Annotated in this window: 73 protein-coding genes, 1 tRNA gene and 1 pseudogene (1 of these 75 only partly in view); 30 read left to right on the top strand and 45 right to left on the bottom strand. The window is 69.2% G+C overall.

The genetic code is table 11. The features are described 5' to 3' along the window. From OM513_RS17265 to OM513_RS17290, 6 genes are all read right to left on the bottom strand, one after another. A protein-coding gene (locus tag OM513_RS17265; protein ID WP_264945930.1) for a phage tail length tape measure family protein crosses the window boundary here: on the bottom strand, positions 1–4 show its start. The gene continues 2,348 nt to the left of window position 1, outside the view; only the first 4 of its 2,352 coding nucleotides appear in the window; the start codon lies at positions 2–4; the stop codon falls past the left edge of the window. Continuing rightward, complete coding sequence (locus OM513_RS17270; protein WP_264945931.1) at positions 4–543, bottom strand: HK97-gp10 family putative phage morphogenesis protein; 540 nt, start codon at positions 541–543, stop codon at positions 4–6. Before OM513_RS17270 ends, OM513_RS17265 begins: the two co-directional genes overlap by 1 nt. Before the next feature lie 81 nt (positions 544–624). After that, positions 625–909, bottom strand: a complete 285-nt coding sequence (locus OM513_RS17275; protein WP_264945933.1) for a hypothetical protein — start codon at positions 907–909, stop codon at positions 625–627. Further along, positions 906–1,196, bottom strand: a complete 291-nt coding sequence (locus OM513_RS17280) for an XAC0095 family protein (protein ID WP_264945934.1) — start codon at positions 1,194–1,196, stop codon at positions 906–908. The genes OM513_RS17275 and OM513_RS17280 overlap by 4 nt, the downstream gene beginning before the upstream one ends. Before the next feature lie 171 nt (positions 1,197–1,367). Next, positions 1,368–1,868 carry a hypothetical protein gene (locus OM513_RS17285; RefSeq protein WP_264945935.1) on the bottom strand — a complete coding sequence of 167 codons (501 nt, stop codon included), beginning with the start codon at positions 1,866–1,868 and terminating at the stop codon, positions 1,368–1,370. After that, positions 1,865–2,440, bottom strand: coding sequence for a hypothetical protein (locus OM513_RS17290; protein WP_264945936.1), 576 nt, complete (start codon positions 2,438–2,440; stop codon positions 1,865–1,867). The genes OM513_RS17285 and OM513_RS17290 overlap by 4 nt, the downstream gene beginning before the upstream one ends. A gap of 58 nt (positions 2,441–2,498) precedes the next feature. Here OM513_RS17290 and OM513_RS17295 point away from each other — a divergent pair, with 58 nt between their 5' ends. Continuing rightward, a complete protein-coding gene (locus OM513_RS17295; RefSeq protein WP_264945938.1) occupies positions 2,499–2,789 on the top strand; it encodes a hypothetical protein in 291 nt (96 codons plus the stop codon). Here the strand turns inward: OM513_RS17295 and OM513_RS17300 are convergent. From OM513_RS17300 to OM513_RS17415, 24 genes are all read right to left on the bottom strand, one after another. Continuing rightward, positions 2,776–3,054 carry a hypothetical protein gene (locus tag OM513_RS17300; protein WP_264945939.1) on the bottom strand — a complete coding sequence of 93 codons (279 nt, stop codon included), beginning with the start codon at positions 3,052–3,054 and terminating at the stop codon, positions 2,776–2,778. The two genes, OM513_RS17295 and OM513_RS17300, sit on opposite strands and share 14 nt — an antisense overlap. A gap of 2 nt (positions 3,055–3,056) precedes the next feature. After that, entirely contained in the window at positions 3,057–3,470 is a 414-nt protein-coding gene (locus tag OM513_RS17305; RefSeq protein ID WP_264945941.1) for a hypothetical protein, read from the bottom strand. A gap of 22 nt (positions 3,471–3,492) precedes the next feature. Further along, the gene (locus OM513_RS17310; RefSeq protein ID WP_264945942.1) at positions 3,493–3,918 is read right to left on the bottom strand and encodes a phage tail protein; all 426 of its coding nucleotides are present in this window, start codon (positions 3,916–3,918) and stop codon (positions 3,493–3,495) included. A 27-nt stretch (positions 3,919–3,945) separates the two neighbouring features. Continuing rightward, on the bottom strand, positions 3,946–4,368 hold the full coding sequence (locus OM513_RS17315; RefSeq protein WP_264945943.1) for a hypothetical protein: 423 nt from the start codon (positions 4,366–4,368) through the stop codon (positions 3,946–3,948). 4 nt (positions 4,369–4,372) lie between these two features. Next, the gene (locus OM513_RS17320; protein WP_264945945.1) at positions 4,373–4,711 is read right to left on the bottom strand and encodes a head-tail adaptor protein; all 339 of its coding nucleotides are present in this window, start codon (positions 4,709–4,711) and stop codon (positions 4,373–4,375) included. 116 nt (positions 4,712–4,827) lie between these two features. Then, complete coding sequence (locus OM513_RS17325; RefSeq protein ID WP_264945947.1) at positions 4,828–5,238, bottom strand: hypothetical protein; 411 nt, start codon at positions 5,236–5,238, stop codon at positions 4,828–4,830. 34 nt (positions 5,239–5,272) lie between these two features. Further along, positions 5,273–5,836, bottom strand: coding sequence for a head-tail connector protein (locus OM513_RS17330; protein WP_264945948.1), 564 nt, complete (start codon positions 5,834–5,836; stop codon positions 5,273–5,275). Positions 5,837–5,872: 36 nt separating this feature from the next. Beyond that, positions 5,873–7,096 carry a hypothetical protein gene (locus OM513_RS17335; protein WP_264945949.1) on the bottom strand — a complete coding sequence of 408 codons (1,224 nt, stop codon included), beginning with the start codon at positions 7,094–7,096 and terminating at the stop codon, positions 5,873–5,875. Beyond that, the gene (locus OM513_RS17340; RefSeq protein ID WP_264945950.1) at positions 7,032–8,417 is read right to left on the bottom strand and encodes a phage portal protein; all 1,386 of its coding nucleotides are present in this window, start codon (positions 8,415–8,417) and stop codon (positions 7,032–7,034) included. The genes OM513_RS17335 and OM513_RS17340 overlap by 65 nt, the downstream gene beginning before the upstream one ends. Next, positions 8,410–8,583 (bottom strand): hypothetical protein, encoded by a 174-nt coding sequence (locus OM513_RS17345; protein ID WP_264945951.1) that lies wholly within the window; start codon positions 8,581–8,583, stop codon positions 8,410–8,412. Before OM513_RS17345 ends, OM513_RS17340 begins: the two co-directional genes overlap by 8 nt. Then, positions 8,583–8,813 (bottom strand): hypothetical protein, encoded by a 231-nt coding sequence (locus OM513_RS17350; RefSeq protein ID WP_264945952.1) that lies wholly within the window; start codon positions 8,811–8,813, stop codon positions 8,583–8,585. The genes OM513_RS17345 and OM513_RS17350 overlap by 1 nt, the downstream gene beginning before the upstream one ends. Before the next feature lie 48 nt (positions 8,814–8,861). Continuing rightward, entirely contained in the window at positions 8,862–9,242 is a 381-nt protein-coding gene (locus tag OM513_RS17355; protein ID WP_264945953.1) for a hypothetical protein, read from the bottom strand. Positions 9,243–9,300: 58 nt separating this feature from the next. Further along, entirely contained in the window at positions 9,301–11,205 is a 1,905-nt protein-coding gene (locus tag OM513_RS17360) for a phage major capsid protein (protein ID WP_264945954.1), read from the bottom strand. 21 nt (positions 11,206–11,226) lie between these two features. Beyond that, positions 11,227–12,957: a terminase large subunit gene (locus tag OM513_RS17365; protein WP_264945955.1), complete on the bottom strand. Its 1,731-nt coding sequence runs from the start codon at positions 12,955–12,957 to the stop codon at positions 11,227–11,229. 1 nt (position 12,958) lies between these two features. Next, positions 12,959–13,306, bottom strand: a complete 348-nt coding sequence (locus OM513_RS17370) for a hypothetical protein (RefSeq protein WP_264945956.1) — start codon at positions 13,304–13,306, stop codon at positions 12,959–12,961. A 17-nt stretch (positions 13,307–13,323) separates the two neighbouring features. After that, positions 13,324–13,827 (bottom strand): P27 family phage terminase small subunit, encoded by a 504-nt coding sequence (locus OM513_RS17375; protein WP_264945957.1) that lies wholly within the window; start codon positions 13,825–13,827, stop codon positions 13,324–13,326. 100 nt (positions 13,828–13,927) lie between these two features. Beyond that, complete coding sequence (locus OM513_RS17380; RefSeq protein ID WP_264945958.1) at positions 13,928–14,245, bottom strand: HNH endonuclease; 318 nt, start codon at positions 14,243–14,245, stop codon at positions 13,928–13,930. Further along, positions 14,245–14,463: a hypothetical protein gene (locus tag OM513_RS17385; RefSeq protein ID WP_264945960.1), complete on the bottom strand. Its 219-nt coding sequence runs from the start codon at positions 14,461–14,463 to the stop codon at positions 14,245–14,247. Before OM513_RS17385 ends, OM513_RS17380 begins: the two co-directional genes overlap by 1 nt. Then, the gene (locus OM513_RS17390; RefSeq protein WP_264945961.1) at positions 14,460–14,984 is read right to left on the bottom strand and encodes a host-nuclease inhibitor Gam family protein; all 525 of its coding nucleotides are present in this window, start codon (positions 14,982–14,984) and stop codon (positions 14,460–14,462) included. Before OM513_RS17390 ends, OM513_RS17385 begins: the two co-directional genes overlap by 4 nt. Continuing rightward, positions 14,981–15,148: a hypothetical protein gene (locus OM513_RS17395; protein WP_264945962.1), complete on the bottom strand. Its 168-nt coding sequence runs from the start codon at positions 15,146–15,148 to the stop codon at positions 14,981–14,983. Before OM513_RS17395 ends, OM513_RS17390 begins: the two co-directional genes overlap by 4 nt. Beyond that, complete coding sequence (locus OM513_RS17400) at positions 15,145–15,336, bottom strand: hypothetical protein (RefSeq protein ID WP_264945963.1); 192 nt, start codon at positions 15,334–15,336, stop codon at positions 15,145–15,147. Before OM513_RS17400 ends, OM513_RS17395 begins: the two co-directional genes overlap by 4 nt. After that, the gene (locus tag OM513_RS17405; protein WP_264945964.1) at positions 15,333–15,560 is read right to left on the bottom strand and encodes a hypothetical protein; all 228 of its coding nucleotides are present in this window, start codon (positions 15,558–15,560) and stop codon (positions 15,333–15,335) included. Before OM513_RS17405 ends, OM513_RS17400 begins: the two co-directional genes overlap by 4 nt. Positions 15,561–15,720: 160 nt before the next feature. Continuing rightward, positions 15,721–16,401: a hypothetical protein gene (locus tag OM513_RS17410; RefSeq protein ID WP_264945966.1), complete on the bottom strand. Its 681-nt coding sequence runs from the start codon at positions 16,399–16,401 to the stop codon at positions 15,721–15,723. Positions 16,402–16,410: 9 nt separating this feature from the next. Then, complete coding sequence (locus OM513_RS17415; protein WP_264945967.1) at positions 16,411–16,773, bottom strand: LexA family protein; 363 nt, start codon at positions 16,771–16,773, stop codon at positions 16,411–16,413. A 78-nt stretch (positions 16,774–16,851) separates the two neighbouring features. On the opposite strand from OM513_RS17415, the gene OM513_RS17420 reads away from it, so the two are divergent. After that, a complete protein-coding gene (locus tag OM513_RS17420; protein ID WP_264945969.1) occupies positions 16,852–17,232 on the top strand; it encodes a thermonuclease family protein in 381 nt (126 codons plus the stop codon). Here the strand turns inward: OM513_RS17420 and OM513_RS17425 are convergent. Together OM513_RS17425 and OM513_RS17430 are read right to left on the bottom strand one after the other, a co-directional pair. Next, a complete protein-coding gene (locus OM513_RS17425; protein WP_264945970.1) occupies positions 17,213–17,950 on the bottom strand; it encodes a hypothetical protein in 738 nt (245 codons plus the stop codon). The genes OM513_RS17420 and OM513_RS17425 overlap by 20 nt on opposite strands. A 182-nt stretch (positions 17,951–18,132) precedes the next feature. Next, positions 18,133–18,552 carry a helix-turn-helix domain-containing protein gene (locus OM513_RS17430; protein ID WP_264945971.1) on the bottom strand — a complete coding sequence of 140 codons (420 nt, stop codon included), beginning with the start codon at positions 18,550–18,552 and terminating at the stop codon, positions 18,133–18,135. Positions 18,553–18,602: 50 nt separating this feature from the next. Here OM513_RS17430 and OM513_RS20850 point away from each other — a divergent pair. From OM513_RS20850 to OM513_RS17545, 24 genes and pseudogenes are all read left to right on the top strand, one after another. Further along, positions 18,603–18,794 (top strand): annotated as a pseudogene (locus OM513_RS20850) (hypothetical protein); the annotation flags it as partial. Positions 18,795–18,861: 67 nt separating this feature from the next. Further along, on the top strand, positions 18,862–19,296 hold the full coding sequence (locus OM513_RS17435) for a hypothetical protein (RefSeq protein ID WP_264945973.1): 435 nt from the start codon (positions 18,862–18,864) through the stop codon (positions 19,294–19,296). 99 nt (positions 19,297–19,395) lie between these two features. Next, positions 19,396–19,905: a hypothetical protein gene (locus OM513_RS17440; protein WP_264945974.1), complete on the top strand. Its 510-nt coding sequence runs from the start codon at positions 19,396–19,398 to the stop codon at positions 19,903–19,905. Beyond that, complete coding sequence (locus OM513_RS17445; RefSeq protein ID WP_264945975.1) at positions 19,905–20,150, top strand: hypothetical protein; 246 nt, start codon at positions 19,905–19,907, stop codon at positions 20,148–20,150. Before OM513_RS17440 ends, OM513_RS17445 begins: the two co-directional genes overlap by 1 nt. Beyond that, a complete protein-coding gene (locus OM513_RS17450; RefSeq protein WP_264945976.1) occupies positions 20,147–20,437 on the top strand; it encodes a hypothetical protein in 291 nt (96 codons plus the stop codon). Before OM513_RS17445 ends, OM513_RS17450 begins: the two co-directional genes overlap by 4 nt. Beyond that, positions 20,434–20,673 carry a DUF2312 domain-containing protein gene (locus OM513_RS17455; protein WP_264945978.1) on the top strand — a complete coding sequence of 80 codons (240 nt, stop codon included), beginning with the start codon at positions 20,434–20,436 and terminating at the stop codon, positions 20,671–20,673. The genes OM513_RS17450 and OM513_RS17455 overlap by 4 nt, the downstream gene beginning before the upstream one ends. Then, entirely contained in the window at positions 20,673–20,933 is a 261-nt protein-coding gene (locus OM513_RS17460; protein WP_264945979.1) for a hypothetical protein, read from the top strand. Before OM513_RS17455 ends, OM513_RS17460 begins: the two co-directional genes overlap by 1 nt. Then, a complete protein-coding gene (locus OM513_RS17465; protein WP_264945981.1) occupies positions 20,933–21,166 on the top strand; it encodes a hypothetical protein in 234 nt (77 codons plus the stop codon). Before OM513_RS17460 ends, OM513_RS17465 begins: the two co-directional genes overlap by 1 nt. Further along, positions 21,166–21,522 carry a hypothetical protein gene (locus OM513_RS17470; protein WP_264945983.1) on the top strand — a complete coding sequence of 119 codons (357 nt, stop codon included), beginning with the start codon at positions 21,166–21,168 and terminating at the stop codon, positions 21,520–21,522. The genes OM513_RS17465 and OM513_RS17470 overlap by 1 nt, the downstream gene beginning before the upstream one ends. Further along, the gene (locus tag OM513_RS17475) at positions 21,515–21,763 is read left to right on the top strand and encodes a hypothetical protein (protein ID WP_264945984.1); all 249 of its coding nucleotides are present in this window, start codon (positions 21,515–21,517) and stop codon (positions 21,761–21,763) included. The genes OM513_RS17470 and OM513_RS17475 overlap by 8 nt, the downstream gene beginning before the upstream one ends. Continuing rightward, positions 21,763–21,975 carry a hypothetical protein gene (locus OM513_RS17480; RefSeq protein ID WP_264945985.1) on the top strand — a complete coding sequence of 71 codons (213 nt, stop codon included), beginning with the start codon at positions 21,763–21,765 and terminating at the stop codon, positions 21,973–21,975. The genes OM513_RS17475 and OM513_RS17480 overlap by 1 nt, the downstream gene beginning before the upstream one ends. Next, positions 21,968–22,300 (top strand): hypothetical protein, encoded by a 333-nt coding sequence (locus OM513_RS17485; RefSeq protein WP_264945987.1) that lies wholly within the window; start codon positions 21,968–21,970, stop codon positions 22,298–22,300. The genes OM513_RS17480 and OM513_RS17485 overlap by 8 nt, the downstream gene beginning before the upstream one ends. Further along, the gene (locus OM513_RS17490; protein WP_264945988.1) at positions 22,297–22,464 is read left to right on the top strand and encodes a hypothetical protein; all 168 of its coding nucleotides are present in this window, start codon (positions 22,297–22,299) and stop codon (positions 22,462–22,464) included. The genes OM513_RS17485 and OM513_RS17490 overlap by 4 nt, the downstream gene beginning before the upstream one ends. A 193-nt stretch (positions 22,465–22,657) precedes the next feature. Next, positions 22,658–24,805, top strand: coding sequence for a ParB/RepB/Spo0J family partition protein (locus OM513_RS17495; RefSeq protein WP_264945990.1), 2,148 nt, complete (start codon positions 22,658–22,660; stop codon positions 24,803–24,805). 45 nt (positions 24,806–24,850) lie between these two features. Beyond that, positions 24,851–25,159 carry a hypothetical protein gene (locus OM513_RS17500; protein ID WP_264945991.1) on the top strand — a complete coding sequence of 103 codons (309 nt, stop codon included), beginning with the start codon at positions 24,851–24,853 and terminating at the stop codon, positions 25,157–25,159. Beyond that, positions 25,156–25,395, top strand: coding sequence for a hypothetical protein (locus tag OM513_RS17505; protein ID WP_264945993.1), 240 nt, complete (start codon positions 25,156–25,158; stop codon positions 25,393–25,395). The genes OM513_RS17500 and OM513_RS17505 overlap by 4 nt, the downstream gene beginning before the upstream one ends. After that, positions 25,392–26,039: an HNH endonuclease signature motif containing protein gene (locus tag OM513_RS17510; protein WP_264945995.1), complete on the top strand. Its 648-nt coding sequence runs from the start codon at positions 25,392–25,394 to the stop codon at positions 26,037–26,039. Before OM513_RS17505 ends, OM513_RS17510 begins: the two co-directional genes overlap by 4 nt. Further along, positions 26,036–26,395, top strand: coding sequence for a hypothetical protein (locus tag OM513_RS17515; protein WP_264945996.1), 360 nt, complete (start codon positions 26,036–26,038; stop codon positions 26,393–26,395). Before OM513_RS17510 ends, OM513_RS17515 begins: the two co-directional genes overlap by 4 nt. Beyond that, on the top strand, positions 26,392–26,745 hold the full coding sequence (locus tag OM513_RS17520) for a MarR family transcriptional regulator (RefSeq protein WP_264945998.1): 354 nt from the start codon (positions 26,392–26,394) through the stop codon (positions 26,743–26,745). Before OM513_RS17515 ends, OM513_RS17520 begins: the two co-directional genes overlap by 4 nt. Continuing rightward, positions 26,742–28,463 carry a helicase HerA domain-containing protein gene (locus OM513_RS17525; protein ID WP_264945999.1) on the top strand — a complete coding sequence of 574 codons (1,722 nt, stop codon included), beginning with the start codon at positions 26,742–26,744 and terminating at the stop codon, positions 28,461–28,463. The genes OM513_RS17520 and OM513_RS17525 overlap by 4 nt, the downstream gene beginning before the upstream one ends. Next, entirely contained in the window at positions 28,460–28,672 is a 213-nt protein-coding gene (locus OM513_RS17530; RefSeq protein WP_264946001.1) for a DUF2786 domain-containing protein, read from the top strand. Before OM513_RS17525 ends, OM513_RS17530 begins: the two co-directional genes overlap by 4 nt. A 4-nt stretch (positions 28,673–28,676) precedes the next feature. Further along, positions 28,677–28,979 carry a hypothetical protein gene (locus OM513_RS17535; RefSeq protein ID WP_264946002.1) on the top strand — a complete coding sequence of 101 codons (303 nt, stop codon included), beginning with the start codon at positions 28,677–28,679 and terminating at the stop codon, positions 28,977–28,979. A gap of 20 nt (positions 28,980–28,999) precedes the next feature. Next, a complete protein-coding gene (locus tag OM513_RS17540) occupies positions 29,000–29,260 on the top strand; it encodes a helix-turn-helix transcriptional regulator (RefSeq protein ID WP_264946003.1) in 261 nt (86 codons plus the stop codon). A 138-nt stretch (positions 29,261–29,398) separates the two neighbouring features. Further along, positions 29,399–29,473: transfer RNA gene (locus OM513_RS17545), tRNA-Asn, on the top strand. Between the two features lie 4 nt (positions 29,474–29,477). On the opposite strand, the gene OM513_RS17550 is transcribed toward OM513_RS17545, so the two are convergent. Beyond that, positions 29,478–30,875, bottom strand: coding sequence for an Nramp family divalent metal transporter (locus OM513_RS17550; protein WP_264946004.1), 1,398 nt, complete (start codon positions 30,873–30,875; stop codon positions 29,478–29,480). 111 nt (positions 30,876–30,986) lie between these two features. On the opposite strand from OM513_RS17550, the gene OM513_RS17555 reads away from it, so the two are divergent. The 3 genes from OM513_RS17555 to OM513_RS17565 all read left to right on the top strand — a co-directional run bounded on the left by OM513_RS17555 (position 30,987) and on the right by OM513_RS17565 (position 33,206). Then, on the top strand, positions 30,987–32,006 hold the full coding sequence (locus OM513_RS17555; RefSeq protein ID WP_264946006.1) for an adenosine deaminase: 1,020 nt from the start codon (positions 30,987–30,989) through the stop codon (positions 32,004–32,006). Continuing rightward, positions 32,003–32,512 carry a phosphoribosyltransferase gene (locus tag OM513_RS17560; RefSeq protein WP_264946007.1) on the top strand — a complete coding sequence of 170 codons (510 nt, stop codon included), beginning with the start codon at positions 32,003–32,005 and terminating at the stop codon, positions 32,510–32,512. Before OM513_RS17555 ends, OM513_RS17560 begins: the two co-directional genes overlap by 4 nt. 112 nt (positions 32,513–32,624) lie before the next feature. After that, positions 32,625–33,206: a CC0125/CC1285 family lipoprotein gene (locus OM513_RS17565; RefSeq protein WP_264946008.1), complete on the top strand. Its 582-nt coding sequence runs from the start codon at positions 32,625–32,627 to the stop codon at positions 33,204–33,206. Positions 33,207–33,252: 46 nt separating this feature from the next. Here OM513_RS17565 and secA read toward each other — a convergent pair whose 3' ends face one another. The 4 genes from secA to OM513_RS17585 all read right to left on the bottom strand — a co-directional run bounded on the left by secA (position 33,253) and on the right by OM513_RS17585 (position 37,633). Next, positions 33,253–36,042, bottom strand: a complete 2,790-nt coding sequence (gene secA, locus OM513_RS17570) for a preprotein translocase subunit SecA (protein ID WP_264946009.1) — start codon at positions 36,040–36,042, stop codon at positions 33,253–33,255. Between the two features lie 125 nt (positions 36,043–36,167). Further along, positions 36,168–36,431: a hypothetical protein gene (locus tag OM513_RS17575; protein ID WP_264946010.1), complete on the bottom strand. Its 264-nt coding sequence runs from the start codon at positions 36,429–36,431 to the stop codon at positions 36,168–36,170. 70 nt (positions 36,432–36,501) lie between these two features. Next, positions 36,502–36,984 carry an energy transducer TonB gene (locus tag OM513_RS17580; protein ID WP_264946012.1) on the bottom strand — a complete coding sequence of 161 codons (483 nt, stop codon included), beginning with the start codon at positions 36,982–36,984 and terminating at the stop codon, positions 36,502–36,504. Between the two features lie 64 nt (positions 36,985–37,048). Further along, positions 37,049–37,633: an energy transducer TonB gene (locus OM513_RS17585; protein WP_264946013.1), complete on the bottom strand. Its 585-nt coding sequence runs from the start codon at positions 37,631–37,633 to the stop codon at positions 37,049–37,051. On the opposite strand from OM513_RS17585, the gene argJ reads away from it, so the two are divergent. Next, the gene (gene argJ / locus OM513_RS17590) at positions 37,620–38,849 is read left to right on the top strand and encodes a bifunctional glutamate N-acetyltransferase/amino-acid acetyltransferase ArgJ (protein WP_264946014.1); all 1,230 of its coding nucleotides are present in this window, start codon (positions 37,620–37,622) and stop codon (positions 38,847–38,849) included. The genes OM513_RS17585 and argJ overlap by 14 nt on opposite strands. 420 nt (positions 38,850–39,269) lie before the next feature. Here the strand turns inward: argJ and trxA are convergent, their stop codons facing one another. From trxA to OM513_RS17630, 8 genes are read right to left on the bottom strand one after another with little or no spacing between them, the layout of a single operon-like run. Next, complete coding sequence (trxA, locus tag OM513_RS17595) at positions 39,270–39,590, bottom strand: thioredoxin (RefSeq protein WP_264946015.1); 321 nt, start codon at positions 39,588–39,590, stop codon at positions 39,270–39,272. Between the two features lie 50 nt (positions 39,591–39,640). Further along, entirely contained in the window at positions 39,641–43,090 is a 3,450-nt protein-coding gene (gene addA, locus OM513_RS17600; RefSeq protein WP_264946016.1) for a double-strand break repair helicase AddA, read from the bottom strand. Positions 43,091–43,126: 36 nt separating this feature from the next. Next, positions 43,127–46,072: a double-strand break repair protein AddB gene (gene addB, locus OM513_RS17605; protein ID WP_264946018.1), complete on the bottom strand. Its 2,946-nt coding sequence runs from the start codon at positions 46,070–46,072 to the stop codon at positions 43,127–43,129. Positions 46,073–46,118: 46 nt separating this feature from the next. Then, positions 46,119–46,880 carry a nucleotidyltransferase family protein gene (locus OM513_RS17610; RefSeq protein ID WP_264946019.1) on the bottom strand — a complete coding sequence of 254 codons (762 nt, stop codon included), beginning with the start codon at positions 46,878–46,880 and terminating at the stop codon, positions 46,119–46,121. Continuing rightward, positions 46,877–47,851, bottom strand: a complete 975-nt coding sequence (locus OM513_RS17615; RefSeq protein ID WP_264946038.1) for an aminoglycoside phosphotransferase family protein — start codon at positions 47,849–47,851, stop codon at positions 46,877–46,879. The genes OM513_RS17610 and OM513_RS17615 overlap by 4 nt, the downstream gene beginning before the upstream one ends. Continuing rightward, positions 47,848–48,294 (bottom strand): tRNA (adenosine(37)-N6)-threonylcarbamoyltransferase complex ATPase subunit type 1 TsaE, encoded by a 447-nt coding sequence (gene tsaE / locus OM513_RS17620; RefSeq protein WP_264946021.1) that lies wholly within the window; start codon positions 48,292–48,294, stop codon positions 47,848–47,850. The genes OM513_RS17615 and tsaE overlap by 4 nt, the downstream gene beginning before the upstream one ends. Further along, a complete protein-coding gene (locus tag OM513_RS17625; protein WP_264946022.1) occupies positions 48,275–48,640 on the bottom strand; it encodes a hypothetical protein in 366 nt (121 codons plus the stop codon). Before OM513_RS17625 ends, tsaE begins: the two co-directional genes overlap by 20 nt. Positions 48,641–48,685: 45 nt before the next feature. Continuing rightward, positions 48,686–51,025 (bottom strand): sensor histidine kinase, encoded by a 2,340-nt coding sequence (locus OM513_RS17630; protein ID WP_264946024.1) that lies wholly within the window; start codon positions 51,023–51,025, stop codon positions 48,686–48,688. Between the last annotated feature and the right edge of the window lie 116 nt (positions 51,026–51,141).

Raw genomic sequence — 51,141 nt, forward strand, 5'->3', positions numbered from 1 at the left:
CCATCAGCTGATCCGGCCCTGCTGGCGCAGCGAACGCACCGCCGCTGCGCTCAATCCGCGCTGCCCGGCTTTCAACCGCCCCGCGATCTTGGCCCGTTCGGCCTCGATCCCGTCGCGCAGCGTGTCTGCCGCGGCCGAGACCATCCCGTCCTTCATCTGCTCATAGATCGCGCTCGCCCAGGGCTGCTTGTGCTGCTTGCCCGAACGGTCGGTCCAGCCGAATTCGAGCATATAGGCCCAGAAGGCGTCGCCCGTGGTCACCTTGAACACGATGGCGTTTTCCTTCTTCGGCCGGACGGCGCCGACGCGGATATTCTCGGTCAGATGGCCGTAATAGGCCGATCGCTTCTCGCCGGACGCCAGCGTCCACGTCTTTTCGCGCGCGCCCGGGCGGAACGGCGCGCCTCGCGCCCAGGCATCCTGCAGAACGTCGGCACCAGCTCGGATCGCCTGCTTTCCGATGCGCGTCGCCACGGCTTCGCCGAGCTGCGCCAGCGCTGCGTCCAGCTCGCGCAGGCCCACCATGGCAATTCCCATCTGCATCGCGCCCTCCGAACGGCAAAAGGGCCGCCCCGGCGGGACGGCCCTGTAATTTTCAACGTGGCGCGGCCGTGCCGCGCGGAATCAGGTGGCGGAAACCGGCTTCCGCTGCTCTCCCGGCTCTATCGGCCGCTCGATCGTGATTTCCGGCAGGCCGGCCGCGATGATTCCGGCCAGCCGGTCGGCGCAGACCGACAGGATCGCCCGCGCCTGCTTGGGCGAGGTCGCGTCGCTCTCATCGGAGAGCTGGTTGACCATCCACTGCATCGCGTTCAGCAGATCCTCCAGCTCCTGGTACAGCTGCTCGTCCAGAAAATAGCCCTCTGCGCCGACTTCCGGCCATTGGCCCACCCAGCTCAGGTCCGTCATCGCCCGGCTCCGGTACGCTCGACGCGAATGGCGCCGGACACCGCCGGAATCCCGTCGATCGCGCGCCCGAGCTGGCGCCCGAGCACCAGGAACAGCGCGCCCAGGTCTTCCCGGGGCGTTTCCGGGGCGTGGTGCGCCTCCTCCGCGCCCTCGGGGCACGTCAGCGTCGCGAGCGCCGCCAGCGACCGGCGGAGCAGGTGCAGTTCGAACATGCCGGCGTCGGAAAGCGCATAATGCGCTTCCAGCACCGGATCGGCATGGATATGGGGTCGGGCAGCCTGTGGCACGGGGACCTCCGTGTGATGGGTTAGGGCCGTGGCGAGGGTGCAACCTTGCCATGGCCCGCTTTTTCTGCCAGCACAAACGCGCAATGTCAATTAGTGCTGGCATAAAAAAGAGAGGACGCCCGCCTACCGGCAAGGGCACTCAGATTGGCGTCCGCCTTCAGGGCGCAGACCTTAGCGCTGTGGACCATTGGAGGGCGACGCAGCCGGACCTCCCGTCGCGCGCCGAGGCAATCCGCCGGCTGGTGCGTCAGGCGCTCGAAACGGATTGAACTCCCGCACGTCAGCTTCGGTATCGTTCCTGAAGTCGTAGGAATTCAGAAACGCGGTGAAATCCGTCTCGTAATCCATTCCTTCGCACGCGGCGATAAGCCCGATCATGAACCGCTGAACATAGGGCTCGTCGTACACCAGCGGAATCGTGCCGGGCAAATAGACCCGCCCGTCCACCACGAAGAACATCTCGTCTCCGGTATAGCCGCCGAACCGGTTCTTGGCGTTGACCTTGCCGATGATCATCTTCGGCCGTGTGCAACTCCTGACTTCCGAGAACCTGGCAGAATCCGGGTCATCCAAGTGCTTTCTCACCTCGGATTTCGCAGTCTCGACCGCCGCGTCGCACGCCGGCAGCACCACAAGCGCCAGAAGAGCAGCGGTCTGTCGGGCGCGGGTCACCGGATCGCCACCAATATGCCGACGATCAACACCGATAGGATCACCGTTCCGATCACGATTTCCCAGGGCCGGATTTGCTCGTTGGCGGCGTCTGGCGCATCCTCAGAATCGATTGAACGGCAGAATTCGCCGCGTCTGGCATCCCACCGGCGAACGCCGACCTCGCCCGCTACGCTGAGCCAGAGCTGATAGGTGCCTTGCGGACCCATCACGGCGCGCCCGTCCGTGATTTTCGCCTTCGCCACCAGCGGCGCATGTAGGTCCGCAAGAACATGCAACAGGCCCTGCTCGTCCGAGCCTGAACGTAGGTATCCCGCCTTGTGGCCGTCGAGATGCACGGCCACGGCATATTCGTCATGCTCGTTATAGGGCTCCGGCCGCAGCTCCGCCGCGATCTCGATATCCACGCCATCCTCGTATCGCTCGCCGATCAGCAGATGATACGGGTCCTGACGCCAATATTCGCCGACAACCTCGACATTGAAATCGTCGCCCTCGTCGAGAAACCAAATGCCCTCGACATGGCACCAATCCGGCGGAAGCCGGTAAATTCCCTTCCCTGGCAGAACCATCGACTCGCCGTCTCCCCCATTGCATAGGGAATTCTATAGCGAATCGTTGGAGGCGCGAATGCTGATCGTCATCGCCTTGCTATCCGTCTTGCAGACGGCGCCCGCTACCTTGAACAAGAAAGTCGAAGTGGAAGGTCATACCTATCGCGTCTACGTCCGAAACGGCGAGGTCAAGGTGTTCAATAAAAGCATGTTCGTGGCCATCGGCAAGGGGCGCACTGTCGATCGGCGCCGAGAGATGCGCGAGGCGGTGCGCATCGCCACCGGATGCGAGCTGGTCGATGAGTTCTGGCGGGAGCACATCCTTGCCGGTGAGCTGGATTGTTCTGCCGTCCCTACCTCCCGCTGACCTTCGCGCCCGTGAGCGCGGCGAAGATCTTCGCGTTATGCCATTCGATGTCGGCCGCGTTGGGCGGCTGGCGCTTGGGCTGGCCCATCACCTCGTCCATGCTGGGGTGGCCGCCCGGGAATTCGAACCGGCCCAGCGCCGATGTCATCCAGGCGGACCATCCGCGCCGGCGCCGGTAGGCCCGCACCGTCATCATCGTCGTGCGCGGCGTTTCGCGCCGGAACGATTGCGTGCTGCCCCCGGCCTCCAGATAGCCGGAAAGCACCTTCAGCCAGCTCCAGCCTTCGCCTTTTTCGCCTTCGCGCCCCGGCCCTCCCGCCGGGCCTTGGCTTCCCCCGGGTCGGGCGCCTCCTCGCCCGGCTCGCTCGTCGCCACCGATCCCCAGAACGCCTGCGACAGCGCCCGGCTGAACTCCGGATCGGGGTTTTCGGCCAGCTTCTGGCAATCCTCGATCGAAAGCTCGGGATGGTTGCGCCGCGTGGCACCCCAGATGATCGCGCGCATCATCGAAACCGGCGCCAGCCGCCTGCGCTGCGCCAGCCGCCATATCGTGGCGACGATATCCAGGTAATTGCGGTCGAGCACGTCCTCGACCAGCATCCAGGCCTCATTGTCCATCACCAGATGGAAATGCTTGCCGTCGAGCTGGCACGTCGCCTCGCCCATCAAGCCCACCGCCATGTCGGTTCCCCTCTGGCCGCGATCAGGCGTCGGCCGGCGTCACGCCGCCCGATCCCTGGAAGGTCAGGATGGCCTCCTGCTGGCCTTCGAGCGCCTGGTCCTGAACCTGATAGTTGGTCAGGATCGCTTCGCCGTCCAGCATCCGGTTGCCGCTGCCGCCCGGGAACACGCGGCGATAGGCGCGCGGCTCCTTGTCGGTATAGGCATCGAGCAGCAGCAGATCGGTCGCCGAGCCCGAGTCATACTGGATGCGCACGGTGAACGTGCCCGGCTCCGGCAGCGCCTCGGCCTTGTAGGTGTGCCCGCCCGTCGTCTTGTGGTTCGACGTGCGATAGGTGCCGCGCGTGGGGTTCGGGAATGCGGCGCTGAGTACGCCGTCGATCTCGGTCAGCGTGCCGGCGGAATCGGCCAGCCAGAACTCGCCGCCGAAATTGGGCTGGGAACTCATGGGAATCTACTCCTGGTGTTTCGCCGGTCAGGCGACGATGGGTTGATGATTGAACCGGACCCTTCGCAGCACGCGATAGATCTCCAGCCCGTCCACAAGCGACTTGTCCTCGATGCCGGCAGCGAGCATTCCGGGATGAAACCGCACGCCCGCCACATCGGCGTAGGGAACCCGCTCCATTTCGGTCAGCGCGGCCCGCGCCAGCGCCATCGCCGCGTCGGGATCGAGCGCATAGGCCTCCAGGTCCACGATCGCGGTGTCGAATCCGGTCGGCCCGCGATGCGTCCAGCCGCGGCCCATATGCACCGTGCCCAGCACCAGCGCCGGCAGCACGTCGCTCCAGGCCTTCACCTCGCCCGGCCGTTCCCGTTCGAACCAGCCGATGCGGTCCCCGGCAAGCGCGGCGACGGGCGCCGCGCCGGTCATGCGCAGCAGCAGCGCCTCGTTCATGCCGTCACCCCTTCGCCGCGATCGCGGTGAATTCGAGCTCGAAGTTGCGGCCGTTGACCGGCGTGATCGCGGTCACGTTCCACGCCTGGCCGTCCATCAGGATCCGGCAGTCGGTTTCGCGCAGCGCGCGCAGCGCGGCCGATGAGAGCACCCGGAACGTGGCCGCCGCGCTCGCGCCCTCGGCAGCCGCATTGCGGCGCTCCTCGGCACGGCCGTAGCTGACGGCCGCCCAGGCCATCTGCACATGCTGCCATTCCGCCGGCACCTTGGGGCCGAGCGGACTCTTCACATGATGCGCGCGCTGGAACTCGATCCGCCGATTGCGTGCGCCGGCCGGAAGCATCTATCCCGCCCCCCGGCCCGTGCTGGTGACGTGCTCGCTGCCCTCTTCGAACACAGGCCCCACCCTCACCCCGCCGGACACCATCTGGTCCGCGCGGGTGAAACGGATCGTCTGCATCAGAGCGCGACGCCGCTCGCCTGAATGTCGATGTTGAGCACGGTCGTGGACGTGGCCATGCCCAGGAACGTGGCGTATTCGCCCGATCCCACATCGGCGACCGGACACGTGCCGCCCGGCGTGTCGGACAGGTAATAGCCCACGCCCGCGGTCAGCGTGCCGCCGATCGTCACGGGACCGCTCAGTGCGATCGCCACCGGCTGGCCATTCGCGCCGCCGTTGAGCGCGATGCCGCGCGGCACCCGCGCCGCGGCCGTCGCCGAATTGCTGTCCGCCAGCAGATAGCGGCCGGTCGCGGCGTCCTTGTAGACCCACTGGCCCGCGGTGATCGTGGTCCCCGCCGTGCCATGCTCCACGCGCGCCCCGGCGCCGGCCACCACACTGGTGGCCGTGATCGAAATATCGGACATGAAAATTCTCCTCGAATGAACTCGTCGGCGCCGCTCAGATCACGGGCAGCCGGAACGGCGCGCACAGCGGCCGGTAACCAAGCGGCAGTTCCACCGCGTTGTTCTGCGAGCTGGTGGCGCTCACCGCCTCGCGATTGAGATACAGGTGGCCCAGCATCAGCTTCGCTGCCGCGATCAGCGGCGCCGGAGCTTCGCCCGCGGCGAAACCGGCATTGCAGGTCACGACGATGTCGCCGTTTGAGACCGGCCACGACTTGCCCGCGGCCGGAGCAAGCCTTCCACCCGCCAGCACACGCCATTCCCCGTCGGAAAGCGGCGTGGCGACTCCGTCGCGGTCGGCATATTCAACCGCCGTCACCGTGATCGTGGCATAGGGGCCAAAGGGCAGCCGCAGCGCCCATGCGCACCGCGGAAAGCCTGAAAAGACGATCGACAGATCCTCGCGCGGCCCAAGAAACAGGCCGCAATGGCGCTCCACCGAATCGATCGCAGCATCGCGCAGCACCGCGATCAGCGCGTCCTCTTCCTCGGTATCGACGCGCAGATGCGCGCGCGCCTCCGCCAGCGAGATCAGCGCTTCGCCATAACCGTCAGGCATCGCCTGCGGTACGATGTGAAAACCCATCGTGCCCGCTCAGCCTCTCAGTTTCGAAAGGAGCGGATAAAGATCGCATTGAACAGCGGAGCCGTCCGAGTTGACCAGTGTCAACATGCCCTCACCGTCAACGTGCAGTTGTTCGACGCGCGGGCCTGGTGGACCGCGATCGCCGCGATCGCCCTTTTCGCCTCGGCTTCCGCGTTCGCCGCGTTGAGCGAGTAGCCGCCAGCCTTCACCCGGACACACGCCCGGCTCATTGCGGATTGCGACGAACGATGCGCCGTTGAGCGCAACGACGTCGTTGAGCTCGTAAGATATGTCGGGTTGCCAGAGGCCGAGCGCCTTAAATCCGCGGCCGGGCGCGCCTTCCGCGCCGCGTTCAGCAAGGCAAACCCAGTCGTCGCCTGGCGGCTCCTGTGCGGTGTCGCACCTCGCCTGCCAGCTCGCTCCCGCATGCGTCCTGACATCGCCCTCATGGTGTACGCCCGGCGTCCACGCGCGAACGGCGGGAAGCTTTCCGTCCTTTCCGTCGACGCCGTCGCGACCGGCCGGGCCAGGCTCCAAAGGAACGCGGTATCGGTATTCGATATCGCCCACGCTGAAGCTGAGGATCAGGTCTCCGTCGTCGCGATCGACCTGAACGTGCTCGAGGTCACGCCCATCGCGCCCGTCCTTGCCGTCCCGGCCGGCCGGGCCGGGTTGGCCCGGCGCGGGCGGGTTGGCGGCCAGCCAGGTGCGCACGGCAGCTTCGAGCGCTTCGTCGCTGACCGGTTCGCCGTCCTTGCCGTCCCGGCCGGCCGGGCCGGGTTGGCCCGGCGCGGGCGGGTTGGCGGCCAGCCAGGTGCGCACGGCAGCTTCGAGCGCTTCGTCGCTGACCGGTTCGCCGTCCTTGCCGTCCCGGCCGGCCGGGCCGGGTTGGCCCGGCGCGGGCGGGTTGGCGGCCAGCCAGGTGCGCACGGCAGCTTCGAGCGCTTCGTCGCTGACCGGTTCACCGTCCTTGCCGTCGCGCCCGGCCGGGCCGGGTTCGCCGTCACGCACCTGCGCGACGCGATCCGCCAGCCGCTGCTCGAGCAGCGTCAGCCTAAGCTCGCGCTCGGCATTGATCCGACCGATGTCGGAGAGCGCCGCGTCGATCCGCAGCTTTGTCTCCCGCTCGATCTGTCCAGCCACGGCGCCGAGCTCCTCGGCGAGCAGCTCAAATGGAGACTTGGATTCGGGCACGGGCGGCTCGGAATGCTTCGAGCATTCGCGCATTGTCATTCGCCGGCGGCTCCTCGTCTATCGGGTCGGCCGCCGGAGCGGCTGGCGTGGGCGTACTGTCAGGCTGCAGCTCGCTCCCGTAGCTGAGCGGCACAACCTGCTGCTGCACACGTGGCATTGCGCCATGACCGCCCGGCACGATCGGAAGATCGATTTCATTTCGAGCCTCATCGGGCGCAAAAATGCCGCCAATCACGCCGTCCTTCAGTGCCGCGATCATGTCCTTGAACGCGCTTCGCAACAGCGCCTTGGTGTCGAATTCCAGATACTCGTCGGGCATTCCGGCGAGCCCGAACAGCTGGCCGAACGCTTCCTCGACGTGGTTGAGCGCAAACCCGAGCCCGCTCGCGATCCACGACTGCATCAGCAGCTCGGTCGACGCGAACGTCGTCCCGCCGAGCCCCAGAACCTGCAGCGGCATCCGAAAGGCCAGCGCGACGTTCTGGTCGGTCATCTTCAGCAGTTCGGCAAGATCCGCGTCCTTGGCGCTGCCGGTAACGGGCTTTGCCTTGAGGCCCGCCGTCAGAATGGGCGTGCGCCCGGCGTTCTCTCCCTGAGTCTGCATGTCCCAGATCTCGCGAAGCTCGGTCACCTGCGCGCGGTCTAGCTTCTCGTCCGTCTCGAGCATGAACGACGGGCGCGCCTGGTTCAGGTAATATGCCACCTGCTGGCTGAGCGCCGCGCCCGCCATTGCGCGGTCCAGCACCGTCGCCAGTATCGGGCTCTCGCCTTTCAGCGGGTGCCGCGGCGTGTGTAGGCGCACGTGCAGCACATCGCGTGCCGGGATCGGCAACGACATATCGAAACGCCGCTCGAGCACTTCATTGCCGGCCAGATAATAGAAGATTGATCCGTCGCCAGCGATCAGGGGCTGGCCGTGCCGCATCAGGTGCAGCTCGGCGATCTCGCCGCGATTATTGCGAATCGCGACGCCGAAGGTCTCACCTTTCTCGTACAGCCTCCGCCCGAGGTTAAGCACCAGGTCGGAAATCGTCTGATAGTTGTTCGGGCGCTTCATGATCCGCGTTAGAGCGGAGTTCACGACGCGCTCGCGCCCGCCATCGGCCTTCTTGCGCCAATGGCTGCCCGGGCACATTGCCATCGTCTGCGAATAGGCGGAGACGCAGGCCTCCACCATCGCCCCGCCGTCGCCATAGGGCTGCAGCGAATGGCCTGCCTGCCACCAGTTCGACAGTCGTCCCGCCGCGGCCGAAAGCCAGCCGTCACCAAGCAAATACGGGCCTGTTCGGTACTGGCCTTCAGCAGCCTTTGCGCGCCGCGGCGCGATGGCGCGCCCGATCAGCGCCAGCGCACTAGCCATCCGCCTTCAGCCCGGAACGTACCAAGGCAGCAGCGACCATTAGCATCGCACCGCCGGTCACAAAAGCCCAGCCCGCACCCGCGAGCAGATAGACGCCCGCGATCGTCGCGCACATCGATGACAGGAACAGCGCTAACACAAGCAGGGTCGCGGGGCCGGCGGGCACTATTTCTTCGCCTTCGCCTTCTCGGCCGCGGCGGCCTTCGCCTTCTCAACGGCTATCGCGCCGGCAGCGCGAAGCGCTTCCGCATCGTCGACGCCGATCGACCACGGCACGCCGCCGCGCATCGCCACGGCGGTGCCGTCGGCGTGGCGCAGCACCCCGTCCTCGTCGGGCGCAACGTCGTTCGGATCGGCCGTTCGACCGTCCTCGAGCTTGTACCAGGTCTCGCGCATCAGCAGGCTCCTTGGTGGAAACGGGGCGGCCGGGGCCGCCCCGCCCGATCAGTCTTCGACGGTGATGTGGAATGCGCCGGTCTTGGTGTTGCCGCCCTGGGCCACCACAAGCTTGACGCGGTCTCGTCCCAGCGCGATCGGCGCGGTCACCGCCGTGCCACCCGAAGCATAAAGCGCCGCGACGCCCGCCGTGCTGTGCGATGCGGCGCGCGGGAAGCAGTGCTTCGTCGCGTTGACGTTGGACTCGGTCCACAGCGTCAGGCCGGTATTCTCGGACGTGATCGTGAAGTCGACGCCATCGTCGAAGTAGCCCGATCCCGGCTTCACATACTGGATCGAGTGCAGCTTGCCGGAGATATAGGGCGAATACGCCGTGGCATCGCCCGACGCATCCGTGGTGGCGGTCACCACATGGGTTCGAACGGTCATGGGATAATCCTTCGTGTCAGATTGCAGGGATAGGGACCGGAGTCCCTCGCCCGGGGGCTCACCAGCTCGTGCCGTCGATCCACTGCACCATGCCGGTGCGGCGCATCGTCCAACTGACGTCCATCAGCATGCGGACACCCACGCTCGCGGTCTGCCAGAGCGACCGGACCGGATCGGCCGCGGTCGGGCCGGTGCCGCTCACGATCTCGAGCGGCGAGGTATCCTCCATGTGGATCGTCGCCTGCTCGGAGACGTCGAACTCCGGATCGCCGCCTGCGCCCGCGAAGTCGGAAACGCGCAGCGCGATCAGCCGGTTGGCAGTGACGTTCGTCGATTCGATGATCGTCACGCGCTCCTTGACGCGCTGGAACCAGTTCGGATCGCCGACCGGGCCCTCCATCAGCGACAGATTCAGACCCTGGGCCGAATTCATCAGCACCACGATATTGTCGGCGCCGTTCGCGGCGAAGAACGGTGCCAGCAGCGCCTTGAAGTCCTGGCGCACCGCCTGATAGTCGCCGCCCGCAAAGCCGGTCGCGGCCGCGCCGATGCCATAGAGCAGGCCGGCGGGGCGGACCGCGCTCGACGCGGTAGCGTCCAGCAGCAGCGGATCGAGCGTCGCTCCGGTATCTTCCAGGATTGCCTGGCGCACGATGCCCTCGATCGCGGGTGTGCTGCGCTTCGCCAGTTCCTTCGTGAAGGGCACGATCACGCCCATCTTCTTCGGCGTCAGCGTCGCGGCCGCCGTGGTGATCCGGCCGACGCGGATCGGCGAACCCTCGCCGACAAAGCCGCCGCCGGCACCGCCGGCATTGCGCCGCGGCAGCGTGATCGATCCGAAGCGGTCGAACATCATCGGCATGCTGCGGTCGACCAGCTCGGGCCAGATCGAATGGCCGACAAGCGCGTTCAGGAAACCGACATAGGCGGTCTGCACCAGCTCGGATGCCCAGCCGGCGGTGCCGGTCGTGCCCACGGTCTGGTCCGCCTTGGCAATGATCCCCACGGCCTCGTGACCCGGATAACGCTGCTCCAGCGCCTGGTCGAGGGTCATTTCGCCAAAGTGCGAGACGCCGCGAACGACCATCGCACGCACCAGAAGGTCCATGCCGTCTTTTTCGGAATGGCCCAGCGGCCGGCGCGGCTGCGCATGCGTGCGCTGCTGGCCGCCCTGGCTGCCCGCGCCATTGGCGCCGGGTGCAACGATCGCCGCTCCGATTTTCGCCTCGGATGCCTTCAGCGCTGCCAGGCTGCGCTCCTGCGTGTCGATCTGCGTGTTGAGCTCCTCGATCGCGTCGAGGTCGAGCGACTCCGCCGCCGTCAGTTCGGCCAGCTTGTCGCGCTTGATGTTCAGATCCTGCTGCGCATTCTCGATGCGCTGCGAAAGCGTCAGGTTCATCGTCTTTGTCCTGTGGGTTTGGTGGAGGTCGGGGGCGTTCCCGCCCGCTTGAGACGTGGTTGCCGGGCACGGGTCGGCATGCTCGCCAAAGGCCAGGCCGATCGTCTCGGCAGAAAGATTGAGCGACTTCGCAACGGCCAGCGCCGCCGGATTCGCGGGCACCGACACGAGCGAGGTTTCGAGCAGCTCCTGCTCGAGGAACTTGGTGCCGCGGTACGGCTTCTCTGGATCCATTGGCTCGGACTTGCGCGGAATGAACCCGACGGAGACAGCGCGGAGCACGCCCTGCTCGACCAAGCTGATCAGTTCGTCGATCCGCGCGCTCGTCCCGCGTGCGGCGAGGTTGAGCCGGCCGATTAGCTTGCCGCCCTCGACGCGGACATTGGACCACGTGCCGATCGGGAAGCTCGCATTGTGACCGAACAGCGCAATGGGGTTCTTCTTGAACCAGCGCAGGTCCCAGCCCTTGGGGTCGACGGTGTCGCCGTATCGATCGAGCGTCGCGTCCGACAGCACGAAGTCGAGCCCGGCCCCGCCATCGCTGGTGACCTTGCAAATCAGCATGTTCTTGAAACCTCTCGGCTGTCAGGCAATCATCGCGCCCACGTCGACGGCAGCCTCGCTCCCCGCCATCGCCACGCCCAGTGCGCAGATCAGCGCGACCGGATTGTCGATTTTCAGATGCTTCTGCCCTTCGGGCTTTCGCGGAAACACATTCTCGTTGGCGTCGGTGCGCGCCACGACGTTCGATATCTCCCACTCCATCACCGGGCAGCCGCCATGGCGGATGCGGTTGGAGCGGGAGAGCGAGTCGAGCTCCTTCATCGGCGCGCTCAAATTCGCGGTGCTCATGCGATATTCGAGCACCGGCACGCCCCGTTTTTGGAGCGAGAGCGCGAACTGCGTCATCTCCCACGGATCATATGCCACCTGTTCGATGGCGAACCGGCTGGATGCCTGATCGATGGCCAGCCCCAGCTCGTCGTAATCGGTGACGTTGCCGTCGGTGACGTCCAGCAGCCCCAGCGCGTCCCACGCCTGATAGTGCGGAACTTCGGCCACCAGGTCGCTCGGCACGAAATAGCGTCCGATCCGGATGTACGGATCGTCCGCCGTCGCCTTTTCCCCGATCGGCGGGAAAAGATACTCCAGCGCCGTGATATCGTTGTTCGACGCGCCGTCGATCGACAGCAGGCACCGCCGCCCCTGCAGCTCGGGCAGCAGCAGCGCCTCGGCGGCACGCATCGGGATCCCGGAATCGCGGCAGCGGCGCCACGCCTCGACGTCGAAGAACGCGGCCCGCGCCGAAACCCACAGGTTCAGGTGCTTGGTCTTGAAGACCCCGGCCTTGCGCGGCACGGCGATCGCGTCGCGCTGCCGCGCCTTCAGGAAGTCGCCGTCGACCGACACCCCATAGTTGGGGTTGGCCTTGCGGAGCGCCTGCTCCGATTTCCAGTCGTCTCCCTCGTCGATCGTGTATTCGACGAAGAACACCTCGTCGTCGATCGGCGGCCCGCCGTTGTGGCCGATCCCGGCGAGCTTCTTCCGCTCGTCCAGGATGTCCGCGTAACAAGGGCCGGCCAGGTTGTCGCCCGCCGTGGTGATCTTCACCTGCAGGGGCTGCTCGCGCGCGCCCATGCCGGTCTGCATCGTGTCGACCTGGCCGTCGTCGGGATGCTCGTGATATTCGTCGTGGATCGAGCAGCTCGGGCTCTGCCCGTCGCCCGGATCCCCGATGATCGTCTCGAACTTGCTGGCGTCGGCCACCCGCGTCAGCGACTTGGCGTTCACCTCGACGCCGAACTTGGCGAGCAGCGCGGGCGTGCGAAACGCCATCAGCCGCGCCGGGCCGAACACCTCCCACGCCTGCTTTTCGTTCGTGGCGCCCGAATAGACCTCGGCGCCGAACTCGCCGTCGGCGCAGAACATGTAGAGGCCGATGCCCGCGGCGATCGCCGACTTGCCGTTCTTGCGCGGCACGACAATGAACAGCACCCGGAACCGGCGCAGCCCCGTCGCCTTGCGCAGCCACCCGAAGGTGCAGCACAGGATCCAGATCTGCCACGGCTCCAGCCGGATCGTTTCTTTCTTCCGGGCCCACTTGCCCTTCGAGTGCGGCAGCCGCTCGATGAACTTGCAGACGCGCGCCGCCTTCGCGGTGTCGAACCGGAACGGAAAATCCTTGCGCTTCGCCGCCTTCAGCTCGTCCAGGAACCGGCGGCATTGCAGGCGGATCGATTGCCCCGCCGGGATCCGCCCCTTTACGACGTCGCCGGCATACCCCCGCGCGATCGCCGCATAGTCCCGCTCCTCCACATCAGCTCAGGCCAGGCGCTCGGGTGCCGACCTTCTGGTTGGTGTCCTCCCACACGAATTCACCGAACTCGCCGACGGGAAAATGTCCCCCGCAATGGCAGCAGAAAGTGCCCGAGTAGAATTCGGGCTGGCGCGCATAGGTCTCGGCCAGCGCCCGCCCCATGTTGGTGGTCGTGCCGCACTTCGTATGGAGATACGTGTGCCGCACCGGCTCGACGAAACCCTTGGCCCGCTCCTCGGCGCTCAGCACCACATAGCCGGCCTGCTGGCCATCGGCGCGCAGCGTCCTGTGGCTACCGTCGGCCGGCACCGGTGAGCCGTCCGTCAGCGTCGTTCGTTCGGCACCCATGCGGGCATCTCCTGTCCTCAGAAATCGTCGAAGGCGCCGGGATCGGCCTTGTGCCCCGAAGCCAGCCGCATCGCGGCCGAGGGATTGAGCATCAGCTCGCCCAGCAACGACTGCGCCTGGCGCATCGCGTCCGAAAGCATCGTCACCTCCGGCCGCGCCCGCACCATCCGCGTGATGACGGCGCGCCCTGCGACCGTGCGGATGGTCTCGGTCGAATAGGTGTCGCCCTCGATCTCCAGCACGGCCTTCAGCCGCTGGATCTGCGCCAGGCGCTGCGCGAGCAGCGCGACGTGCTCGGCGAAATGCGGGCTCGCCCGCTTCTGCTCTTCGAGCATTCGCGCGATCGAACCGAACATCAGCTGTTCCAGGTCCGTCAGATGCAGGGGCGCGATCATCGGCCCCAGCGGCACGTCCTCGCCGATGGCGAGCTGGCGATCCTGCCGATCGGTGCCGGCGAGCAGCTTCAGCGCCGGATCCTTGCGCTTCCGCCCGGCCCCGGGCCGCGGACCTCCGCTACCCATCGCCCGCCTCACTTTTTAGTTTTTGATTTTGCCCACGTAAAAATTGACCGGGACTGTCGGTGTCCGGCCCGATCGCCCCCAGATTTCGACCCGCCCCCCCCTATCGCGGCCCGTAGCGGCCCGCGGCGCGCTCCTCGGCCGACTTGGCGTCGTGGCAGGCCTTGCAGAGCCCCTGCTTGTTGCTCCGCTCGTCCCCGCCGCCCCGCGCCAGCGGCACGATGTGGTCCACCTCGACGCTAGCAGCCGTCAGGCCCCGCTCCAGGCACCGCCTGCAGAGCGGCTCCTCGCGCAGCACCGTGGCGCGATCGCGCTGCCCGGCGCGCCCGCGCTTGCGGTTGTCGGCCTGGTGCGGTGGCTTGGCCCAGGGCTCCTTCGGCTTCCAGCCCGGCGGGCGGAAGCGCGGCGCCTGGCGCGGCATCAGGGCACTACCACGCCCAACCCGCGCAGATCCTCGTCCAGCTCGGCGATGCGCCGGTCCAGCTCAGCGACGATCACGGGACGCACCGCCGCGATCATGGCGTCGTCCTGATACCTGCCGGCGATCGTCACGCCGAAAGGCGCCTGGTCGCGCTGCTCGATCAGGCTAGCCCGCGCCTGATAGGCCTGCGCCGCCAGCCTGAAGTTCTCGATCTTCACCGCGCGCCCTCGCCCGCGATGGTGCCGTCCTGCACCTCGCGCTTCAGCACGAACTCCTCGCCCTGCAGCTTGGCCAGCCCCAGCCCGCCCAGCTTCTTGCCGTCCGTGCCATCCAGCCCCTTCAGCGCCGCCGCCTTGTCGATCGAATAGGTGACGCGCAGATAGGGCGCGCCCCAAGCCTTGGCGCGCAGCGCAGACACCACGGCGTCCTCGGTCACGCCCTCGCGCACGATGCCGAGCTTGGCCCGGCCCTTGCGCGTGCCCAGCTCGCACCCAGCGAACACGAACGTCTTGCGCCCCTCGGGCAGCAGCTGCTTGCCGCCCGCCGCCCACCACGCCTCGATCTTGCCGCGCACCGCCGCGATCTCGGCCGTCAGCGGCGCCAGCGCGGCGTCCGCCTCCAGGTTGGCGCGCGCGATCCGGTCGTTGCGCGCTGCCTCGGTCGCGACGATCATCGCGTCGAGCTGCGCCCAGCGCTCGATCAGCGTGCCCCCGCGCCGCGTCGCCTGCGCCGGCGTCATGCCCGCGCCCCCTGCGCCAGCGCCGCCCGCACCCGCGCCAGCCAGGCAGGCGATACGAGGACGGCGTCGCCGGTCAGCTCGGGCCGGGGCCGCGGCGCCGCCAGCACGCGATCGATCTCCGCCACGATCCCGCCAGCGCCGCCGCCATGGCGCGCCCGGCTCACCGCGGTACCGCCATGAAGCGGCGCGGAATCGCCCGCGGCCAGTGCAGGCCGATCGGCTCGCCGTCCTTCGTCGCGATCAGCCGCACGCTGTGCCGCCGCCCGTCCACGCCCGTGAACGTCAGCGTGCGGCGCTTCAGCCCCGCGGCCTTCATGATATTCTTCTCGATCCGGCGGACCAGGCTGCTCATGCCCACACTCCCCTGCCGTTTCTGGATAGGCGCACCGGTACCGATGCCGGCCGGCCCGCGTCGCCGCGAAAAGCGGCCACCAGCGCCGCGGCTATCGCCTGCGCGCGCTCCTCCAGTGTGTCCAAATGACCGGCGCCCCGGATGCCCAGCCGCAGATCGCGGACGAGCAGGTCAAGCTCGTCGCGGACGTCCTCTACCTGATCGACGATCTGCGGCCGGGACATGAAGCGCCTTTCCTGAAGCGCGAAGCCCGCCGGCCCTCGTGGGGCCGGCGGGCTTCGGACGCACCTGTGGCGGGGCCGGATTTGGCAGTTCGGGCGCGATTCCGGGGGGTGGTTTTTCGGAAGGTGTCCGAAACTCACCCCCCTTAGCGGAGGCGGCCCCTCACACCCCGGCCCGGATATGCGCCAGCCGCACATCCACCTCGTCCACCGATCGCCGCACGCCGTCCAGCGTCTCCGGCCAGTCGTCCAGCGCGCGCCCCAGCGCCCGCTTCGCCTGCAGCTCGCCGGCGCGATACCGGCGCGCCGCGCGCTTGATGCCCAGATCCTCGACGATCATCGCCAGCACCAGCGGGCGCCACCGGCCCAGCGCCGCGCTCCAGGCGCGATAGGCCCGCTCCTCGCGCACGTCGCGCAGCCGCTCGAAAAACGCCCCGCCGCGCCGCCCGCCGTCCACGCGCGTCTCCAGGCTGGCGGTGCGCATCGCCGCGTCCCTGCCGATCCGCTCGGCCACGGCCCGGATCGCCTCCGCCGCGGCGAGCTGGTCGGCGGTGATCGCGCCGCTGATGGCCAGCCGCGCCAGCGCGCCCTGGCGCGTGCGCCGCGCGCGGTACAGCGTCTCCGGCGTCGCCTCGCAGCGCAGCCCGCCGGCTGCGCGCCATTCGGCCTCGATCGCGCGCCGCTCCACCCGCGCCTGGCGCGCGGCGCGCACCTGCGCCCGGTTGCGCGCCTCCGCCTCGGCCCGTGCGGCCTCGATCCCGGCGAGCCGCGGCGCGGCGCACCGGCGCAGTGCGTCATCGTTCCGATCGCCGCCCCGCCGTGCCATGCCTGCCTCCGCCGTCATCGCCGCGGTCTATTCCAGCTCCGGGGCCAGCGGCAGGGTGAGATTCGGCAACGTCGCCGTCCGCGTGGCCACGTCGATCCGCCATCCCTCGCGGCGCAGCAGCAGCAGCGCCTGGTTGCGGCTCACCATCGCCGCCGGTTCGGTCAGCACCAGCCCGCGCCGCGCGCCCGTGCGCCGCAACATGCCCCGCGCCTCGAGCTGGCGCACCAGCTCCTTCGCCCGCTCGCTGCTCACGCCCAGCGCCGCCGCGATTTCCGAATAGGTCGGGCTCTCGCCATGCGCGACGAAATACAGCTCGATGAAGCCAAGCGCCTGCAGGCGCCGGCTGCTCATCGCCGGCGTCAGCGGAACCGGGGTCAACGCTTCGGGCACCACCTCGCCCTCCCGCCCCGGAACATAGCAAGACCGCTGGAAATTGCGAGGGTTAGGCGGGTGCGCTATGCCCCGCCGATGCCCGGCTTCGTCCTTCTCGCCTGCGCCCTGGTGGCGATCGACGGCGATACGCTGCGCTGCGCCGGGCCCGGCGGCGAGCATATCCGCCTGATCGGCATCGACGCGCCGGAGCTGCCCGGGCATTGCCGCCCCGATCGCCGCTGCGCGCCCGGCGATCCCATCGCGTCCCGCGCCGCGCTGGCTGCCGGGCTCCGCGGCCGCGCCACGATCGAGCGGCTGGGCAAGGACCGCTACGGCCGCACGCTGGCCCGCGTGCGCGTCAGCGGCGTCGACCTCGGCTGCCGCCAGCTCGCGGGCGGGCACGCGATCTATGTCGCGGCGTGGGATACCGGCGGGCGGGTCGCGCGCGGATGCCGGATCAGCGGCACGCGGCCTTGATGGCCGCGCGCCCGGCGGCGTCCGGCGCGATCGTCCATTCCGCCTTCGCCGGGCCGTATCGCTCCGGCCCTTCGATCCGCAGCTTCGATGCCGCGGCAATCCGCCGCGCGATCGCCGCCTCAGCCTTGGCGTTGCGCACGATCCATTGCGCCTTCGCGGTCCAGGAAAGCTCGATCCGCTCCGGCGCCCCGCCATCGATCCGCACATTCGCATAGACGCCCGCCAGCGGCGGGGGCGACGGCGGGAACTTGCCCAGGTCCAGGAACACGAACGGGCTGCCGCCGCCGCAGGTGACCGAGACGATCGCCGTCGATCCGCCGGCCTGCGGTGCGTTTGCCCGCATCTCGGTCTTCCCTGCCACCTCGTCTATCTCGATCGAGGTGGACGCGGCCTGCACCGCCGGCTGTGCGACCCCCCTGGTCTTGTTGCTCGAATTGATGATCAACCCCAGCAGCGCGATGGTCCCGATCGTCCCGAAGAACAGCCCAGCGAAGAACAGCTTTTCCCTGCGCTCGGCGCGGGCGATTTCCTCAAGCTCTTCCTCGGTCGGCGGCGGCGGAGGTGGCGGGGGCGGAGGTGGCGGCGGGGCAGGCTCCGCCGCCGGGGCTGCGGGCTGCAGCACGGCGATCTGCTCGACGATCGCGCCGGCCGAAAACAGGATTATGCCTGCAACCAGCGTGATCCCACCAGACCAGAAGACCAGCATTTGCCTTTGCATCATGGCAAGATTGACTATCTTCTCCGTGGTCGTGACATCCAAGCCGAGGCGCATCGCCGAAATCGACGGAACTTGCGCATCTGACGATATCGGGAGGAAAAACGCGACGAGCGCGGCTATCAAGCCTGCGGCGATGAGTAATCCGCCAAGTGCTTTCACCCCATCCCTCCAGCCGCGAGCGACTACCGTCTATCCGGTCCGCGATATTCCAGCAATGTTTCGTGCAGGCTCCGAACATCGGTTTCAAGTTCTTCGGGATGCTGAAGTACATCGCCGAGCATTTTCAATGCTGCACCCATCGGCGCGCGAACTGACGATGGCAGCTCGCCGATCACCGTCGCTAACGCGATCACTTCCACCGGCAGCGAATCGGGGCTGCGCCTTCCGGTGAGTATGAAGCCCACATCGACGCCGTGCGCCGCGAGATTGAGCAAATAGGTCGCTTTCGGCTCTGTTGCGGCGGCTTCGTACTGGTTCTGCGAATTCATCACGACGCCGCCGAGCGCGGCAAAATCCGCCTGATTCAAACCCATTGACCGCCGCACCACGCGCAGGCGATCGGCAAATTCTCGCAACTCTGAGAATTTCGCTTGACGACTCACAAGATCACCAACATTTTAGAGCCCGACTCTATCGATTGGCACAATTGCACATGTTGGCGACCGAAGTCACAGCGAACGATATCCGGAATCGAGCCGCCGCCGTTCGAGCGCGTTTCGAGGCGGAGGGTGTCAACATCTCCGAATGGGCTCGCGAGCGCGGTTTCAACGTGCGGCTCGTGAACGCCATTCTCAACGGCCACCGCCGTTGTCGCCACGGCAAGTCGCACCAGATCGCGGTTGAGCTGGGCATCAAGGGCCCTGTGGCGAACCCTCACCCTGCCCGATGGATTCTCCGGCGCCGCCCGCGCCGTGGGCAAGACGGCGAAGTCGGTCCGCAACTGGGCCGATCGCGACAGCCGCCGGCGCATCGCGATCGACGATGCCGAGGCGCTCGATCGCGCGCATCGCGAAGCCGGCGGCTCCGGCGCGCCGATGCTCGAAACCTACACGTTGCGCCTGGGCGTGGCCGCGCTCACCGCGCGCATCGCCCGGCCCGATATCCCGGCGATGTCGATCGCCATGGTCAAGGAAGGTGCCGAGGCCGTCGCGGCGCAGATCGCCGCCGCCAACGCCCCCGATTGCCCGCGCGCGATCGAACGCGCGATCAAGGAAACCGAGGAGCTGGTCCAGACCGGCACCAGCGCGCTTGCCCATCTCCACGCGCTGCGCCGCGGCCCGGAGGTGCCGCCGCCCCCGGAAAGCAAGGTTCGCGCGAAGCGAGGCCGCGCCACGCGGCCCCGGTAACTCCATCCAGATGCTGTCGTTCTCCGCCCCGGCGTGCCGCCGCCGCCGGGTGCGGTTTCCTGCTGCCCGGAACATGGCGGCCAAGACCGGAGATGCCCGATGGTGATCAAGCCCGGTATCTACCTCCAGATGCGCCGCCAGGCCGCGGGCCTCTCGCTGCGCCAGGCCGCCGAGATCGGCTTTGCCGCGCTCCCGCACCGCGATCTCGATCGCGTCGAGCGCCAGCTCGCGCTGCTCGAGCAGGACGCGACCCACGTCAGCCGCGCCGTCATCGCCCGGCTGCAGTTGGCCTACGATTTCAGCCGCGAGATCTACGAGCAGTTGCTCGATCATCACTTCGCCGGGCCCGGCGGCGCCGAGCCCCGGCTGTGCCGCCGCTGCGCCTGCAGCGAGCACGACGCCTGCCTGATCGATCCGGCATCCTCGCTGCCGGCCGCGTGCCGCTGGGTCGCCGCGGATCTCTGCTCGCGCTGCGCCGGGCCCGGCGACGACGTCGCCGAGGGCGATGCCGCCCCCGCCCGCTCCGACGAGACCGAGGGGGACAACGCCCCCGCGCCCGATCCCGCCCCAATGTCCGATCCCGCCACCCTGCAGGACGAGGCCGCGTGATGCGCGCGCCCCTCCCTGCCCCCGCCCGCGCCCAGCGCAGCCGCGATGTCCGCACCCCGGTCGTCTATCACGCGATGGGCTGCCGCTGCTGGGCCTGCACGGCCCCGCCGATGCGCCGCGCGCGCCGCGGCCTGGCCGCGATCCTTCACGCCGCGCTGCTGCTCGCGATCGGCGGGCTGCTGGTCTGCGGCACGATCGCCACCATCCGCGCCATCGATCGCGCCCCCGCGGGTGCCGCGCGATGAGCCCGCTGTTCGATCGCGCCGATCGCGATGGCCCGGGCATCGATCTCGTCCGCCGCACCTGGGGCCGCATGCTCCAGGAATACGGGCGGGAGGGGCTGTGGCAGCATGTCCGCGATCCGCACGTCAGCCCCCGCGCGTTCAGCCTGGCGCTCGCGATCGTCCACCTCGAGGGCCTCGCCTCCGCCATCATCTCCGATCGCAACGGCCACCGCGCCGGCGCGCATGAAATCACCGCCGCCGATGCCGGCGCCTGGCTTGCCGCCCAGATCGAGGAGCGCTGCAAATGACCGACAATATTTCCGCCGACCGGCTCCGCCTGTTCATCGAACGCATCGAGCGGCTCGAGGAAGAGAAGCGCGGCATCGCCGACGACATCAAGGACGTGTTCGCCGAGGCCAAGGCCACCGGCTTCGACGCCAAGGCGATGCGCGTCGTGATCCGGCTGCGCCGGATGGAAAAGCACCACCGCGACGAGATGGACGCGATCGTCGACACCTACCGCGCCGCGCTGGGGATGGCGTGATGGAGCTACTGACGCATCCCAACGCCACCCGGTGCGGCGGCCCGCCCGCGGATTGGGACGAGGAACGCGACGGCCCCTGCGGCACGCTCGCGATCGCCGATGTTCTCACCGCCGATCGCCGCCCCGCGATGGAAAGCCTCTGGCGGCCGGATCGTACCGATATCGAGCGGCTGATCGCCGGCGGCGCGATCGCGCTGGGCGTCGTCGGGACCATGCATCCCGTCGTCTACCTCGCCGTCACCGAGCCGGGAGTGATCTGATGCCCACGCCCTGGTCAACCGAAGTCGGGCTCTCGCCAAGCGGACAGTTCGTCCGGGTGCAGTTGCTGCTCAGCACCGATCCCGGCCCCGCGCGCGGTTTCCGCCCGTTCCTGGAGTTCGAACTGGATGAGGCGCACGCCACGGAACTGCTCAGCAAGCTCGTGCTCACGCTCGAAGAACTGCGCGAGCTGCAGGGCCACCAGCGCTTCGTCTCCGGGCCACGAGCGGTCTGATGCCAGGCCCGATTCCCTGCCTCGGCTATCCCAGCCGGACCGCGGCGGTGCTGGCGCTGCGCGGCCAGGGCCTGAGCTCGCGTCAGATTGCCCGCCGCATCGGCATCGAGGTCAAGACCGTGACCGCGCTCGAGGGCGCGCATAACAATCACCGCAAGGGTTTCGAGCGCCAGGGCCGCCCGGCCGGCAGCATCCTGGTCGATCCCGCGATCGTCCGCGCGTTTCGGCCCCACGCCGCCCGGCGCGGCATGTCCGCGGGCGCGCTGATCGATCGCATGCTCACGATCGCGCTCGAGGACGGCCTCATCGATGCGCTGCTCGACGACAATGCGGCGGAGGCCGGCCCCGATGCCTGAGGTTACGATCGGCGCCCGCGTGCGCTTCGCCCCCAATCCGCGCTTCCCCGGCCGCCTCGTCGAGGCCGAGGTTATCGGCCGGCGCGCCGATCCGCGCATGCCGTCGCGGCGGAGCACGCAATTCTCGCGCGGCGGCGCGCAAGGCTGGCTGGAAACGCGCGACGATGCCGGCGCCGTCCGAGGCGTCCGCCCCTCGCGCTGCACCCTCTGCGGCGCGACCCCCGCTTTGGGAGAAATCTGATGGCGGGCGGCATTCCGACCTATGTCGCTGCAGAGATCTCCAGCCATCTCGATGCGATCGCGGCCTACTTCAAAGCGCCGAGGCTGACGCTGGTCATCCGCAATCCGGACACCGCACCGAACGGCGCCGGTGATCTCGTCATGACGAACGATGATCTGGACCTTGTGATCGAGGCGATTCGCATCCGGCAGGAGGCCGGCCCCGATGCCTGAGGTCACCATCCTCCCGCCCGAGCAGCACATGCCGCCCGAACTCCGCGGGCCGCTGCTCACCTTCGATCACGGCGGACGCCAGCACATCCTGCTGCCCGATTCGGCCGATCCGGAATTGCACCGGCCATGGCCGCTCGGCGAGGGCCTGTCGCTTGGCTGGATGGCCGTCTCCGCCGATGCGGTGCTTCTCCACCTGGTCGCGGGCGGCCCCGCCACCACCACGCTGACGCTGCCGGGCGTTGCGACCGCGCTCACGCTCCCCGGCCTGCGCGCGTTCATCTCCAGGCTTCAGGGCATCGCCGCGCACATGGACGCGCAGCCATGATCCGCGCCGCGCTTCGCCGCCTCGGCGTCACGCTCGCCGCGGCCTGGGCCGCGCTGTTCGCCGAGGAGAAGCCGCGGGATTTCTGCGTCTTCTGCGCCCGCGAGCTCGATCCCGACGAGGAGCGCTACTGCGCCGCATGCCGTTCCTGGAGCGAAATGCGATGAGCCGCGTCGGCCGCTCCTTTCCGCGCCGCCCGGCGCCCTGCGACTGCCCCGAATGCGCGCGGCTCGATGCGCTGCACCCGGGTGCTGGCCGCCAGCTCGCCCTTTCCGCCGCTCCCCTGCCGGGGGGGGGTGAACCGATGAACGCAAACCCCGGCCCGATCGCGGGCGCTCCGCCCGCCCAGGGAGACCGCCCATGACGTTTCGCACGCTCACCGTGGAGCAGTTGGAGGTATCACCCTTCAACGCGCGCTCCAACCTCATCGACGCCAATTCGGTCGACGGCATGGCCGAATCGCTGCTCAAGCGCGGCCAGCTCTACCCGCTCGTCGTGCATCCGATGCGCGGCACCTCCGGCAACCGCCAGAAGTTCGGCGCGATCGCCGGCGGGCGCCGCCTGCGCGCCTTCAGGAAGCTGGTGGCGGCGGGGAAGCTGCCCGCCGATCATCCGATCGAGGTGATCGTGCGCGAGGGGATGAGCGAGGGCGAGCTGCTCGAGCTCAGCCTGGCCGAGAACCTGGTGCGGCGCGAGCTGCGCCCCTACGAGGTGTACCAGGCCTGCGCCCGGGCGGCGCGGCGCGGCCGCTCGATCGCCGAGATCGCGGAAACCAACGGCCAGGAATCGGAAACCGTCCGCCGCTGGATCCGGCTCGGCAATCTCGCCAAGCCAATCTTCGACGCGCTGGTCGAGGGGCATCTCACGCCCGACCAGGCCAAGGCGTTCGGCGCCACCGAGGACCAGGCGCTCCAGCTTCACGCGTGGAAGGAGTGGCTGCAGCTTCCCCAGTTCGGCCGCGACGCGACCGTGATCCGCAAGCTGCTCAAGGTCGGCGACGACGAGCTGGTGCGGATGCTCCGCTTTGTCGGCGCCGGCGAATATGAGCGCGCCGGCGGCCGCTTCGAGCCGGACCTGTTCGCCGAGGGGGCGGACGGCCGCGGCATCCTCCTGGACGAAGGGCTGCTGCGCGGCATGGCCGCGGAAAAGCTCGATGCCCTGCGCGCGCAGTTGCGCACCCGCGCCGGACGTCCGGGTCTGCGCTTCGCCGCCACGCCGCCCGCCAACAGTCACGGCTTCGTCGAACAGGGGCTGCGCGTGCGGCCGGAGCTGCCGGCGCTTTCGGACGACGAAGAGTCGGAGATCGCGCGCCTGCACGGCCGCCAGGCCGATCTCGAGGAACAGGCCGTGGCGCATGTCGATCCCGTCACCGGGCGGCCGCTGCCCGGCTCCGAAGCGGCGATCGCGGCGATCGACGCCGAATATGATCCCAACGCCGCGCGCATCCTGGAGCTGGAGGCGAAGCGGCCGATCGTCCTGCCCGAAGGCGACGTCATCGGCGTGATCGATCTCGGCGAGGACGGCGATCCGGAGGTGAGCTGGTGGTGGGCGGACCGCGAGGCGCAGGCCGCGGCGCTCGATCGCACCGGAGCGCGCCCGCCCGCGCGCCCTGCCCCCTCACCGCGCCCGGCGCCCGCGTCGCGCCGCGCCGCCGCGATCGCCGAGGACCGGCCGATCGGCGTCGGCGCCGCTATTCCCCGCCCCTCCACCGCGTCGGACATGACCGCGCGCCCGCGTGCCGACGCGCGGCTGAAGGATTCGACCGGGCTCACGGCGGAGGGCATCCAGTCGATCCGCTCGCTGCGCCGCGCGCTGCTCGCCTCGCTGCTGCTGCACGACGCGGCCGACGGCGGCACGGTCGGCCGCGATTATCTGGTCTGGGCCCAGATGCGCGCGCTCTACACCAGCGATCCAGAGTACCGGATCGGCATGGCCGCGCTCGCCTGGCCCGAACGCGACAACGACATCGCCGCCGCGATGATCGAACGCAACCTGACCGGCGTCACCACGCGGCGCGAGCAGGCGGCGTTCGGCGCCGCCGCGTTCCTCACCGAGCGCGATCTCGCCGCGGCCTTCCGCGCCTATCGCGCGCTTTCCGAGGACATCAAGTCCCGCGCCGCCGCGCTGGTCGCGGCGGCCGCGCTGAAGCGCAGCCTGGGCGCCGGCGCCGACGGCTATGCGCTCCCCGTCCACGATGCCGTCGCCGCGGAAACCGGCCAGTCGGCCGATATCCTGGTCCGCGAGCGCGTCTGGGAGCCGGACGAGAGCTTCCTCAACCTCTTCAGCCGCGATCACCGGCTTGCCATCGCCGAGCAGCTGCTCGGCAGCGCCGATCGCGCGGGGCTGCTCGCGCTCTCCCGGCTCAGGTCCGCCGATCTGTCGCGCGCGCTGCTCAGCCACGTCCGCGATGCGCGCGGATGGGTCCACCCGCTGCTGCGGTTCCACGATCCGATCGAGGTCCCCGCCGCCGCCCCCGCCACCTCCCAGCTCCACGAGGCCGCAGAATGAGCCACGAACTTCCCATCGCGCCCGTGATCGGCTCGATCACCGAGGGTGAGCCGCAGACCCCGCTTTCCCCGCATCTGGCCGACCTGGGGGGGGGGCATCGGCCAGGTCGTAATCCGGCCCGCTGCCTTCTCCTTTGTCGGCCGCGCCGAGCAGCCGCAGGGAGCGCGCCTGATTTTTGCGACCGGCCTGCTGGGCTGCAAGTGTGGCTGCAATTCGCCCGGCGTCGCCTTCGCCGCGACCCCCACGGTCGAGGAGGCCCGGAAGCTCGCGCTGCAGCTCAACGAACACGCCGACGCCCTGGAGGCGCAAGCCGCGGCCGATGCCGCCGCTCTCATGGGGAGGATCGGTAAATGAAGAACAAGCTTAGCGACCTGAACAACCACCTCTTTGCTCAGCTCGAGCGGCTGTCGGAGGAGGGGCTGACGGCGGAGCAGATCGACGCCGAGGTCAAGCGTACCGACGCGATCGTCGCAGTCTCCGACCAGATCATCGACAATGCGCGTATCACGCTGCAGGGGATCAAGCTGCTCGCCGAGCACGGCGACAGGTTCAAGCCGCAACTCACCATGATCGGCGGCCCGGTGTCGTGAAGGGGCGGCAGATCCGCTACTCCGCCGAGGAACTCGCCTGGATCGAGGAGAACCGCGAGTTTTCACGGCGCGAGCTGCACCGGCTGTTCGTGATGTTCTTCGGCCGCACCGACGTCACCGTTGATCACATCAAGGCGCTGTGTAGCCGCCGCGGCTGGGCAACAGGACGCGACGGGCGTTTCCTGCCGGGCCAAGCACCTCACAACAAGGGCAAGCCGCACCCCACCCGCGGCCGCGCCTCGGAGACCCAGTTCAAGAAGGGCCAGTTGCCGCACAACACCCGGTATCTGGGTCACGAGCGCATCTCGAAAGATGGCTATGTTGAGATTAGCGTTAGCGAGACCAATCCCCACACCGGGTACGAGCGCCGATATGTGCTCAAGCATCGCTGGCTGTGGGAGCAGGCCAATGGACCCCTTCCAAAGGGGCATTGCCTGAAATCCCTCGACGGCGACAAGACCAACACCGATCCGTCGAACTGGATCGCGATCCCGCGCGCGCTCCTGCCGCGCCTGGGTGGCCGTTTCGGTCGCGACTACGACAACGCCCCTGCTGAGCTGAAGCCGGCGATCCTGGCCGTCGCGCAGCTCGAGCATGCCGCGCGCGAACGCAAGCGCTCACGGAATGGCGAGATGGCCGCATGAGCGCCCGCGACGATTGGGCGCCAGGCGATCTCGCCGTCTGCGTCGCCGATCCCGGCGACTGGTCGCCGCTTTCCGGCGCGGGCGAGCCGGGGCCGCGGCCGGTGCGCGGCCAGGTGTTTCGCGTTGTCGCAATCGTGCCCTTCGCCTGGCGGCCGCGCGGATGGCTCCGGCGCTGGCGGCACGGGGTGGCGCTGTGCCTGCGCGGCAAGCCTGCGCACCGCGCCTGGGATGCCGCCGGCTTTCGCAAGATCCGCCCGGCCGACCCGCGCTTTGCCCGCCAGCTGCGCGAGCGACTCTCCCCGGGCGCCCCAGCCCGGCCAGTCAACACCCCGACTTTTGAGTCAGGAGCCGCATGATCGACCAATTCTCCCGCTTCGCCGGATCCTATCGCGATCTCGCGCGCGTCTCCGATGCCGTGCTCGGCGTGATCCAGCAGGGCCGCGCCGATCTCTCGCTACGCCAGATCGCGATCCTTCTGACGCTGGTGCTCGATCCCGGCCCGCACACCGTTCGCGGCCTGGCCGCGCGGCTGTGCGTCTGCAAGCCGGTGATCACGCGCGCGCTCAACCGCCTCGGCGAGCTGGGCTTCGCCGCCCGCGAGATGGACCCGCGCGACAAGCGCAACCGGATGGTCTCGATCCAGCCCGCCGGCGCCGACTGGCTGGCGGCTCTGTTCGACCTGCAGGCGGAGGGTGCCGCGGGATGAACGACGCGCCAGGCATTCTCGGCACGTGCGCCGATGGCAGTTCGCTTCGCGTCGATCTCGACGGCCTGATCGGCCAGCACCTGCTGGCGATCGCCAATTCGGGCGGCGGAAAATCGAGCCTCGTTCGCCGCCTGCTCGAAACCACCTACGGTCGCGTTCAGCACATCGTGCTCGATCCCGAGGATCAGCTTTACACGCTGCGCGAGCGGTTCGGCTACGTCATCGCCGGCGGCGCGGATGATGATGTCCCCGTCTCTATTTCGGGCGGCGGCGAACTCGCGCACGCCGCGTTGCGCCATAATTTCTCGCTCATCGTGAAGCTCAACGATCTCGGCGAATCCGCGGAAGAATACATCGACGGATTTCTGAGGGGCCTCATGTCCGCGCCGCCTGAACTGTGGCGGCCGACCCTGGTGGTGATCGATGAGCTGCAGCTGTTCGCGCCCGTGCGCGGCAAGACCGAGGCGACCGGTGCGATTATGGATCTGCTTCGGCGCGGCCGGAAACGCGGTTTCACCTTCGTCGGCGCCAGCCTGGCGATCACCGAGGTCAATCCGCGCCTGCGCGGCCTGGTGAACAACTGGCTGCTCGGCCGCAGCGGACAGACCCTCGATCGATCGACGATGGCGGCGCAGCTCGGCTTCAACCCGAGAGTCGGCCGCGAGCGCATGGGCGGAATCGAGCCGCGCCACTTCTGGGGCGTGGGCCCGGCGATCGCGGCCGAGCCGGTGCTGTTCCGCGTCCGCGACGTCGAGACGACGCCGGTGCGTTCTGGGGAGGCAGCCCTCCCCACGCCGCCGGCGCCCGAGGCGCTGCGCGAGATCCTGCAGGCGCTCGCCGCGCTCGAGGATCGTCCCGGCGCTCCCGCCGATCCGGACATCCCAACGAGCGGCGAGCAGGCTGTTGGAGCGCATGCCGCCGCCGCGGATCGGAGAATTGCGGAGCTGGAAGCTGAGAATGCGGGCCTGATCGCAGAGCTTGGCGCGCTTCGCGGGATTGACGCGGAGTGCGAGCGCTACGCCAACGGCCACCTGCTGCTCGAGGAAATCGTTTCGCGGCTTCAGACGGGAAGGCCGCTGCCGGCGTGGGCGGACTTCTACAAATTCTGCCAGGCTGGCGCCGCTGATGAGACGCCGCCTGCGCCGCCGCCACCAGCAAAGCCGCCCGCGCCGCCGCCACCAGCAAAGCCGCCCGCGCCGAAGGACGCTGCGCCGCGCGTGGCCCAGCCGGGCAATGCGCAATCGCCGCTCAACCGTACCGCGCAGGAAATCGCGGCGCTGCTGCGCGCGATCGCGCCGGACGGCATGCGCTGGAACGATCTGTTGTTGATGCTCGGTCGAAGGCCCGGCTCCGGCGATTCCTGGGCGGCGCGCAAGGCTCTCCTGGATTCCGGCCTGATGTCCGCGGGCGATGAATGCTTCGCCACCAACGCGCTGCTCGAGCGCGAGGAATTTTCCTACGCGATGATCCCAGGCCCGGAAGAGCTGCGCGATCTGTGGACAGGCAAGCTGCGCGGCGCGGCACCGGATATCCTTCGCGAGATCTGCGCCAACGGGGAAGGATCGGCGAAGGAAATCGCTGCCCGCCTCGGCCGGAGCCCGGGAAGCGGCTGGTGGTTCAAGGGCCTGAAGGATCTCCGGTCGACCAACCTGGTGCACGACGTCGAAGGTCGGCTGCGCCTCCACGAATTTCTGCGCTGTGATGGCGGCGCCCAGTGAAAAGCAGCCCTACGGATCGCGCACGAAAATGCTTCGCCGTCGCCAAAAGCGCGACGATCGACGGTGAGCGCGCGGCCGCGCTCGACCGCGGCATGAAGATCCTGGAGAAACACGGTCTTGACCCGGATGCTTTCGACATCCCGGGCCGCGAACGGGGAGGTGGACAGCGCGCCTGGCGTGAGCAGTCCTACTCGCGGGACGATTTTTGATCGGATGTGCGAGGAGATTTTCAGGCGCACACGCGAGCAGGAGTTTCGCTTTCACGCCCGCCGGTCAGGCAAGACGTACACGGACGAGTACTTCACCTGGGGCTTTGACCCAGGCGCTGAATACGATCCTCGAGGCCCCCGCGAGCATCGCTTGGCCCGCCCACCCGAAGAAACGATCGCACGCGTGATCAAGGCCGTGGTCGAGGCGGCGCCCCGTGGCTTCGCTGTGGACATGGCGTTCATCAGCGCCCTGCGCGCAGCGGCGATCGCCGGCTGGGAAGCCAGGCACGAAGCCACCTTCACATGAACAGCAAGGAGAGACACGCCATGAGCCGGGCACAGGCCCAGCCGCCCCACCCGACGGGGCGGCTCATTCGCATGCCCGATGCGATCGCCACCACCGGGCTTAGCCAGGCCACGATCAACCGGCTGGTCCGCCGCGGCGAGTTTCCCCCGAAGGTGCGGCTCAGCGCCGGCGCGATCGGCTGGTGGGAAAGCGAGGTCGAAGCCTGGAAGGCCTCGCGCCAGCGCTGCCACTCGTCCGGCCCCAGCGCCCCCGGCGGCGGCCGCCGTCCCGCGCCGGGATAGCGCTTCGGGGGCACCCGTGGGGGCATCCTCCCGACAGCTTTTGCAAGCAAGTACATGATTTCAGCAGGATAGGCGTAAATATGAAATCCAACTCAGGGAGCCAGCCGGCGGACACGCCCCGGCATGGCGCGCGCGTGATCCCCGGTAGCTCAGCGGTAGAGCATCCGACTGTTAATCGGACGGTCGCCTGTTCGAATCAGGCCCGGGGAGCCAGTGCTCACCGCATCAGCCTGCCCGCCTGATCGACGATCGTGATCGCGCTGAGCGCGCCGAACAGCAGCACCGCCCATCCCATCGCCGCCAGCCGGTATGGCCGCGGGCGCAGCGCGGGATCGAGCAGCCGCCCCAGCCGGATCAGCAGGATCGAGTAGAAGAACATCATGAACGCCGCGATGCAGCCCGATACGACCAGCAGCACCAGCGGCTGATCCAGCCCGCTCGCCAGGATCGCGATCCCGGTGGCGACGATGGCCCACACCAGCATCGCATAGAGGATGCTCTCGTTCCGGGTCTTCAGATAGCTGGTCCGCAGCACGTCGGCGGCCAGCCGGGCGGTGTAATCGACGATGCCCAGCGCCGCCGCGAACAGCGAAAAGGCCCCCACCGCCCAGAACAGCGTGCCGAACCAGCCGCCCACGCTCGCGCTCAGCGCCACACCTTCCACGCGCAGGAAGCCGATGTTGTTGGCCAGCCCGCCCTGCCCGCCCAGCGTCGCATGCGCCAGCAGCGAGGTGAACAGGATCGTGACGAAGCTGATCGCGACGAAGGTGACGAGCTGTTCGGTGTTGGCGAAGCGCCACCAGTCGCGCCAGCGCGCCAGATTCTCCGCATCGGGCACGAAGCGCCAGCCGGTGCCGGGGGCCGCCTGGGGCTCGCCGGTCAGCGGGCTAACGATGCGCGGGGCGTGGATGCCCATGCCGAAGCCCTTGTCGCGGATCCAGTTGGACTGGCACAGATTCTGCCCGCCGCCCGCCCCGGCATAGGCCATCGCCCCCATCAGCAGCGGCCAGCCGAGCGCCTCCGCCGGGATGCGCACGTCGGCCACCAGCGCCGGCGTCTTCCCCCACAGATCGCCGGGAATCGCGAACAGCGCCGCGATCAGGATCAGCGCCAGCACCGCCGCGACCTTCAGGAACTGGGTGCCCTCCAGCGCGCGATAGACCACAGGCGACAGCGTCAGGATCAGCCCCATCGCGACCAGCATCACGATCGCGATCGTCCGGGCATCGCCGCCGAACAGATAGGTGGTGAGCGTCGCCGAGCTGAGCATCCAGCCGGGCCACAGGTTCGCGACCAGCGCCAGCGCCGCGAAGAACAGCCCCCAGTGCCGTCCCAGGCGGCTGAATCCGGTCAGCACCGTCTCTCCGGTGGCGAGCGTGTAGCGCTCGATCTCCATGTTGATGAAGAACTGTGTGATCAGCCCGACCGCCGCCGCCCAGACGAACACAAGCCCCACCTTGCTGGCGATATAGGGGAACAGGATGAACTCGCCCGAAGCCAGGCCCACGCCCGCTGCGACCACGCCAGGGCCGATGATCCGCCAGGTCGACGCGGGCGGCGGTGGAAGCTCCGCCACGGCGAATTCATGCAGATTCCCGTCAGCGCTGTCTTCCATCCATCCCCTCCCCTGTCGTTGCCGCAGTCTGCGCAGGAGCGGGCACCGCGCGCAAGCTTTCAGGCCGCGCGGCGGCTTGCATCGCCGCGGGCCGCCTGCGATGCTCGCGCCATGAGCGACGACCTCGACGGCTTCATCGCCGGCCTGCCCAAGGCCGAACTCCACCTTCATATCGAGGGCAGCCTCGAACCGGAGCTGATGTTCGCGCTGGCCAGCCGCAACGGCGTGGAAATCCCCTTCAAGTCGGTCGAGGAGGTGCGCGCGGCGTATGAATTCTCGAACCTGCAGGATTTCCTGGACATCTATTACGCGGGCGCCAACGTGCTGCGCACCGAGGAGGATTTCCGCGATCTGGCGGTGGCCTATTTCGATCGCGCGGCGGCGGACGGGGTGACCCATGCGGAGATATTCTTCGATCCGCAGACGCACACCCACCGCGGCATCCCGTTCGGCGTGGCCGCGAACGGCCTGCTGGCGGGCATGGCCGAGGCGGAGGCGAAGCATGGCCTGACCTCCAAGCTGATCCTCTGCTTCCTGCGTCATCTGGACGAGGACGATGCCTTCCGCACGCTTACCCAGGCACAGCCGTGGATCGATCGGATCGCGGGCGTGGGGCTGGATTCGTCGGAGGTCGGGCACCCGCCGTCCAAGTTCCAGCGCGTGTTCGACGCGGCCGGGGCGATGGGGCTGAAGCGCGTCGCCCATGCCGGTGAGGAAGGCCCGCCCGAATATGTGCGCGAAGCGCTGGACCTGCTCCACATCGACCGGCTGGATCATGGCAACCGCAGCCTGGAGGACCCGCAGCTCGTCACGCGGCTGGCGCGCGGGGGCATGACGCTCACCGTCTGCCCGCTGTCCAATGTGAAGCTCTGCAACGTCGCGTCGATCGACGTCCACCCGATCGACCGGATGCTGAAGCTGGGCCTGCGCGCCACCGTCAACTCGGACGATCCCGCATATTTCGGCGGCTATATCGGCGATAATTACCGTGCCGTGGCACGGGGGCGCGGGCTGGGCCGCGACGCCATCGTCACGCTGGCGCGCAACAGCTTCCTGGGATCGTTCCTGGCGGACGATGCGGTGGCGGCGCACCTGGACCGGATCGACACCTATTGCGCGGAGGCCCGATGATCGTCTTCACCCCTTTCACGCATGAGGAGATGGTCGCCGGCGTCCACGCGATCGCCGCGGCGGCGGCGGACTGGCGGCCGACGCTGCTGGTCGGCGTGGGCCGCGGCGGGCTGACCCCCGCGGTGTTCCTGTCGCACCGGATGGGCCTTTCGATGGTGTCGATCGATCATTCGACGCGGATCGCCCAGTTCGGCGAAGAGCTGGTGGCGGTACTGGCCCGGCGCACGCGCGACGGCGACCGGCTGTTGTTCGTCGAGGACATCAACGACAGCGGCAAGACCATCGGCGAGATTCGCGCGGCGCTGGCGGCCGAGGGCGCGGACATGGGCGCGGTGCGCTTCGCGGTACTGATCGACAACATCCGATCGGCGCAGCGCGTGGAATACACCCACCGCCAGATCGATCGCGCGGTGACCAAGGACTGGTTCGTCTTCCCCTGGGAGGCGATGGCGCCCAAGGCGGCGCTGGAGGAAGACGCGATGGAGGTGCCCGAGCGGATCGGATGATCCGTTCAGGCTCCGTCAATCGCGGACATGCAACGGCTCGGCGAGCCGTTGTGCGGATACCGGGCGCCGGGTGGCGCGTTGGAACAGGCACACGGAGAAAACCGGAGGAACCATGCCCAAGAGCTTCCTGAAGCGCAGCGGCGCGCTGGCCGCCCTAGCCGCCGGAGCCATCGCGCTCGGATCGTGCGCCACGCCCACCCCCTATCAGCCGGCCACCGGCAGCGGATCCTATCGCACCGGCTATTCCGACGAGCAGATCGAGGCCAACCGCTTCCGCGTCAGCTTCGCCGGCAACAGCCTTACCTCGCGCGAGACGGTGGAGCGCTATCTCCTGTATCGCGCGGCCGAGCTGACGCTGCAGAAGGGCTTCGACTATTTCGTGCTCGTCACCCGCGATACGGAGACGAAGACCAACACCTATGTCGATCGCAACTGGGGGCCGAGCTACGGCCCCTGGGGCTATTGGCGGCCCTATTGGCGCTGGTACCGGCCCAGCTACGGCTGGCGGAGCTGGGACCCGTTCTATGACCCCTGGAACGACGATTTCGACGTGCGCACGGTCAGCCGCTACGATGCCGCGGCGGAGATCGTGACGGGCAACGGGCCGAAGCCCACCGACAACGTCCGCGCATTCGACGCGCGCGAGGTGACGAGCCGCCTCGGCCCGTCGATCCAGCTTCCCAAGGCCAATTGAACCGCCGCCGGGGCGGGCCTGACGGCCCGTCCCGGCGGTCGTTGCTTCAGGCCCCGGCGGTCAGCGCGCCGTGGCAGTGCTTATACTTGCGGCCCGATCCGCACGGGCACGGCGCGTTGCGGCTGACGCGGCCTTCCCATTCCGCAGGATCGCCGGCCTCCACGCCGTCCGGACGCGGAATCTGCATCGGCGGCAAGTTGGTGGTGACGAAGCCGCGGGTGCCGCCGTCCACGTCGAAGCTGTCGTCCTCGCCGGTCAGCGGATCGATGTGGGTGGTCAGGAAGTCCGGCAGTTGCGGCAGCGCCGGCTCGAGCGGCGCCATCTGGAACTGGGCGCGGCCCAGCGTGCGCGTCACATCCTCGCGGATCGCGGTCAGCATGCGCTCGAACAGCGCGAACGCCTCCTGCTTATACTCGTTGATCGGCGTCTTCTGCGCATAGGCGCGCAGGTGGATGACCTGGCGCAGCGCGTCGAGCATCGCCAGATGCTCCTTCCAATGGTGATCCAGCTTGCTGAGCAGGATCTCCTTCTCGATCATCACCCAGGTCTCGGGATCGAAGTCGGCCGACTTGCCGTTGATCAGCGCATCCGCCATGTCGCGCACGCGGTTCTCGATCTCCTCGGGCTCGATGCCGTCCTCGGCCTTGATCCACTCCTCGATCGGCGCGTCGACGTTGAGCGTATCCAGGATGCGCTCCTTCAGCCCCGCGACATCCCACTGCTCCGGATAGGTATCGGGCGGGCAGCCCTCGCCGATGATCGCGTTGATCGTCTCCCAGCGCATGTCGACGACGACCTCGCCCACCGTGGCCGCGTCCATGATGTCGGCGCGCTGCTCGTAGATCACCTTGCGCTGATCGTTCATCACGTCGTCGTATTCAACGACCTGCTTGCGGATGTCATAGTTGCGCGCCTCGACCTTCTTCTGCGCGGTCTCGATGGCCTTGGTCAGCCACTTCGATCCGATCGCCTCGCCGTCCTCGATGTTCGAACGCATCATGCGCGCGAACAGCGTGTTGGAACCGAAGATGCGCAGCAGATCGTCGTCCAGGCTCAGGTAGAAGCGGCTGAGGCCCGGATCGCCCTGGCGGCCCGAACGGCCGCGGAGCTGGTTGTCGATGCGGCGGCTCTCATGGCGCTCGGTGCCCAGCACGAACAGGCCCCCCGCGGCCTTCACCTGCTCCTTCTCGGCCGCGACCTCGGCCTTGATCCGCTCGATGCCGGCGTCGCGCTCCGGCCCCTCGGGCATTTCGGAAAGCTCGTCCTCCACGCGGAATTCCACGTTGCCGCCAAGCTGGATGTCGGTGCCGCGGCCGGCCATGTTGGTGGCGATGGTCACCGCGCCCAGCCGGCCGGCCTGCGCCACGATATGCGCTTCCTGCTCGTGATAGCGCGCGTTGAGCACCGAATGCTCCACCTTTTCCGACTTCAGGAATTCGGAGAGCAGCTCGGACTTTTCGATCGAGACGGTGCCGACCAGCACCGGCTGGCCCTTGGCGTTATGTTCGCGGATCTTCTTGGCGATCGCGCGGAACTTCTCCTCGGTCGTCTTGTAGAATTCGTCTTCCTCATCGATGCGCTGCACGGGCAGGTTCGTCGGGATGGTGACGACGTTCATCTTGTAGATGTCGTAGAATTCCGGCGCCTCGGTGGCGGCGGTACCGGTCATGCCCGACAGCTTCGGGTACATGCGGAAATAGTTCTGGAAGGTGATCGAGGCGAGCGTCTGGTTCTCCGGCTCGATCTTGACGCCTTCCTTGGCCTCCACCGCCTGGTGCAGGCCGTCCGACCAGCGGCGGCCGTCCATCATGCGGCCGGTGAACTCGTCGATGATGACGACCTTGCCGACTTCCTCGATCGTGCCGTCGGGGCGGCGCACCTTCTCGTACTTCACGATATAGTCGGTATCGCGCTTGAACATCACGTTCGCGCGCAGCGCCTGGTTCAGGTGGTGGACCACCTGGGTGTTCTCGAAATCATAGAGGTTGGCGCCGAACAGCAGGCCCGCGGCCTCCAGCATGCGCTCCACCTTCTCGGTGCCGTCCTCGGTCAGCACGATGGTGCGCTGCTTCTCGTCCTTCTCATAGTCCGCGGGGACGAGCTGCCTCACGATCGCGTCGACGCTGATGTACAGCTCCGACTTGTCGTCGGTGGGGCCGGAGATGATCAGCGGCGTGCGCGCCTCGTCGATCAGGATCGAGTCCACCTCGTCGACGATGGCGAAGTTGAAGGGCCGCTGCGTCATCGACGCGCGGTCATATTTCATGTTGTCGCGCAGATAGTCGAAGCCGAACTCGTTGTTCGTGCCATAGGTGATGTCGGAGCCATAGGCGTCGCGGCGCTGCTGGTCGCTGAGGTTGGGGACGATCACGCCCACGGTGAGCCCCAGGAAGCGATAGACCTGGCCCATCCAGTCCGCGTCGCGGCGGGCGAGATAGTCGTTGACCGTGACGACATGGACGCCCTTGCCCGGAAGCGCGTTCAGATAGGTGGCGAGCGTGGCGACCAGCGTCTTGCCCTCGCCCGTGCGCATCTCGGCGATCTCGCCGCGGTGGAGCACGATGCCGCCCACCATCTGCACGTCGTAATGGCGCTGGCCCAGCACCCGCTTGGCCGCCTCGCGCACGGTGGCGAAGGCCTCGGGCAGCAGGTTGTCGAGCTTCTCGCCGGCGGCGAGCTGTTCGCGGAACTTCGCCGTCTGGCCGCGCAGCTCGTCGTCGCTCATCGCGGAGATCGTGGGCTCGAAGCCGTTGATCTTGGCGACGATCGTGTTGAGCGAGCGCACATAGCGATCGTTCGAGGAACCGAAGAGGGTCTTGGCGATGGCGCCGAGCATGGCATTTCCTGTCGTATGAAGATGTTGGGCGGACGGCCCGGACAGAACCGGGCGGCGTCCCGCGGGGGTGCCCGTTCAGGGCACGCGGTGGAGGATGCGGGCCGTGCGCGCGGCCCGCGGGAAGCTCACTCGAGCCGGCGCTCGAACGGCAGCCGCAGCGCGGCCGGCGGCGCGGCAGTGCGCGCCGGGATCGCCACGGCCTGGGGGCGAAGCGCGGGAAGCGCGGCCTGGGCGGTGACGGCTCGTACGGGCTGGACCGCGGCCTGCACCGCCTCCGCCGCCTGGACCACCGCCACGCCCTGCACCTGCCGCAGCGAGCCCGCACGGTCGCCCGTGGCGCCGCCGGTCAGGCTCGCGAGGATCGCGGTGAGGATGAGCAAAAGGTCCATCAGCGCCGGGACATAATCATTGAGCGCCCGTTCGTCCAATCAAAAGCCGGGACGGCGATCCACGCGCCGGTCAGAACGATAGCATCCAGTTGAACCGGCTTCGCCATTTGTCGGCCACGGCATTGCCGCTCGCGTCACGCGCCGGGATGAAGCGGCCGCGCTTGCGCATGAGGTAACAAGTGGCCTCGTCGAGCGCCTTATGACCGGAGGATTTGACGATCTGACAGTCGGTCACCCTTCCCTTCGGACTGATGCTGAGTTCGAAACCCACCATGCCCTGGTGCCCCGCGCTCCGCGATTCCGGCGGATAGGATGAATCAGTGATCCACAAACTGGGCATTTCGCGCGGGGCCGCCCGCTTCACCGGAAACTCCGGCAAATCCTGTTCTTCGGGAACCCCGGCCTCAGGAAGAGACGCTCCCCCGCCGCCGGATTCCTGTGAATGGACCGGAGCGGTCATGCAAAGCAACACCAGGCCCAGGACCATCGAATTTTTGCGCAGCGTCATCATCTTCTGAAGAACCAAGCAAAAACAGGAGAGAATGTCGACCACCTTTCCGTCTCGATCGATCGAATACTTTCCATCCCAAAGCGATCTTGCGCGCAGCCGCGCATTTTTACCGTTCGAGCATCCAGCGAAAACGCGAATCCCAATGGCCCGTCACCGGCTGTCCGTTACTGTCACGGGCCGGATGGAAGCGCGCCCGTTCCGTCAGCAGCGCGCAGGTCGCGTCGTCGAGCACCTGGTGCCCGCTGCTCGAATCGACCCTGCATCCGGAAACCCGGCCATCGGGACCGATCGAGAGCGTGAAGCCCACAATGCCTTCGATATCCGCCCGGCGTGCCGCCGCCGGATAATCGTCGTTCGTGACCCAGCCTCCCGGCGAACCTGCCGGAACCGCGGCCACCGCCACATCCGGCGATTCCGGGACGAGCGGTGCCCAGGCCTGCCCCCCGGCCTCCGCCTCCAGTTCATTCCGGAACGCCGCCTGTTCGGTGGATACCGGCGCGGGCCTGTTCCATTCCGCGATGAGCTGCTGCGCCAGCGGCACCGCCAGCTTGAGCAGCAGCGCCAGCAGCACGGCGGTAAGCAGGAACACCGCGCCCAGCACGATCGCGACCACCGCCTTGCCGTCGCCGACAAGCACGCTAGGACGTGGCTCGCCCGTCTGGTTCTGGAGCTGCCGCTTGTCCTCTTCCATCTCTCCGCTCGCCCCTGAAGCCTTTCCCGCCCTGCCGGAGATCGGCGGCGTCACTCTGCGCGTGGCGCGGGCGCGATACAAGAACTGGGACCGGTGCGACCTCACCTTCGTCACACTGGCGCCGGGAACCGCGGTGGCGGGAGTTCTGACGCAGAGCCGCTGTCCCTCGCCCGAGGTCGAATGGTGCCGCGCCGCGCTGCCGCTGGGCACCGCGCGCGCGCTGGTGGTCAATGCGGGCAACTCCAACGCCTTCACCGGCAGCCGCGGCCGTGCTGCGGTGGAGGCGATCGCGGCACGCACCGCCGCGCATCTCGGCTGCCAGCCCTCCGACGTGTTCGTCGCCTCCACCGGAGTGATCGGCGTGCCGCTGCCGGTCGACAAGGCAGAGGCCGGGCTGGATGCCGCCTATGCCGCCGCGCCCTGTAGCTGGGAGGATGCCGCCGCCACGATCATGACCACCGACACCTTCGCCAAGGGCGCACGCGCCGAGGTGACGGTGGCCGGACGCCCGGTGAAGCTGGCGGGGATCATCAAGGGGTCGGGCATGATCGCGCCGGACATGGCGACGATGCTGGGCTTCATCTTCACCGATGCGGCGGTCGATCCCGCCTTCCTTCAGCAGGCGCTGTCCGACGCTAATTCGGCGACCTTTTCGTGCATCACGGTGGATGGCGACACCTCGACCAGCGACACCGTGCTCGCCTTCGCGACCGGCGTGGCGGGCAACCGCTTGCTCGATTCGAACGATGTCGAGGGCGCGCATGAATTCCGCGCCGCGCTGAAGGACCTGTGCCGCGAACTCGCGCAGCTTGTGGTGCGCGACGGCGAAGGCGCGCAGAAGCTGATCGCGATCACCGTCGAAGGCGCCGAGAGCGACCGCAGCGCCCACCGCATCGCCATGTCGATCGCCAATTCGCCGCTGGTGAAGACCGCGATCGCGGGCGAGGACGCCAATTGGGGCCGCGTGGTGATGGCGGTCGGCAAGGCCGGCGAACCGGCCGAGCGCGACCGGCTGTCGATCCGCTTCGGCGACACCCAGGTCGCGCGCAACGGGCTGGCGGTCGAGGGCTATGACGAAGCGCCCGTCGCCGCGCACCTGAAGGGGCGCGGGGTGGAAATCGGCGTCGACCTGGGCCTGGGGGAAGGCCGCGCGACCGTTTGGACGTGCGACCTCACCCATGGCTATATATCGATCAACGCCGATTACCGGAGCTGAGGCGCAGGCCTTGCACTTCGTGAGCCGGCGCCCCAGTAGGGCGCGCCGCGACTCCGCGCGGCCCCAGACAAGGGAGGCTCCCATGGCACGCCATGATCGCACCGACGACCTGCCCTGCTTTCGAGGTCACGAGTAAGCGCCGCAAAGGCTATCCGTCCGAAACGCACGTCAAGCGAGGGCTGCGTTTCGTCCACGGCGACGTCGAGCTGGTCGAAAAGCTCGGCCGCAAGGACCCATGTCCTTGCGGGTCAGGAAAATGCTTTCAAGCGATGCTGCCTTAGCTCAGGCCGGTTTCGATGGCGCGGAGCGTCATGACTACTGGCGCGACTGAAGCGAAGATCAAGGCGGGTATGGCCCTATCGAAAGCCACCCTGAACGACGGAAAATACCCCGCCCGCCATGCCGGGCGGGGCAGTTTCCTCAAAGGCCCCGCTCGATCCACTGCCTGATCGCGCTCTTCGGCATGGCGCCGACCTGGGTCGCGGCGATCTGGCCGTCCTTGAACAGGATCATCGTCGGGATGCCGCGCACGCCGTACTTGCCGGGCGCCTCGGGATTCTCGTCGATGTCGACCTTCACGATCTGGACCTGGTCGCCCAGCTCTTCCGACAGCTCCTCCAGCGCCGGGCCGATCATCTTGCACGGGCCGCACCATTCGGCCCAGAAATCCACCACCACCGGCTTGCCGGACTGAAGGACGTCGGCCTCGAAGCTGGCGTCGGTGACTGCCTTGGTCGCCATTACTGAATCTCCTTGCTTTCGCCGGTATCTATGAAGCCTGGGCGCGATGCTCAAGCGCGCGGCGCCAAGCTTTGCTCCGTCGCGTCCAAGCGCGGCTTGTGGCGCTCGATCAGCACGGGCGGCAGCGCGTGGAGTACCGGCCCGGCGGTGTAGAGCAGCGCGGCCTCCACCGTGCGCCCGGGAAACACTACCTCCAGCGCGGCGACATAGGCCGCGATCTGGCGCAGGTGCCACGGCGGAACCGATTCGACGTCCGCGGGCGCGCGGCGCGCGGTCTTGAAATCGATCACGCGCACCCGCTCCGGCGTCACCACCAGCCGGTCCACGGTGCCCGCCACCACGGCCCCGCCCACCACCGCGGCGATCGGTGCCTCGGCGATCGATCCGGGGCCGAACAGCTCGGCGAAGGCCGCGTCCTCCGTCACGCGCAGCGCATCGCGCACCAGCGCGGCGCGCGCGGCCGGATCGGCCACGCCGCCCGCCCCGGCCAGCCAGCGATCCGCGGCATCGGCGCGGCGCTCCGCCGGCACGGCGGGCAGCCGCTCGAACAGCGCGTGGAGCAGCCGCCCGCGCTCGGCCGCGGCACGCATCGCGGGTCCGGGCGGCGGATCGGTGACCAGATCCTCGCCCAGCGACGAAGGCGCCAGCGGACGCGGCGGACGCGACTCCTCCGGCGCCGGGAGCAGCAGCCATCCGGGCGCGGACGGCGGCGGTGCGGCTCCGGCCCGCGCGGCGGCCCTGGCGGGGACCGGCGGTTCCGGAGCGGTGCCGGTGAAGACGCGCTCCCCCTCCCCCGTCACGCCCAGCGCGTCGAACGCGCGGGCGGCGAGCGCGTGCCAGCTATCGGGCGGCGCCACGCCCTTGGCGCGCGGCCCCAGCGCGCCCGCGATCACCAGCCGCTCCTCGGCGCGCGTGGCCGCGACGTAGAACAGCCGCCAATGTTCCTGCAGCTCGCGCGCATCGGTGGCGGCCAGCACCTCGGCCAGCGGGGGCAGCCGCTCCTCGGCGCGGGGGCGGAAGATCGGGATGGGGTCGCCCTCATGCCCCTCGGGCCTCCAGCCGAACAGGTCGCGGCGGTTGTTCGCGGGATCGATGGTGGCATCGGCCAGGATCACCAGCGGCGCCTGAAGCCCCTTCGATCCGTGCGCCGTCATCACGCGGACGGCGCCGCGCGGCTCGCCCGATTCGCGCTTCAGCCAGAATTCATCGCGATCGAACCAGTCGAGGAAGCGCTGGAGCGAGGGCGTGGCGACGCTTTCAAAGCTGAGCGCGGCGCCGAGCAGCTCGTCGATCGGATCGCGCGCCTCCTCGCCCAGCCGGTGAAGCAGACGGCGGCGGCCCTGCATCGGGCCGGACAATATCTCCTCCAGGAAGCGGTAGGGCGTGGTGAAATCCGCCCGCGCCAGCAACGCGCGCAGCGGCGCCAGCCGTTCCTCGCTCTGCGTCACGCTCAGATGCGCCCACAGGCTGCCGCGCTCGCGCAACGCCGCGGCCATCAGCTCGTCCTGGCTCCAGCCGATCAGCGGCGAGACCAGCAGCGAAGCCAGCGACAGATCGTCCTCCGGCTGGAGCGCGAAGCGGATCGCGGCCAGCAGGTCCTGCACGGCCAGCGGCGCGTTGAGCCGCAGCCGGTCCACCCCCGCCACCGGCACGCCCTCCGCATAGAGCCGCGCGACGATCAGCGAGGCCAGCTCGCCGCGGCGCTTCACCAGGATCATCACATCGCCCGGCTCCAGCGTGCGGCCCTTGCTGCCCAGCTCCAGCGTGCCGACCCAGGCCTTCACCTGACGCGCGATGCGCCGCGCCAGCGCGCGGGTGGCGTCGTCGACCCATTCCTCCTCGTCGCCCTCCGGATCGCCCTGCCCGGCGGCGATGGGCGGCCACAGCGCGACGCTGCCCGGCCCCGCCACCCGGCTGCCGTGCGGCTCGATCGCGCTGAACGCGCCCAGCGCATCCGGGGGCAGCGCGCCGATCGCATTATCGACGAACTCCAGCACCGGCCGCGTCGAGCGATAGCTGTGGGTAAGCGACAGCGTGTCGAGCGGCGCGGCGCGGCGCGGATCGTCGAAGGCGTCATAGCGGTCGCGCGCCAGCGCGGCCTCCGCCAGCCGCTCGAAATGGCGGTGCGCCAGCGCGAAATAATAGGGATCGGTGCCCTGGAAGCCGAAGATCGCCTGTTTGTAATCGCCAACGGTGAACAGCGTGCGGACGCCCTCCGCGCGCGTCGTCTCGCCCGCGAAGAACTCGTCGGCCACCGCGCGGACGATGCGCCACTGGTCCCAGTTGGTGTCCTGCGCCTCGTCGATCAGCACATGCTCGGTCGCCTGATCTAGCTTGTAGCGCACCCAATCGCCCATGCCGGGCGTGGCGAGCAGGCGGACGGTGGCGCGGATCAGGTCGTCGAAATCCACCGCGCCCGCGCGCCGCTTGGCATCGGCATAGGCGCGGGCATAGTCGCGCCCGGCCTCCAGCCCGCGCGCCAGCAGATCGGCATAGGCCGCGCCGCTGCGCATCGCGATCAGCGCGGCACAGGCATCGCCCAGCGCCTCCGCCAGCACCTCATAGGCGGGCTCGGCATCGGTCAGCTTGGCCGAAACGCTGCGCGGCTTGCCGTCCCTGGTGCGAAAGGCGAGCAGCAGATCGCCCAGCCAGGCCACGCGCGCCGCCGGGCCGGCCGCGATCCAGCTCGCGATCAGATCCGCGCGCTCCAGCCCGGTCTTGGCGCCCCGGGCGGCGTTGGCGGCGGCGATCCGGCGCAGGCCGGCGATGTCGAAGGCATCATCGGCGCAGGCTTCGGCCAGCGCGGCCTCGATATCGCCCGAGGGCAGGCCCAGCGCGCGGCGCACGAACGGCTGGATTCCGGCGGGCAGCGCCTCCAGCGCGTCGGCGGCGTGCGCGCAAGCGGCCAGGAAGCCCTCCGCCCCGCCCTCGCCCATCCGCAGGCTAAGCGCGCCGATCGCATCGATCAGGCTCCCGCGCCCCTCGCGCTCGGCGGCCACCAGCATCTCCGCCAGCGCCTCGCGCCTCAGCCCCGCCTCCTCGCGCTCGTCGAGCGGGCGGAAGCCGGGGATAAGCCCCGCCTCGACCGGGAAGGCGGCGAGCAGTCCCTGGCAGAAGCTGTGGATCGTCTGGATGCGCAGTCCCCCGCCAGGTGCATCCAGCACCTTGGCGAACAGCGTGCGGGCGAGCGCGATCTGCTCCGGCCCGCCGCGCTCGCCCAGCGCGTCGAGATCGCGCTGGAGATCGATCCGGTCCGCGCGCACCCAATGCGCCAGCCGCGCGGCGATGCGCCCGGCCATCTCGGCCGCGCCCGCCTTGGTGAAGGTCAGGCACAGGATCGCGCCGGGATCGACCCCGCGCAACAACAGCCGCCAGACGCGCGCGGCGAGCACCTGGGTCTTGCCCGTCCCCGCCGACGCGGCGAGCCAGATGTTGCGCAGCGGATCGCTGGCATCGCGCTGGTTGCCCTGGAGCGGGTGAAGGACGGCGGGGCCGGTCATGCCAGCCTTTCCCGGAAGGGGGATCGGTCGGCCAGCCTAGTCACGCCCATACCATTCCTCCAGCCGCATGAGCTGATCGTAATCGGCATAGGGCGCGAATTCGGGGTGGAGCTTGGCGGTGAACGGCTCGCCGCCGGTCAGCCAGCGCGCGGCGGCATCGGCGAAATTCTCCGCCGCGATCGCCACGAAATCCTCGGCCGGGATCGGATCGCGCCGCTTCGGATTGCACGGCGAATCGATATAGCCGAAGCGCCCGTCCTTCTTCGACAGCGACCAATATTCGAAGGCACCCGCCTCCCCCGCGATGCCATCGAAGCCGCCGCGCTCGGCGATCAGGCCGAGCAGCCCGAGCTGGAGGCTGTAGCCCTGGCGGACCGAGGCTATCGAGGGCGGCTTTCCGGTCTTATAGTCCACGATCGCCAGCCGCCCGTCGCCGCACCGGTCCACCCGGTCGAACGTGCCGCTCAGCTCCACGCCCGCGAAGGGGATCGTGCCCTTGCGCTCCACCGCCAGCACGCGGCGCTGCTCGCCTTCCAGCCGCGCGATCTCACCCGCGATCCAGTCGATAGCCTCCATCAGCCGCGGCTGCCACAGCGCGCGCATCATCGGATGGGTGCGCTCGTCCGCCAGCATCGCCTCCGCGCGGGCGCGCAGCTTCTCCGGCGCGCAATCGTCCTCAGCGAACCAGCGTTCGAGCACGGCGTGGACCGCCGTTCCGCGCCACGCCGCGCTGGGATCGGCATCGACGGGATCGAGCGGGGCGAGCCGCAGCATGCGCCGCGCATAGAAGGCGAAGGGATCGGCCTTCAGCCGGTCCACCTCGGTCACCGAGATGCGGCGCGGGCGGATCTCCACGGGCGGGCAGGGCTCGGGCCGCGACGCCGGGTCGTGGCCGCCGGGATCGTCGATCGCACCGAGCCAACCAGCGATCTCCCCCGCCCGTTCCAGCCCGCCCGACAGCGCCTCCAGCCGCAGCCAGAAGCGCGAGGCGATGGTGGGCGCGGTGGCATCGCGCTGGGCGCGGGTCAGCAGCACCTGCGGCGCCCCCAGCGCACCCGCCAGATCGTGCGCGGAGAGGCCGATGCCCCGTTCCAGCCCCGGCAGCCCCAGCTCGGCGCGGATGCGCGGCGCCAGCCAGGGATCGGGCGCGGGCAGGCCGGGCCACACGCCCTCGTTCAGCCCGCCCAGGATCATCAGGTCGGCATGCTGCAGCCGCGCCTCGATCAGGCCCAGGATCGCCAGGCGCGGATGGCCGCCCTGGGGCGGGCGCACCGCCACCTCGTCCATCAGCGTGCGCAGCAGCGCGGGCAGCTCGCCCGGATCGGCGGCGGGCGGGCCGGCGATCGCCTCGCGCTCCAGCGCGTCGAGCAGGTCGGCGGCGGCGCGGCCCTCGGCACGTGCCCACAGGCCGTCGCCCGCCAGCGCCTGCGCGCCCTCGCGCAGCGCGGCGAGCAGCGCGACGAGCGGCTGCTTGCCCGCCCCGAACGCCCCCTCCATCGGCGCCAGCAGATCGCGCGCGGCGGGCCACCATTGCTGCGCGGCGCGGCGCAGCGGGCCATCCCTGCCCTCCTGCTCCGCCAGATGCCGGTCGATCCCCGCCAGCCCCGGCGCCGGACGCGGCCCGCGCAGCGCGAGGTCGAGCCGCCGCACGCCCTCCAGCCACGCCAGACGGTCGCCCGCCTGGACCAGCGGATGCTTGAGCAGCGCGAGCAGCGGCAGCGGCGCGAAGCCCTGCGCCGCCGCCTCGGCCAGCGCCAGCAGCAGCGTTCCCGGCGGCAGCACCGAAAGCGGCTGGCCGGCCGAATCGTCGATCTCGATCCCCCAGCGCGCGCAATGCGCCGCCACGCGCCGGGCGAGCGCGCGATCCGGCGTCACCAGCGCGGCGGTGCGCCCCGGCGTCTCCAGCACCTCGCGCAGCGCCAGCGCGATCGCCTGGGCCTCCTGCGCGGGATTGGCCAGCTCCAGCGCGCGCACGTCCGTAAGACGCCGCTCGGCCGCGGGCATCGCGCTCCAGCCATGGGTCAGCTCTGGCGGCTGCATCGCCGATGCGATCGCCTTGCTGCGCGCGGGCGGTGCGTCATGCTCGCTGGCCGCGCGCCACGGGTCGAACTCGCCGCGCGCCACGCCCATCCGGTCAAGGAGCTGCTTGAGCTGGTATTGCGGGTGCGTCTCGATGCTCCGGCGCCGCCGGCCGGTAACGGGATCGGGCGCATGGGGGCCGAGCGACTGCCACTCCGCCTCGCCCATGTCATGGGCCAGCCCGGGCAGCACTACCATGCCCTGCGGCAGCTCCGCCACGGTGCGCAGCAGCCGCGCGACCGCGGGCGCCGCGTCGGTAACACCCGCCGCACAGACGAAGCCCTCCGGCGGCGCCTCCCGCCAATGCGCCGCCAGCCGGGCGAGCAGCCGTGCGCGCCGGTCCGCCGCGTCGATCCGGCCCAGCCGCGCAAGCTCGCCCGGCCAGCGCTGGACGACGATCGCGAAGAAGGCGAGCGCGTTCTGCCAATGCTCTGACAACTCCTGCGTGCCCGGATCGATGCCAGCGAGCGCACCCGGGGGAATCTCCTCGACGATGAGCTGGTCGAGCGTGCGGCCCAGGTCTCCGGCCAGCCGCACCGCCTCCGCCGTGTCGATCCCTGCGCGCGTTTCCTGGATCAGCCGGGCCAGGATCATCCGCCGCTGGAGCGGATCGACCGCGGGCGGCACCGGCTCCGCGGCGTCGGCGGGATCGAACGCCGCCCCGGCCGCCTCGCCGATCTCCGGATCGCCGATCGCCACCAGCCGGGGGAGCAGCAGCCCGCCCTTGCTGGCGCGCACAAAGGCCTCGTGGATCGCCCGTTTCGCGCGGTTATTGGGCAGCAGCACCATCCCCCGCGCCAGCCGCAGCGGATCGCCGCCGAACCGCCGGATCAGCCCGATCACCAGCGCATCGGAAAAGGCGCGATGCGGCGGGATGGTGTAAAGGCTCAGGCGGGCCGGCATGATCCTTCACCTACCCCTTCGCGCGCGGCAAGGGGAAGGATCGAAATCACATTTCGGAGAGTACCGCCTCGGTTTCCGGGATCGCCGCCGGAGTCCCCACGTCGAACCACAGGCCCTGGTGGACGGTGCCCCACATCCGCCCATCGGCGATGGCGCGGTCCCAGAACAGATTGGTGGAGAACGGCCCCTCCGGCCAATCGGCGATGGCGCGGGGGTGGACGATCTGCACGCCCGTGTTGACGAAGGGCGCGACACGGCCGGGCTTGCGCCGTTCGGTGATGCGGCCGTGCGGGTCCATCCGCCAGTCGCCCCGCCCGCGGTGGTTGTTCGCGCGCGCCAGCGGCACGACGAGCTGGAGGAAATCCATCCGCGCATCGTCCCATTGCGCGGCAAGCTGGCGGATCGCGTCGATCGGCCCGTCGACCCACAGATTGTCGCTGTTGACGCACAGGAAGGGCTTGTCGCCCAGCAGCCCGCGCGCCTGGACAAGTCCCCCGCCCGTCTCCATCAGCCGCGGCCGCTCGTCGGAAACGATGACCTCGATGTCCTTCACCCGCGCCTTCAGATGCGCCTCGACCTGATCGGCGAGATAATGGACGTTGACCACCGCACGCTTCACCCCGGCCGCACGCAGGCGATCGAAGACATGCTCGATCAATGGCTTGCCGGCCACTTCTACCAGCGGTTTGGGGCGCGTGGCGGTTAGCGGGCGCATCCGCTTGCCCAGGCCCGCGGCCAGCACCATCGCCGTTTCGGGGGCGGGGGTGGCGGGATTGGGGCGGATCGAAAGCGTGGTCGCGGAGGTCATTCGCCGAGGATCGCCTTCGGATCGCCGCGATGTTCCGCGGGCACGTTGCTGTCGAACCACGCCTTCACCGGCGCCAGCGCGGGATGCGCCAGGTCACGCTCCAGATAGGTCCAGACGCGCGGGCAGAGCGTTGGGTAACGCGGCTTGCCATCGCGCTTCCAAAGCCGGGTGAAGATGCCGATGATCTTGGCGTTCCGCTGCGCGCCCAGCACATGATAGGCCGTGTCGAACGCCGCGTCGGCGCCGGTGGCGCTGCGATAGCGCTCCAGCATCGCCGCCTCGATCGCCGCGGGCACGTCGCGCCGGGCGTCCTGGAGCAGCGACACCAGGTCATAGGCGCGATGCCCGGCCAGCGCGTCCTGGAAATCGAGCAGCCCCAAATTCTGGTCCCGGATCAGCATGATGTTCTCGGCGTGGTAATCGCGCAGCACCGTGACGGGCACATGACCGTCGGCGACCGGCGCCAGCACCTTCTCCCACGCCGCGCGATAGCCCCCGGCATCGACATCCAGCCCGGTTTCCCGGCAATACCAGTCGGGGAACAGCGCCGCCTCGCGGTGATAGACGTCGAGGTCGTATGCGCCGAGCGGCGCGGCCTCATGCGCGTGCAGCCGGACGAGCAGGTCCACCGCGGCCGCATACAGTTCCTGCTCGCGGTGCGGCTCGCCGTCCACCGTCTCGCGCATGCGCTCGCTGCCGAAATCCTCGAGCAGCAGCAGCCCGGCGTCGAGGTCCTCGTGCAGGATCGCGGGCGCCGCGAAGCCGCGATCGGACAGCCAGCGCGCCACCTGGACGAACGGGCGCGGGTCCTCCCCCTTGGCGGGCGGCGAATCCATCAGGATCGCGGTACGCCCGGGCAGGACGGCGCGGAAATAGCGGCGCAGCGAGGCATCGCCCGCTACGGGCTCGATCGCGGCGCCCGCCCATCCCGCCGAAGCGAGAAAGTCGGGTGCTGCGTCAGGCGGGGTCATATCGGCCATCGCGCTTCCCAAGCCGGGGGCACGGCGGCTGTCAAGGATCGCGATCCATCCGGCCGCATCGCCAGCGTGAGATGGAGCGCGTCGCGCCAGTATCCGGCGCCCAGCCGCTCGGGCCATTCGACGACCAGCAGCGAATCGCCCCGCGCCTCGTCCAGCCCCAGTTCCTCCGCCTCCTCCGGCTCCTCGATTCGGTAGAGATCGACATGCAGCACGGGGAAAGCCAGCTCCGGCGGGCCATAGGGCTGGACGATCGCGAAGCTGGGCGAAGGCGCCTCCCCCTCCAGCCCCAGCGCCGCGAGCAGCCCGCGCGCGATGCTGGTCTTGCCCGCGCCCAGCGGCCCGGAAAGCGCGATCACGTCCCCCGGCCGCGCCACGGCGGCCAGGCGCTCGCCCAGCGCGTGCGACGCGGCGGCGTCAGCCAGGATAATCGTCATTGTCCGCCCCCGGCCCCTCCGGGCTGCCCAGCACCGCCACCGCGCCCAGCGCCGCGCAGACCGCCGCGAGCACCAGCAGCGGCGTCGCCAGCATGTCCATCAGCCCGAACCAGAATGCCGCCGCCACAGCCCAGGCGCCGATCAGCAGCCCGCCGCGCCTCAGCCATCCGCGCGCCGCGTCGCGCCCGCGCGGCGGCGATCCCAGCAGCACCAACGCCGCGCCGATCGCCAGCGCGCCCGCGATCAGCCCGTGCGCCTGCGGCCCCAGCAGGCTGAACAGCCCGAGCAGCCCCGCCCCGGCGGCTACGGCGAATGCGATGCGGGCGGCGGGAAGCTGGCGGTCCATGCGGCGGTTAGATTGCGGGTGACCGGCGCGAATACAAGCCGCGCGTCACCCGCGCGGCAGCTCTACCGTAACCAGCGTGCCCTCGCCCGGCTCGGAGAAGAGCTGGATACTGCCGCCATGCGCCTCGACGAACTGCTTGGCGAGCGGCAGGCCCAGGCCCAGCGCGCGCTCCCCGCTGCGCCCGATCCCATGCTGCGCGAACCGGTCAAACGCATGCGCCACCGCCTCCGCGCTCATGCCGGGGCCGTCATCGGACACGACGATGCGCGCGGCGGACTTGCGCCCGTCGAGGTGGAGCAGCACCCGGCCCTTCTCGGGCGTGCCGGCGATGGCGTGGCGCAGCAGATGCTCGATCACCTCGCGGATGCGCCGCGGATCGCCCGTCACGCTGCCGGCGCTGCCCTGAAGCTCGACGGCAAGGTCGATATGCTTGGCGCGGGCCAGCGGCGCCACCGCCTCGGCCGCGTTGGCGGCGGCGATCTCCAGGTCCACCGGCACGCGCTCCAGCGGCGCGCCCTCGTTCTGGGTCAGGTCCAGCACATCGTCGATCAGCGCGCCCAGCCGCTCGACCGAGACCAGGATCGCCTCGGCATATTCCTCGCCGCTGTCGCTCAGCTTGCCCGCGAAGCCGCCGTGCAGCATCTCGGCAAAGCCCTTGATCGAGGTCAGCGGCGTGCGCAGCTCATAGCTCATCGCCGCGACAAAGGCGGTCTTGATGCGGTCGGCCGCCTCCAGCGCCTCGTTGCGGTCGCGCAGCGCGCGCTCGATGCGGTGGCGGTCGCTGGTATCGAGCATGGTCAGCAGCGCGTTGCCGTCGGGCAGCGGCACGGCGGAGGCGTCGAAATGCCGCCCGTCGGCGAACACCACCGATGCGCCGCGCTGCTGCCGGTCCTTCGCGGCGAAGCGGATCAGGTCGCCGATCACCTCCGCCTGCGTGGGCCGCGCCAGCCGCCCGCGCGCCTGCTGGGCAAAGGCGGCGATCTGGGGATGCCCGTCCAGGAAGCCATCGTCGAAGCCCCACAGCGCGCTGAACTTGCGGTTCCAGAGCTGGAGCCGCCCCTTGCCGAACACCGCCACGGCTTCCGACAGGCTCTCGAGCGTGGCGGTGCGCACCTGCTGCATCTCGCCATGCTCGCGCTGCAGCTCGAGCTGCTGGGTGCGATCCTCGAAGATCAGCAGCAGCCCGCCCTCGGGCATCGGCTGGGCGACGACGCGAAGGTGCGTCCCGTTGACGATCCAGGTCTCCTCCACCGCCTCGGGCGCGGTGAACCATTCGCGGCGCTCCGCCTTCCACGCGGGGAAATCGCGCACGTCCGGCACGCGATTGGCCTCGCGCATGCGCTCCAGCACGCGATCGAACTCGGGGCGGTCGGCCAGCCACTCGTTCTTCATCGCGAACAGGCGGCGGAACGGCTGGTTGCAGAAGACGAGCGCGCGGTCCGAACCGAACTGGGCCACGCCGGACGAAAGCCGGTCGAGCATCGCGCGCTGTGCCTCGCCGAAGCGCTTGAGCCCGCCGCGGAGCTGCTCCAGCTCCTCGATGTCCACCGCGAAGCCCGCGACGCCGCCGGTGGGGAGCGGCATATCGTGCAGGCGCAGCATGCGGCGCGCGCCGCCGATGGTGGCGGGCATTGCGGCGCTCTGCGGCTCGCCCGTGTCGCGCGCGATCGCGGCGTTGGCCAGCGGACCGCCGAGGCCGGCGCCCTCCACCAGCTCGATGCCGCGCGCGACGACATCCTCCGAATCCTTGCCCTCCACCGCCTCGACATAGGCGGAGTTGACCATCAGCAGCCGCAGGTCCGGCCCGCGATACCACATCGGCATCGGCGCGGCCTCGATCAGCGCGGTCAGCGCATCGAACGCGGTGCGCAGCCGCCCGGACTCGCGCTGGAGCCGGCTGATCTCGTCCTGGCTCTCGGTCGTGTCGAGGAACCACAGCACCGCCGAACCCGGGGGATAGGCGCCCTGCGGCGCGCGATCGCCGATCACCAGCAGCGCGCGATCCGATCCGCGGGCGCGCACCGACATGCTGAACGGGCGCCCGGCCTTTTGCGTTGCAGCAACCTGTTCGGTCAGCGCCCGGGCGTCATCCGGCTCCAGCCCGCCCGCGTCGTCCGTCAGCGTACTCAGGTCGCGCGGCGGAACCGCCATCCCCAGCCAGTCGGTGATCCGCTGGGTCGCCTCCAGCCGCCCATCGGGGCGCACCAGCATGCGCTGGGCCGGCGATCCGGCGAGCAGCGCCTCCAGCCGCGCGTTCACGCCCTCCGTCTCGCGCGTGGCCGCGCGAGCGCGTAGCCCAGCGTAGAGCGCCCAGGTGGCGCCCAGCACCAGCGCCGCCAGCACCGCGCCTGCCAGCGCCGCGGCGGAATGTGAAATCAGGATCATCGCGGCCCTCCGCGGCCGCCCGGCGGAGTCATGCGAACCCCTTAAGCCAAACCCGGGGCACACGGGAAGCCGGGGCGAAAAAATGACCGCGGATTGCCAGCTTTTTGCACTCATGT

It is taken from the genome of Sphingomonas canadensis (assembly GCF_026013525.1).
GTDB lineage: Bacteria > Pseudomonadota > Alphaproteobacteria > Sphingomonadales > Sphingomonadaceae > Sphingomonas > Sphingomonas canadensis.

Excerpts from the sequence above, each read along its gene's own strand:
- OM513_RS17270 (WP_264945931.1), bottom strand. The coding sequence starts at position 543 with ATGCAGATGGGAATTGCCATGGTGGGCCTGCGCGAGCTGGACGCAGCG.
- OM513_RS17275 (WP_264945933.1), bottom strand. The coding sequence starts at position 909 with ATGACGGACCTGAGCTGGGTGGGCCAATGGCCGGAAGTCGGCGCAGAG.
- OM513_RS17290 (WP_264945936.1), bottom strand. The coding sequence starts at position 2,440 with ATGGTTCTGCCAGGGAAGGGAATTTACCGGCTTCCGCCGGATTGGTGC.
- OM513_RS17295 (WP_264945938.1), top strand. The coding sequence starts at position 2,499 with ATGCTGATCGTCATCGCCTTGCTATCCGTCTTGCAGACGGCGCCCGCT.
- OM513_RS17305 (WP_264945941.1), bottom strand. The coding sequence starts at position 3,470 with ATGGCGGTGGGCTTGATGGGCGAGGCGACGTGCCAGCTCGACGGCAAG.
- OM513_RS17310 (WP_264945942.1), bottom strand. The coding sequence starts at position 3,918 with ATGAGTTCCCAGCCCAATTTCGGCGGCGAGTTCTGGCTGGCCGATTCC.
- OM513_RS17315 (WP_264945943.1), bottom strand. The coding sequence starts at position 4,368 with ATGAACGAGGCGCTGCTGCTGCGCATGACCGGCGCGGCGCCCGTCGCC.
- OM513_RS17320 (WP_264945945.1), bottom strand. The coding sequence starts at position 4,711 with ATGCTTCCGGCCGGCGCACGCAATCGGCGGATCGAGTTCCAGCGCGCG.
- OM513_RS17325 (WP_264945947.1), bottom strand. The coding sequence starts at position 5,238 with ATGTCCGATATTTCGATCACGGCCACCAGTGTGGTGGCCGGCGCCGGG.
- OM513_RS17330 (WP_264945948.1), bottom strand. The coding sequence starts at position 5,836 with ATGCCTGACGGTTATGGCGAAGCGCTGATCTCGCTGGCGGAGGCGCGC.
- OM513_RS17335 (WP_264945949.1), bottom strand. The coding sequence starts at position 7,096 with ATGACAATGCGCGAATGCTCGAAGCATTCCGAGCCGCCCGTGCCCGAA.
- OM513_RS17340 (WP_264945950.1), bottom strand. The coding sequence starts at position 8,417 with ATGGCTAGTGCGCTGGCGCTGATCGGGCGCGCCATCGCGCCGCGGCGC.
- OM513_RS17350 (WP_264945952.1), bottom strand. The coding sequence starts at position 8,813 with ATGCGCGAGACCTGGTACAAGCTCGAGGACGGTCGAACGGCCGATCCG.
- OM513_RS17355 (WP_264945953.1), bottom strand. The coding sequence starts at position 9,242 with ATGACCGTTCGAACCCATGTGGTGACCGCCACCACGGATGCGTCGGGC.
- OM513_RS17360 (WP_264945954.1), bottom strand. The coding sequence starts at position 11,205 with ATGCTGATTTGCAAGGTCACCAGCGATGGCGGGGCCGGGCTCGACTTC.
- OM513_RS17370 (WP_264945956.1), bottom strand. The coding sequence starts at position 13,306 with ATGGGTGCCGAACGAACGACGCTGACGGACGGCTCACCGGTGCCGGCC.
- OM513_RS17375 (WP_264945957.1), bottom strand. The coding sequence starts at position 13,827 with ATGGGTAGCGGAGGTCCGCGGCCCGGGGCCGGGCGGAAGCGCAAGGAT.
- OM513_RS17380 (WP_264945958.1), bottom strand. The coding sequence starts at position 14,245 with ATGCCGCGCCAGGCGCCGCGCTTCCGCCCGCCGGGCTGGAAGCCGAAG.
- OM513_RS17390 (WP_264945961.1), bottom strand. The coding sequence starts at position 14,984 with ATGACGCCGGCGCAGGCGACGCGGCGCGGGGGCACGCTGATCGAGCGC.
- OM513_RS17400 (WP_264945963.1), bottom strand. The coding sequence starts at position 15,336 with ATGAGCAGCCTGGTCCGCCGGATCGAGAAGAATATCATGAAGGCCGCG.
- OM513_RS17405 (WP_264945964.1), bottom strand. The coding sequence starts at position 15,560 with ATGTCCCGGCCGCAGATCGTCGATCAGGTAGAGGACGTCCGCGACGAG.
- OM513_RS17410 (WP_264945966.1), bottom strand. The coding sequence starts at position 16,401 with ATGACGGCGGAGGCAGGCATGGCACGGCGGGGCGGCGATCGGAACGAT.
- OM513_RS17420 (WP_264945969.1), top strand. The coding sequence starts at position 16,852 with ATGCCCGGCTTCGTCCTTCTCGCCTGCGCCCTGGTGGCGATCGACGGC.
- OM513_RS17425 (WP_264945970.1), bottom strand. The coding sequence starts at position 17,950 with ATGCAAAGGCAAATGCTGGTCTTCTGGTCTGGTGGGATCACGCTGGTT.
- OM513_RS17440 (WP_264945974.1), top strand. The coding sequence starts at position 19,396 with ATGGTGATCAAGCCCGGTATCTACCTCCAGATGCGCCGCCAGGCCGCG.
- OM513_RS17445 (WP_264945975.1), top strand. The coding sequence starts at position 19,905 with ATGCGCGCGCCCCTCCCTGCCCCCGCCCGCGCCCAGCGCAGCCGCGAT.
- OM513_RS17450 (WP_264945976.1), top strand. The coding sequence starts at position 20,147 with ATGAGCCCGCTGTTCGATCGCGCCGATCGCGATGGCCCGGGCATCGAT.
- OM513_RS17455 (WP_264945978.1), top strand. The coding sequence starts at position 20,434 with ATGACCGACAATATTTCCGCCGACCGGCTCCGCCTGTTCATCGAACGC.
- OM513_RS17460 (WP_264945979.1), top strand. The coding sequence starts at position 20,673 with ATGGAGCTACTGACGCATCCCAACGCCACCCGGTGCGGCGGCCCGCCC.
- OM513_RS17465 (WP_264945981.1), top strand. The coding sequence starts at position 20,933 with ATGCCCACGCCCTGGTCAACCGAAGTCGGGCTCTCGCCAAGCGGACAG.
- OM513_RS17470 (WP_264945983.1), top strand. The coding sequence starts at position 21,166 with ATGCCAGGCCCGATTCCCTGCCTCGGCTATCCCAGCCGGACCGCGGCG.
- OM513_RS17475 (WP_264945984.1), top strand. The coding sequence starts at position 21,515 with ATGCCTGAGGTTACGATCGGCGCCCGCGTGCGCTTCGCCCCCAATCCG.
- OM513_RS17480 (WP_264945985.1), top strand. The coding sequence starts at position 21,763 with ATGGCGGGCGGCATTCCGACCTATGTCGCTGCAGAGATCTCCAGCCAT.
- OM513_RS17485 (WP_264945987.1), top strand. The coding sequence starts at position 21,968 with ATGCCTGAGGTCACCATCCTCCCGCCCGAGCAGCACATGCCGCCCGAA.
- OM513_RS17490 (WP_264945988.1), top strand. The coding sequence starts at position 22,297 with ATGATCCGCGCCGCGCTTCGCCGCCTCGGCGTCACGCTCGCCGCGGCC.
- OM513_RS17495 (WP_264945990.1), top strand. The coding sequence starts at position 22,658 with ATGACGTTTCGCACGCTCACCGTGGAGCAGTTGGAGGTATCACCCTTC.
- OM513_RS17505 (WP_264945993.1), top strand. The coding sequence starts at position 25,156 with ATGAAGAACAAGCTTAGCGACCTGAACAACCACCTCTTTGCTCAGCTC.
- OM513_RS17515 (WP_264945996.1), top strand. The coding sequence starts at position 26,036 with ATGAGCGCCCGCGACGATTGGGCGCCAGGCGATCTCGCCGTCTGCGTC.
- OM513_RS17520 (WP_264945998.1), top strand. The coding sequence starts at position 26,392 with ATGATCGACCAATTCTCCCGCTTCGCCGGATCCTATCGCGATCTCGCG.
- OM513_RS17525 (WP_264945999.1), top strand. The coding sequence starts at position 26,742 with ATGAACGACGCGCCAGGCATTCTCGGCACGTGCGCCGATGGCAGTTCG.
- OM513_RS17535 (WP_264946002.1), top strand. The coding sequence starts at position 28,677 with ATGTGCGAGGAGATTTTCAGGCGCACACGCGAGCAGGAGTTTCGCTTT.
- OM513_RS17540 (WP_264946003.1), top strand. The coding sequence starts at position 29,000 with ATGAGCCGGGCACAGGCCCAGCCGCCCCACCCGACGGGGCGGCTCATT.
- OM513_RS17550 (WP_264946004.1), bottom strand. The coding sequence starts at position 30,875 with ATGGAAGACAGCGCTGACGGGAATCTGCATGAATTCGCCGTGGCGGAG.
- OM513_RS17555 (WP_264946006.1), top strand. The coding sequence starts at position 30,987 with ATGAGCGACGACCTCGACGGCTTCATCGCCGGCCTGCCCAAGGCCGAA.
- OM513_RS17560 (WP_264946007.1), top strand. The coding sequence starts at position 32,003 with ATGATCGTCTTCACCCCTTTCACGCATGAGGAGATGGTCGCCGGCGTC.
- OM513_RS17565 (WP_264946008.1), top strand. The coding sequence starts at position 32,625 with ATGCCCAAGAGCTTCCTGAAGCGCAGCGGCGCGCTGGCCGCCCTAGCC.
- secA (WP_264946009.1), bottom strand. The coding sequence starts at position 36,042 with ATGCTCGGCGCCATCGCCAAGACCCTCTTCGGTTCCTCGAACGATCGC.
- OM513_RS17575 (WP_264946010.1), bottom strand. The coding sequence starts at position 36,431 with ATGGACCTTTTGCTCATCCTCACCGCGATCCTCGCGAGCCTGACCGGC.
- OM513_RS17585 (WP_264946013.1), bottom strand. The coding sequence starts at position 37,633 with ATGGAAGAGGACAAGCGGCAGCTCCAGAACCAGACGGGCGAGCCACGT.
- trxA (WP_264946015.1), bottom strand. The coding sequence starts at position 39,590 with ATGGCGACCAAGGCAGTCACCGACGCCAGCTTCGAGGCCGACGTCCTT.
- addA (WP_264946016.1), bottom strand. The coding sequence starts at position 43,090 with ATGACCGGCCCCGCCGTCCTTCACCCGCTCCAGGGCAACCAGCGCGAT.
- addB (WP_264946018.1), bottom strand. The coding sequence starts at position 46,072 with ATGCCGGCCCGCCTGAGCCTTTACACCATCCCGCCGCATCGCGCCTTT.
- OM513_RS17610 (WP_264946019.1), bottom strand. The coding sequence starts at position 46,880 with ATGACCTCCGCGACCACGCTTTCGATCCGCCCCAATCCCGCCACCCCC.
- OM513_RS17615 (WP_264946038.1), bottom strand. The coding sequence starts at position 47,851 with ATGACCCCGCCTGACGCAGCACCCGACTTTCTCGCTTCGGCGGGATGG.
- tsaE (WP_264946021.1), bottom strand. The coding sequence starts at position 48,294 with ATGACGATTATCCTGGCTGACGCCGCCGCGTCGCACGCGCTGGGCGAG.
- OM513_RS17625 (WP_264946022.1), bottom strand. The coding sequence starts at position 48,640 with ATGGACCGCCAGCTTCCCGCCGCCCGCATCGCATTCGCCGTAGCCGCC.
- OM513_RS17630 (WP_264946024.1), bottom strand. The coding sequence starts at position 51,025 with ATGATCCTGATTTCACATTCCGCCGCGGCGCTGGCAGGCGCGGTGCTG.